This window comes from Micromonospora sp. bgisy143, assembly GCF_057708145.1.
In genome coordinates this window covers 55510-111757 of record NZ_JBYIRN010000004.1, presented here as the reverse complement: position 1 = coordinate 111757, position 56248 = coordinate 55510, and the positions used below count along the sequence as shown (strand labels likewise).

Here is a 56248-nt window from a genome sequence, read left to right as displayed (position 1 = left end):
CGCCCGGTCAGCCGTACACGACCTTGCAAGGCCAGGTCAGCACCGGCAGGGTGGCCACCAATGGCGGGGTCGCGTATTCGGCGTTCGCCGAGGTGACCCCGCTCGTCACCGCCAGCGGTAGCTACACGGTCGGCGGCCTGACCACCACGTTGGGCGCCAACGCGCGTGGCGGGTGGGCTCTGGTCGCGGCGATCCGCGACCCCGCCCAGCCGCTCCGCAACCTGGCGGTCTTCGACGGGTACGCCGAGATCAGCTCCGCCGCGGCCGACTCCCGGGTGACCACCACCATCTCCGGCTTTCGTACCCCCAGCTCGGGCACGGTGACGGCGCGCATCGGGGCGATCGCCTCGGAGGGGGACGCCGGGCTGACCGGCGACGGCATCTCGTTCAACGGGGTGGCGTTGAACGACGCACTGAACCCGGCGACGAACTTCTTCAACAGCTCGATCACCCGGCTCGGCTCCCGGGTGACGGCGAAGAACCCGAACTACGTCAACCAGCTCGGCTTCGACATCGACTACCTGGCCGCGCCGGCCGGTTCGATCGGCAACGCGCAGACCTCCGCCTCCGTGGCGTTCAGCACCGGTGGCGAGTCGTACGAGCCGATGGCGCTCTTCACCGCGATCGACATCCTGGAACCGGACGTCATCGCCACCAAGACGGTCGGCCGGGTGGGTGGCGGAAGCCGGGTCGAGCCCGGCGACCAACTCGAGTACACGGTCTCCGTCACCTCCAGCGGTAACGAGAACGCCACCACGGTCCAGCTCACCGACGCCATCCCGCCGGCCACCACGTACGTGCCGGGGTCGTTGAGCGTCAACGGCGTCAGTCGTACCGACGCCGCCGGCGACGACCAGGCCGGCTATGTCGTGGCCGGCAACCGGGTGGTGGCCAATCTGGGCACCGGCGCGACGGCGGCGGCCGGCGGCACGCTGGTCACGGGCGCGGTGAACACGGTGCGCTTCCGCGCGCGGGTCGTGGACTCGCCGACGCCCGGCGTCACAGTGGCCAACCAGGCGAGCATCAGCTACGGGTCACCGACGTCGAGCACCATCTACACGGATCTCACCGACGACCCGTCGGCGGCCGGGGTCGGAGATCCCACCCGGACCGACATCAACGACAGCCCGCAGGCGCAGGCGGTCCAGGTCGGCACGGCCGAGGACACCGTGCTCACCTTCAGCCTGCGCGACTACGTGGTGGAGCCGGACGGGGACGAGGTCACCTTCACCGTCACGTCGACGCCGCCGGCGCAGGGGACACTGACCTGTACGCCCTCCGGTGCCTGCACCTACGTCCCGGCACCGAACGTCAGTGGATCGGTGGGCTTCAGCTACACCGTCTCCGACCCGTCCGGGCGGTCCGCCTCGGCGGCCGGGACCATCACCGTCACCGCCGTCAACGACCCGCCGGTGGCGGTGGCCGACCGTGGGACCACCGCGGGCACGGCACCGGTCGCGGTGAACGTGCTGACCAACGACACGGACGTGGACGGCGACCCGCTCTCCGTCGTGCCGGCGACCGGCGGCACGGGCCACGGCAGCTTCGTGTGCGACACCGTGCGCTGCACGTACACGGCGGGGGCGGGCTTCGCCGGCGAGGACACCTTCGAGTACACGGTCCGCGACCCGGGCGACGGCCGGGCGACGGGACGGGTCACCGTCGTGGTCAGTCCGGCGGCGGGTTCCGGCCTCTCGATCAGCGCGCCGGAGACGGCGGCCCTGCCCACGGTTCGGGTGGGCACCCCGACGGCCAACGGGGAGCTTGGCGCGGTGGTGGTCACCGACGATCGCGGCGCGCAGTCCGGCAGTTGGACGGCGACGGTCTCGATCACCAGCTTCACGAGTGGCCGCGGTGGGGTGGTGCCGGGCGCCTCGGTGACGTACGCCTCCGGTCCCGCGGTGCAGACCATCGGCACCGGGACGTTCCTGCCGCAGTCGGGTGCGTCCCTGGGCGCTCCGCAGATCGCCGCACGGTGGACCGGGGGCAGCGGACCGAACGAGGTGACGTGGAATCCGAGCCTCACGGTGGCGCTGGATCCGTCGCTGGTCGCCGGCACGTACCAGGCGACGATCGTGCATTCGGTCGCGTAAGAGGTACAAAAGGTCGAAAAGCACGCGATGCGGACATCGGCCCATAAAATGGACATGTGGCTGATGCGGCCGCCGCCTACCGGCGTTACCGAACTGGAAGTGAGGAAGTCTATGCGCTCTCTTCGTATGGCGGCCTGCGCCGCCGTAGCCGTCGGGGCGGGCCTCGCGCTGGCCACGCCCGCGGTCGCTGCGCCCAGCGACAGCACCGTCGTGACGTTCAACGTGGTCGGTGCCGGCCTCGACATCACCGCCCCCGAGACGGCCAGCCTCGGCAGTGGCCTGCCCGGCGCGGTCCTCAGCGGCTCGATCGGCACGGTCCGGGTGACGGACCAGCGCGGCGCTCCCGACGCGTCGTGGACGGCCACCGTGACCTCGACGCACTTCGAGACCGGCGGCGGCAGCCCCAGCGAGCGGATCCTGGCCAGCCAGGTCGACTACTGGTCCGGCCCCGGCGCGGAGCAGCAGGGTAACGGCACCTTCACGCCCGGCCAGCCAACCTCGGCCAACGCCCAGCCGTTGGACACCGTCAACCCGCTCGTCGCCTTCACCCACACCGGCGGCACCGGCACCAACAGCGTCGCCTGGTCGCCGACGCTGAACGTCAACATCCCCGCGTCGGCCGTCGTCGGCCTCTACACCGGGACGGTGACACATTCGGTGGCCTGACCGGTTCGGGCTTCGTCTGGCGGTGGCGGCGCTGGCCGCGCTGCTCGCCGCCACCCCGGCTGCCCCGGCACCCGCCGGGGCGGCCGCGCCCGATCCGGAGCGCGACAGGATCGGCATCCAGTTGCTGGAAGCACCCGTCGACCGGCGGGCGGACCCGCGCGCCCACACCTACATCATCGACCACCTCGCCCCCGGCAGCACGATCAGCCGTCAGGTCAAGGTGGTCAACCGCTCCGACAGCCGGTACCGCCTCGAGCTGTATCCGGCCTCCGCCACCGTCGACGGCGGACAGTTCCGGTTCGGTGAGGGCCGCAGCGCCAACGAGCTGACCTCCTGGACGTCGCTGGACCGCTCCACCCTCACCCTCGGGCCGGGTGACGAGTCGGAGTTGACCGCGACGATCCGGGTGCCGAAAAAGGCGTCGGCCGGCGAGCGGTACGCGGTGATCTGGGCCGCGGTCACCTCCGCGCCCAAGGACGGCGGCAACGTCACCCAGGTGCACCGGGTGGGCATCCGGGTCTACCTCGATGTCGGCGCGGGCGGGGAGCCCCCGTCCAGCTTCGCGATCGGCGACTTCACCGCCGGTCGGAGCGCCGAAGGGCAGGCCACCCTGGCCGTGGCGGTGCGCAACACCGGCGGTCGGGCGTTGGACCTGACCGGCACACTCTCGTTGGCCGAGGGGCCGGCGGGTGTCCGGGCGGGGCCGTTCGACGTCGTCGACGGGACCACCCTGGGCCCGGCGCAGTCCGGCTCGATCACCGTCGCCCTACCCCCGAACCTGCCCAACGGCCCGTGGCGTGCGGACCTCACCCTGACCAGCGGGCTGATCAAGGAGACCGCGAGCGCCACGATCACCTTCCCGGACCCGGGCGAGCCCGCCAGCACCTTCGGCCTCGACGACCTGTCGATGCTCGTCGGCGGGTCGCTCGTCGTCGGCCTGCTGCTCCTCGTCGGCCTGCTGCTCGTGGTGCGCCGCCGCCGGCAGACGCCGCTGCCGGCCCCCGGCTGAGTTTGCCGCGGGAGCCCGACGAACCAACTGCCGTCCACCCGGTTCGCCCGTTGCGGGAGGCGAACCGGGCCGACGGTCAGGCGAGCGCCGCCTCCGCGGCCGCCAGGAACGCGTCGTTCTCGGCCGGGGTGCCGATGGTGACCCGGACGCCGTCCCCGGCGAACGGCCGCACGATCACCCCGCGCGACTCGCACGCCTTGCCGAACGCCACGGCCTGCTCGCCGAGCGGCAGCCAGACGAAGTTCGCCTGGCTGGTCGGCACGTCGGGCACGAACTTGCGCAGCGCCTCGGTGACCCGCTCCCGCTCGGCGACGACGAGCGCGCACCGGCGCTCCATCTCGTCGGCCTGGGCCAGCGCCGCGAGCGCGCCGGCCTGGGCGGCCGTGCTCGTCGAGAACGGCGTGACCACCTTGCGGACCGCCGCCGCCACCGCGGGCTGCGCGACCAGCCAGCCGATCCGCAGCCCCGCGAGGCCCCACGCCTTGGACAGCGTGCGCAGCACCGCCACGTTCGGCCGGTCGAGGTAGTCCAGGCCGTCCGGCACCTCGGGGTCGGTGACGAACTCCCGGTACGCCTCGTCGATGACCACCAGCACGTCGTCCGGCACCGAGTCGAGGAACCGGTCCAACTCGGCCCGGCGTACGGCCGTGCCGGTGGGGTTGTTCGGGTTGCAGACCAGGATCATCCGGGTCCGGTCGGTCACGGCCGCCGCCATGGCTGCCAGGTCGTGCCCGTGCCCGGCGTCGTTGGCGACCCGCACGCTTGTCGCGCCGCTGGTCGCCGCGATGATCGGGTACGCCTCGAACGACCGCCACGCGTACAGCACCTCGTCACCCGGCAGGCAGGTCGCCCGCACGAGGTGCTCGGCGAGCGCCACCGACCCGCAGCCGGTGGCGATCCGGTCCGCGTCCACCCCGTAACGCTGGGCCAACGCGTCGCGCAGCGCGACCACGCCCATGTCCGGGTACCGGTGCGAGCCGGTGACGGCCTCGGTGACCGCCTCGACCACGCCCGGCAGTGGCCCGTACGGCACCTCGTTGCTGGCGAGCTTGATGGCCTCCGGCAGACCCAGCTCGCGGGCCAGGTCGGCGGGGCTGCGCCCGGGCACGTAGCTGGGCAGCGCGTCCAGGTCGGCGCGGGTCAGTCGCACCGCCGGCTGGTGACGTCCGGAGTCGCTCATGGGGTGTCTCCCGAGGGCTGAGGGTGATCGTCGGTGGCAGGGGGACCGGTGGTGGCGGGGACCTCGACGACCACCGTCTGCGCGCGCTTGTCGTGCCACGCCTGGCGCAGCGGATGGTCGACGAGCGGGGACGCGGCGTCGATGAGCTGGATCAGCAGGCCGAGACCCAGGCAGGGCCAGAGCAGGGTGGACATGCCCGGGATCGTCCACCGGGCCAGCGCCCGGCCGAAGCCCAACGGCTGGTCGGCGATGATCGGGACTGCCCGGATCCGCATGACCCGTTTGCCGATGGTCTGCCCGTTGCCGGCCATGGCGGGCACCTCGTACGCCAGCCACAACGCGGCGGCGATCACCGGGATCACGATCTCGAGGAGCGCGGCCTGCTCACCGATGGGCGGCATCCCCTCCGTGGAGGTGTTGCCCTCCGCGGCGCGCCGTAACGTCTCGCGCCAGTACGGCATCAGTTCGTCCACCAGGCGCCAGACGAACCAGCCGTTGACGAGCACGTTGAGCGCCAGGACAACTGTGAAGTCGATCAACCGGGCGACAAGCCGGCGGCCGTAGCCGGCCAGCCGCAGCCCGTGGGGGCGCGGCTCGGGCGGGCGGCCGGGCCAGCCGGGGGCCCAGCCGGGAGGCACGCCCTGCGGACCCCAACCGGGCGGGGTGCCCTGCGGGCCGTAACCGCCGGGTGGGGTGCCCTGCGGGCCGTAACCGGGCGGGCCGCCGTGCGGGCCCCAGCCGGTGGGACCTCCCTGCGGGCCCCAGACCGGAGGCGGGACGGCCTGCGGGCCGTGTCCCGGATGCGCTGGCGGACCGGGGTGCGGCGGCCAGCCCGGCGCGGTCCCCGCCGAGGGGGAGCCGGCCGGGGCTACCGGTACGGGCGGCGGCTCGGGCGGGGGTGGGCCGTCGGGCGGGGTCGCGTCGGCGGGAATGGGCGCGCCGAGCCAACCCTCACCGTCCCAGTAACGCCGGGTCTCGGGGTCGGCGGGGTCGAGGTACCAGCCGGGCTCCACACTCACGCTGACGCTCCGCTGTCGTACCTGCTGGTTCGCTCGCTCACGAGGCAACCTTAACGACGACCGTCGCGGCGAACTTGTCGTGGAGGCACTGCTGCCAGGGCTTGTCCCAGAGCTGCCAGAACCCGTCGGCGTAGCTCAGGCCGGGGACCAGCGAGCAGGCCAGATACTGCACGAGCCAGCGGCGTCCGGCCATCCGCCGGTCGAGCGTACGGGTGGGATCGAGCGGCACCACGCGCAGCTTCATGATCTTCTTGCCGAGCGTCTGGCCGCCACGCTTGAGGTATTCGACGTGGTACAGCCAGTAGAGCCCGAGCAGCACGACGAAGATGCCGATCTCGAACAGCAGCAGCGGCAGGAAGAAGTCGGTGAGGAAGGTGGCCGGGTCGGGTTCCACCAGCGTGCCGTCCGGGTTGGTCCGGGTCACCTCGCGGAACATGCGCCACCACAGGACCAGGAAGACCGGCATGAACAGCACCATCACCACGACGGTCGCCAGCGCGGTGTCGATGAGCCAGGCCAGCAGCCGGTCACCGAAACTGGCCAGCGGCTGCCCGGCCGGGCTGAGCGCGGGCGGGCTGAGCGCGGGCGGGGCGGTCGGCCAGTGCGGCGGAGGGTGGCCGGCTGGGCCGTACTGCGGCGGCACCGGGTACCCCGGCGGGGCGTACTGCGGCGGCACGGCGTACCCCTGGGGGTGTGGGCCGGGCGATGGCGCGACGCCGCCGGCGGCGGGCGGAGGCCCACCGGCCGGCGGCGTCGGGTACGACGGAGGCTGCGTCACGCTCGACAGTGTTACAGGTTGCCGCGCGCTTCCTGCTCCCGCTCGATGGCCTGGAAGAGCGCCTTGAAGTTGCCCTTGCCGAAGCCCAGCGAGCCGTGCCGCTCGATCAGCTCGAAGAAGACGGTCGGGCGGTCCTGCACCGGCTTGGTGAAGATCTGAAGCAGGTAGCCGTCCTCGTCCCGGTCGACCAGGATCTTGCGCTCCTTGAGCTGCTCGATCGGCACGCGGACCTTGCCGATCCGCTCCCGCAGCTCCGGGTCGTCGTAGTACGAGTCGGGGGTGTCCAGGAACTCCACGCCGGCGGCGCGCATGGCGTCGACGCTGGCCACGATGTCGTTGGTGGCGACGGCGATGTGCTGGGCGCCCGGGCCCTGGTAGAACTCCAGGTACTCGTCGATCTGCGACTTCTTGCGAGCGATGGCCGGCTCGTTGAGCGGGAACTTCACCTTGCGGGTGCCGTTCGCGACGACCTTGCTCATCAGCGCCGAGTAGTCGGTGGCGATGTCGTCGCCGACGAACTCCGCCATGTTGGAGAAGCCCATCACCCGCTTGTAGAACTCCACCCACTCGTCCATGCGGCCCAGCTCGACATTGCCGACCACGTGGTCGACGGCCTGGAAGAACCGCTTCGGCTGGAGACCGGCGTCGATCATGGGCTGCCGGTCGACGATCGGACCGCGGGCCACGAAGCCCGGCAGGAACGGGCCGCGGTAGCGGGACCGGTCGACCAGGGTGTGCCGGGTGTCGCCGTACGCGGCGATGGCGGCCATCCGGACGGTGCCGTTCTCGTCGGTGACGTCGTGCGGCTCGACGACGCCGGTGGCACCCTGGCCGACGGCGTGCGCGTACGCGGCGTCGACGTTCGGCACCTCCAGCGCGATGTCGCTGATGCCGTCGCTGTGCTTGGCGACGTGCTCCGCGCCGTCGGCGTCCGGGCGCACCGCGCCGGTCAGCACGAACCGGGCCGAGCCGCTGGTCAGCACGTACTGGGCGTGGTCCCGGTAGCCCTGCTCCGGGCCCCGGTACGCCACGCAGGTCATGCCGAACGCGGTGGAGTAGTAGTGCGCCGCCTGCTTGGCGTTGCCGACCAGGAAGTGCACGTGGTCGAGCCCACGGACGGGGAACGGGTCGTGGCTGATGTCGTGGTCGACAGCGCCGACGAGCCGGTCGACGTCGACGTCCTCGGTCGACTGGGGTCGGTCGATCGCCTGGGTCATGGTGGCCTCCCTCGCGTACCGGCCGGCCTCGTGGGCCGGTTCTTGACCGAAGGATCGCGGCGTGGACGCCGAGTGGGCAACTGTCGACGTAAATGCTGGTCAGGTTGCGCATTCGGTATGGTCTGAACCCGTGAGAGGTGAGCAGGCTGTACAGCTCGACGCGCTCGATGTCCGCTTGGTCGAACTGCTCGCCGAGGAGCCGCGGATCGGGGTGCTGGAGTGCTCCCGGCGACTCGGCGTGGCCCGGGGCACCGTGCAGGCGCGGCTGGACAAGCTCATCGAGCGGGGGGTGATCCGCGGCTTCGGTCCGGAGATCTCGCCGGCCGCGATCGGGTTCGGGGTGACCAGCTTCGTCACGTTGGAGATCAGCCAACGGCAGGGCCACGACCCGGTCACCGCGCACCTGGCGGCGATCCCCGAGGTGTTGGAGGCGCACACCATCACCGGCTCCAGCGACCTGCTCTGCCGGATCGTGGCCCGCTCCAACACGGATCTGCAACGGGTCATCGACCAGATCGTCTCGTTCGCCGGCATCACCCGCGCGTCGACGATCATCGCGTTGGCGGAGCAGATTCCCTACCGCACGCTGCCACTGGTCCGCAGCGCCGTAACACCTTCCGGCGCAGAAAGCGCGGCGACACGGCGGCGCGGGCGTACGGAAGATCCGTGATCGTGGCTACGGTGTGCGGGTGGCGAAGGGGAGCGTGCGCGTCGGGCTGCTGGCCGGCCTCGCCGTGGTCGTCGCCCTCGCCGCCACCGGCGTGTGGAACCCGTTCCCCGGCATCTGGGACTGGGTGGACCGCAGCGAACCCATCTCCGAGCCGGACGTCGTCTGGCAGCAGCGGGTCGGTGGCACCCCGCGCAGCGTGACCATCGCCGGTGACACCGTCGTGGTCGAGCAGCGTACCCGGGTGGAGGCCCGCAGCCTGGCCACCGGCGCCCAACTCTGGGAACGCAAGGCGGACTGGTCGGCGGTCGCGGGCGGCGACCGCGACCCGGTCGTCGCCGTGGGCAAGCTCCTGGTCAAGGGGTACGAGCTGCTCGACCCGGCCACCGGGGCGACCCGGCGGCGCGACGACGACGCCGTGGCCGTGTGGACGTACCGGAACCTGCTGCTGGACGCCCGCTGCACGGACGCCACCGACTGCACCCTGAGCGCGTGGGACCCGCGCGGCACCAAGCCACTGTGGACGGCCTTCCTGCCCGGCGTGCACAGCGGCCTGCTCGCCGACAACCCCGGCCTGCGCGGCACCCGCCGGCTCACCGCCACCCGCATCGACGACGGGGTGGCCGGGCCCGAGGCGGCGCCGCCGCTGCTCGGCTTCCCGGTCGACGGCCGCGTGCACGTCGTCGACACCGCCACCGGCCGGGTGTTGCAGAACGTCGAACCCGGCCGGGACGAGCGGCTGTCCGTGGTGGGCGGCCGGATGCTGCGGATCGCCGCCCGCTCCCAGGACGGCACCTGCTACTTCGCCATCTCCGCACGGGACCCGGCGACCGGGCAGGAGGCGTGGCAGCGGGCCGGGGTCAACCTGCGTACCGCCGACACCGCCGGCTGCGTGCAGCGCGAGGACCCGCAGGGCGCGCGGAACGTGCTGATCGGCGTCGGCCCGGACGGCCGCGAGGCGGTCATCGACGGGTACGACGGACGGCTGCTCTGGGTCGGAGAGCCCGGCACCAAGCTCGTCGCCGTCGACGACCGCTACGCGGTGTTCCGCTCCGCCGACAAGCGCTCGGTGGTGTCCCGTGAACTCGGCGCCGACAAGGTGCGCTGGACCAGGCCGGCCAGCGCCAAGGCGGGCGCGGCGCTCACCCCGTACGCGGCGGTGCTCGCCGACGAGAAGCCGTCACGGCTGGTCGCCCTCGATCCGCGCACCGGTCGGGAGCTGGCCGTCCTGCGCACCTCGGCGAACGCCCTCGCCGTCGGCCCGCAAGGCATGATTATCGGTGAGGGGCGGGAGATCGGGTACGTCCGCTTCGGCGGCGCGCCCGGCGCCCCCGTTCCGCAGCCCGGCGACGGAGGCAACCCCGGGCCGGGCGGCACCCGCCCCGGGCCGGGTGGCGACGGCACCGGCGACTGCGGGCCCAAGGGTGAACTGTGCACCGAACCGGACGGCGGCAAGGACGGCTGAGCGGGTGGGATTCCGGCGCACTGAGCGCTGCCGACCTCGACGGATGAGAGCGGCGTCCCAGACCCAGCCCGGCGGGTGGGAATGATCGACCGGTCTGCCCTAGGCTTGCCGCTCATGAGCAGTGCCGCCGCATTCTCGTACGCCCCCCTGCTGCCGACCGGCCCCGACCAGACGGAATATCGCCTGGTCACCGACGAGGGCGTGGACGTCGTACACGGCCCGGGGGGTCGTCGTTTCCTCACCGTGGAGCCGGCCGCGCTGACCGCGCTGACCGCCGAGGCGATGCACGACATCGCGCACTTCCTGCGCCCCGCGCACCTCGCGCAGCTCCGGGCGATCATCGACGACCCGGCCGCGTCGCCGAACGACCGGTTCGTCGCGCTGGACCTGCTGCGCAACGCCAACATCGCCGCCGGCGGGGTGCTGCCGATGTGCCAGGACACCGGCACCGCGATCGTGATGGGCAAGCGTGGCCGGCACGTGCTGACCGACGGCGCGGACGCCGAGGCCATCTCCCGGGGCGTCTACCAGGCGTACACCCGGCTCAACCTGCGCTACTCCCAGCTCGCCCCGCTGACCATGTGGGACGAGCGGAACACCGGCAGCAACCTGCCGGCCCAGGTGGAGCTGTACGCCGAGGACCCGGACGGGCACCCGGACGCGTACAAGTTCCTGTTCATGGCCAAGGGCGGCGGCTCGGCCAACAAGTCGTACCTCTACCAGGAGACCAAGGCGCTGCTCAACCCGACGCGGATGATGCAGTTCCTGGAGGAGAAGCTGCGGCTCATCGGCACCTCCGCCTGCCCGCCGTACCACCTGGCCATCGTCATCGGCGGCACCTCGGCCGAGTACGCGTTGAAGACCGCGAAGTACGCCTCCGCGAAGTACCTGGACGCCCTCCCGACGCAGGGCTCGATGAGCGCGCACGGCTTCCGCGACCTGGAGCTGGAGGCCCAGGTGTTGGAGCTGACCCGCAACTTCGGCATCGGCGCGCAGTTCGGTGGGCGGTACTTCTGCCACGACGTGCGGGTGGTGCGGCTGCCCCGGCACGGCGCGTCCTGCCCGGTGGCGATCGCGGTCTCCTGCTCGGCGGACCGGCAGGCGGTTGCCAAGATCACCCCGTCGGGTGTGTGGCTGGAGCGCCTCGAAACCGACCCGGCGCGGTTCCTGCCCGAGGTCACCGACGACGCGCTCGACGCCGAGATGGTCGTCCGGGTCGACCTCAACCGACCGATGGACGAGATCCGCGCCGAGCTGTCCAAGTACCCGGTGAAGACCCGGCTGTCGTTGTCCGGCCCGCTCGTGGTGGCCCGGGACATCGCCCACGCCAAGATCGCCGAGCGGCTGGACGCCGGTGAGCCGATGCCGCAGTACCTGCGCGACCACGCCGTCTACTACGCCGGCCCCGCGAAGACCCCCGAGGGGTACGCGTCCGGCTCGTTCGGCCCGACCACGGCCGGCCGGATGGACGCCTACGTGGAGAAGTTCCAGGCCGCCGGCGGCTCTCAGGTGATGCTGGCCAAGGGCAACCGGTCGGGTCAGGTGACCCGCTCCTGCCAGCAGTACGGCGGCTTCTACCTCGGCTCGATCGGCGGCCCCGCGGCCCGCCTCGCCCAGGACTGCATCAAGCACGTCGAGGTGCTCGAATACCCGGAGCTGGGCATGGAGGCGGTCTGGAAGATCGAGGTGGAGGACTTCCCCGCCTTCATCGTGGTCGACGACAAGGGCAACGACTTCTTCGCCGAGGTCACCAAGCCGGTGCTGACCATCGGCCGCCGCTGACCGCTGCGCCACGTCAAGAGGCGCCAGGCATTCCGCCTGGCGCCTCTTGCGTCGGTACCTCCACCGACATCGGTACGCCCGCCCGCTGGGGGGTGGGACGGGCGCACCGCCCCCGTCGGATGTCGTGACCGCCAACCTGGATCGAGTCTGCGCCGCGCCACACTCGATCCGCTCTCAGATCACTATCACCGGACGACGTCGAGCTGTGACCGTCGGACTACGCTGCTGGTTGTTGTGTCATCGTCGCGGGGGAGCAGATGCGGTTCGGAATCCTGGGGCCTCTGCGCGTCGGCGGTGGCGAGTCCACCGTCACCGCCGGCCGGGACCGGATCGTGCTCGCGATGCTGCTGTTGCGTTCTGGTCGCCTGGTGCCCGTCGAGGATCTGGTCGACGCGGTCTGGGAGAACAATCCTCCGGCCACCGCCCGCGCCCAGTTGCAGACCTGCGTCTCACGGTTGCGCCGCCGGTTCGTCGAGCTGGGGCTGGAGCCGGGCCTCATCATCACCGACCCGGCGGGGTACGGCGTGCGTACCGCGCCGGACGACCTGGACGCCGAGGTCTTCGCCCGGGGTGTGGAGGTCGCCCGCACCGCCGTCGCGGCCGGTCGCCTGGTCGAGGCGCGGAGCGAGTTCCGCGTCGCGTTGGCGCTGTGGCGGGGGCCGGCCCTCAGCGGCATCCCGAGCAGCAGCGTCCGCCGCCGTGCACAGGCGCTGGACGAGCAGCGCCTCACCGCCCTGGAGGAGTGTGTCGACGTCGAGCTGCGCCTCGGGCAGGCCACCGACCTGATCGAGGAGCTGACTGAGAGCGTCGACAGGCATCCGTTGCGGGAGCGTCTGCGCGGTCAACTGATGCTGGCACTGTCCTCGGTCGGACGGCAGGCCGACGCGCTTGCCGTCTACCGGGATGGCCGGCGGCTCTACGCCGACGAGCTGGGCATCGAACCGGGCGCCGAGTTGCAGCACCTGCACCAACGCGTGCTCGCCGGTGATCTGGCACTGAGCGGCCGAGAGACTCGGTCGGTCCCGCCGGTCTGCTCGCTGCCCAGGGCGATCGGCGACTTCACCGGCCGGCAACAGACCCTGGCTCGCCTGATCAAAGACGTGGAGGCCGGCGCGCGGATCCAACTCATCGACGGTATGGCCGGCAGCGGGAAGACGACCCTGGCGGTACACATCGCCACGGCCCTCGCTGGCGACTATCCGGACGCCCAGCTCTACATCGACCTGCACGGGCACAGCGAGCGCACCCCGTTGACCCCGTCCGTTGCGGTGGCCACGCTGCTGCGGCAGGTCGGTGTGCCTGCGGAGAGGGTGCCGGCAACCCAGGACGACAGGTTGGCGCTCTGGCGCAGCGAGCTGGCGGGCCGCCGTGCGTTGCTGCTGCTGGACAACGCTGCGACCGCTGATCAGGTGATCCCGCTGCTACCCAACGGCTCGCAGTGCCTGATTCTGATCACCAGCCGTCGCCGACTCGTCGGTGTGGACGAGGGACGGCCGTCGTCGCTGCCCGTGCTCGACACCGACGAGGCCGTCGAGCTGCTGGGGCACGTGGTCGGTGCGGACCGGGTGGCGGCCGAGCCGGAGGCGGCCGCCGAGGTCGTCCGCCGCTGCGGGCACCTACCACTCGCCATTCGACTGGCGGGTGCCCGGCTGGCGCACCGACCTCACTGGCGTATCGCCGACCTCGCCGAGCGCCTGGTCTCCCGTCGCGATCCGTTGGCCGAGTTCGAAGCTGGCGATCGCTCCGTCGGTCGGGCCTTCGCCCTGTCGTACGCCCAGGTGTCGCCGGCGGCGCAGCGCGCGTTCCGGCTGCTGGGTCTGCACCCGGGGGTACGGTTCGACAGCTCGGTCGCGGCCGTCATCGCCGAGTTGCCCCTGGTCGACGCGCAGGACCTGGTGGACGAGTTGGTCGACGCGCACCTGGTGGAGGAGGCGGAGCTGGGCCGGTACCGGCTGCACGACCTGGTCCGCGAGTACGCGCGAACCCTGGTGGCCGAGCCGGAGCGGGCGGTTGAGCGGCGGGATGGCATCGAGCGTCTGCTCAACCACCACCTGCACGTGGCCGCGACCATCGCACGCAAGAGGGAGCCCTCCTCGGCGCATTCGCTGATCGTGGCGGCGCCACCGATCCGCGCCGACCTGATCACGATCGTCGCCGAGCAGGGGCACGCCTGGCTCGAGGAGAACCTCGCCGTGTGGCCCGCCCTGGTTCGGCTGGCGGAGTCTGAGGGATTTCAGCGCTACTGCTGGCAGTTGGCGAGGGCGTGCTGGCACGCGCAGTTCGAGGGCGGTCGCCTGGACGAGTTGATCGAGACCCACTCCGCTGGTCTGCGCTCCGCCGAGGAGTTGGGTGACGAAAGCGCGGTGGCGACGATGCTGAACTACCTCGCCTCGGCCCATTACCGACTCGGGGATTTCAAGGAGTCGATCCGGCTGATGGAGAGGTCCCTCGAAATCTTCCGTAGGCTCGGTCTGCGCCGCGAGTTCCGCAACACCCTGGGCAATCTGGGCACCGCGTACGCCATCAACTTCCAGTTTCGCCGGGCCCGGGAGTGCTACGAAGCCGCCCGGGAGTTGGCGGCGCGGATGCGCGACGTGGGCGCGCTGGCGAACGAGCTGAACAACTTGTCGATGACTCTGTTGCTGTGGGGCCGACCCGACGAGGCGCTGCGCACCGCTCGGCGACACCTGGGGCTCGCCCGCGAGGTCGGCGACCTGCGCCGGATCGGCAACGCCGTCGGGCACCTCGGAATGATCCGTCACCGGATGGGCGACGTGGGGCCGGCCAGTCGGCTGCTGAGGGTGGCTCTGCGCGTCAAACGGCAGGTGGGAGCCCGGTTCGGTGAGGGCGAGGTGTTGAACGAGATCGGGATGATGGAGCGGGAGGCCGGTCGCCCGGAACGCGCTGCCGAGCTGCACCGGGCGGCGCTCGTGGCCATGACCGAGGTGGGGGACCGTGCTGGCCAGTGCGGCTCGCGCAACCTGCTGGCCCGAGCGATCCTCGATCAGGGGGACGCGACCAGCGCGCTCGATCTCTACCGCCGCGTCCTGGCCGACACCACCAGACTGAGCACGCGCTACGAGACGGCCCGGGCGTTGGAGGGCATCGCGCGCTGCCTGGCTTCCACCGATCCGACCGTGGCACGTGAGCACGCGACCCGGGCCCTGGCCCTGTTCCGCCAGATCGAGTCGCCGGACCAGCGCGAGGCGGAGCGGCTGCTCGCCGAGTTGGGCTGACGGATCATCTGCGGTTCGGCGGCGGGCGCGGCAGGATGGTACGCGTGACGACTCCAGAGGCGACCGGTTACCGGATCGAACGTGACTCGATGGGCGAGGTGGAGGTGCCCGCCGAGGCGCTGTGGCGGGCGCAGACCCAGCGCGCGGTGCAGAACTTTCCGATCTCCGGACGGGGCATCGAGCCCGCCCAGATCAAGGCCCTGGCCCAGATCAAGGGCGCGGCGGCCGAGGTCAACGGCGAGTTGGGCGTGATCGACGCCAACGTGGCCGCCGCGATCGCCGCCGCGGCCGCGCACGTCGCCGACGGCGGGTACGACGACCAGTTCCCGGTCGACGTCTTCCAGACCGGGTCGGGGACGTCGTCCAACATGAACGCCAACGAGGTGATCGCGACCCTCGCCGGCCGGGAGCTGGGCTCGCCGGTGCACCCGAACGACCACGTCAACGCCTCCCAGTCCAGCAACGACGTGTTCCCGTCCTCGATCCACCTGGCCGCCACCCAGTTCATCGCGGAGGATCTGCTGCCGTCGCTGACGCACCTCGCCGAGGCGCTGGAGGCCAAGGCGGCCGAGTTCGAGACGGTGGTGAAGGCGGGGCGTACGCACCTGATGGACGCCACGCCGGTCACCCTCGGGCAGGAGTTCGGCGGGTACGCCGCCCAGGTCCGCTACGGCATCGAGCGGTTGCAGGGCTCGTTGCCCCGGCTGGCCGAACTGCCGCTGGGCGGCACCGCCGTGGGCACCGGGATCAACACCCCGCTCGGCTTCGCCGCCGCCGTGATCGGCAAGCTGCGCGAGTCGACCGGGCTGCCGCTGTCCGAGGCGCGCAACCACTTCGAGGCACAGGGCGCCCGCGACGCCCTGGTGGAGACCTCCGGGCAGCTCCGGACCATCGCGGTGGGTCTCTACAAGGTCGCCAACGACATCCGCTGGATGGGTTCCGGCCCCCGAGCCGGCCTGCGGGAGCTGCGCATCCCCGACCTTCAGCCCGGCTCGTCGATCATGCCGGGCAAGGTCAACCCGGTGGTCGCCGAGGCGATGCGGCAGGTCTGCGCCCAGGTCATCGGCAACGACGCGACAGTGGGTTTCGCCGGCTCGCAGGGCGACTTCGAACTGAACGTCATGCTCCCGGTGATGGGCCGCAACCTGCTGGAGTCGATCCGGCTGCTGGCCGCCGCGAGTCGGCTGTTCGCCGACCGCCTGGTGGCCGGCCTGGTCGCGGACGCCGAGGTCTGTCTGGCGTACGCCGAGGGCTCACCGTCGATCGTCACCCCGCTGAACCGCTACCTCGGGTACGACGAGGCCGCCTCCATCGCCAAGGAGGCGCTGGCGAAGCAGGCGTCCATCCGGGAGGTCGTCATCTCCCGGGGGCACGTCGACTCCGGCAAGCTCACCGAGACCCAGCTCGACGAGGTGCTCGACCTGCTCCGGATGACCCACCCCTGACCCGCGCCGCGCGTCGTTCACGCCCGGCGCAGGGCGGAGCGGCCCGCGAAGCGCGCCGAGTCGCCCAGCTCCTCCTCGATCCGGATCAGCTGGTTGTACTTCGCCGTCCGGTCCGAGCGGGAGAGCGCGCCGGTCTTGAGCTGACCGCAGCCGGTGGCCACGGCCAGATCCGCGATCGTGGTGTCCTCCGTCTCGCCGGAGCGGTGCGACATGACGACTGTCCAACCCGCCCGCTGGGCCGTGGCCACCGTGGCCAGCGCCTCGGTCAGGGTGCCGATCTGATTGACCTTGACCAGGACCGAGTTGCCGACGCCGGTGCGGATGCCCTCGCTCAGCAGCGTCTCGTTGGTGCAGAACACGTCGTCACCGGTGAGCTGGCAGTGGTCACCGACACGGGCGGTCAGCTCCCGCCAGCCGTCCAGGTCGTTCTCGGCCATCGGGTCCTCGATGGAGACGACCGGGTAGGCGTCGATGAGCCTGGCGAGGTAGTCGGCGTGCTCGGCGGACGTGCGGCGTACTCCCTCGCCCGTGTAGTCGTACACCCCGTCGCGGAAGAACTCGGATGACGCCGGGTCCATGACGAGGCCGATGTCCGTGCCGGGGCGGTAGCCCGCGCCCTCCACGGCGGTCAGCACGAAGTCGAGCGCCTCCTCCGCCGTACGCAGCTCGGGCGCGAAGCCACCCTCGTCGCCCACGCCCGTGGAGTGCCCGGCGGCCAGCAGATCGCGGCGCAGGGTGTGGAAGACCTCGCTGCCCATGCGGACGGCTTCGGCGAAGGTGTCCGCGCCCACGGGCACGATCATGAACTCCTGGAAATCGAGCGGGTTGTCGGCGTGGGCGCCGCCGTTGATGATGTTCATCATCGGCAGCGGCAGGAGGTTAGCGTCGGCGCCGCCCAGATAGCGGTAGAAGGGCTGGCGGTGGGCCGCCGCCGCGGCCTTGGCGACGGCGAGGGAGACGCCGAGGATCGCGTTGGCGCCGAGCCGGGACTTCGTGGCGGTGCCGTCGAGGGCGATCAGCGCGGCGTCCAGACCCGCCTGGTCTGCCGCGTCGCTGCCGCGCACGGCCGCCGCGATCTCCCCGTTGACGTTGGCCACCGCGCGGTCGACGCCCTTGCCGTGCCAGCGCGTCGGGTCTCCGTCGCGCAGCTCCACGGCCTCCCGGGCCCCGGTGGAGGCGCCGGAGGGGACGGCGGCCCGGCCGAACGAGCCGTCCGCCAGCGTGACGTCGACCTCGACCGTGGGGTTGCCCCGGCTGTCGATGATGCGGCGGGCGGTGACGGTCTCGATGGTGGTGGTGGTGGTGGTGACGGTTCCGGCTGCCGATGCGGACATGGGAGGTCCCCTTCGTTGTGGCCTGCCGTGGCCCCAGCTGCGACAACGCTGGCGCTGAGCCCGACAACGGCAAACCCTACAGCAATGCTGATCAGTTAGGCTGAACAGCCCCGCTGAACAGCATTGCTGTGCAGGTCAGCTGCCCAACAGCGCTGACGAGCGGGGTAAAGTGCCCTGTGCCCACCTCGGAAGCCGCCGCCATCGCCGCCGAACTACGTACCGCGATGGGCAAGCTCACCCGGCGCGTCAAGCACGAGGACCGCATTCCGCTGGGTCAGATTGCCGTGCTCGGCGCCCTCGACCGCGACGGCGCCATGACCACCAGCGACCTCGCCGCCGACCAGCGCGTACGCCCCCAGTCGATGGCGCGGGCGGTGGGACTGCTCATGGAGCAGAAGCTGATCACGCGACGGGCGCACCCCACGGACGGCCGCAAGTCGCTCGTCGAGCTGTCGGACGCGGGTCGGGCCGCCCTGGAGGCGGAGCGCAGCCGCAGGGCCGGTTGGCTCGCGCAGGCCATCGAGGCGGAACTCACCGATGAGGAGCGGGCACTGCTGGCCCGCAGCGCCGCCCTGCTGGAACGGCTCGCCATGCGCTAGACGCTCCCGTCGACGGCGGGACCGCCGGGACGAACGTCAGGGCTGCGGCAGTGTCGCCCAGCCGAGGAAGCGGACGTAGAGCGCCGCCGGGTCCGGGCCGTCGTGCGGGTTGAGCCGGTACAGGTCGGCCGCCGCGTCGTGCAGGACCGTGCACAGGTAGATGCTCAGGGCGATCCGGTCGTGCGCGTACTCCTGTCGGAGGGCGAGTCGGGCCACCGGGCACGGCCACGGCGCGGCGCAGACCCGGCAGAGCCACAGCGGACGCAGCGGCAGGTGCGGTCGACGGGGTGCGGGTTTGCGGCCATCCGGGACGGTCCGGCACATGCGGTGGGGGTCCTTTCGAGCTGAATCGTTCGGGACATCGCTCCCGCACCCCGCAAGATCGCGTTCGAACCTGGATGTAGTGGTCTCGGCGCGTCCGGAGGCCACTGTTTCCATGTTCGAGTGTGATCTTGAGGGGGTGGGACCGCCCGGCACGGGGGTTCGGGCGGTCCCGGGCGATGCCGCTGGCCCGGGGGACGGGGAGCGGCGTCGCACTTCACAGTCTGGTGATCGGACGACTACGGTCGGAAGGGTTCGGCCGACCTGTCGTGGCTGCCCTGTTCCCGGGCGGCGCCGGCTCTGGTGGCCGTCTGGAATTGATCGCCGGCGGGTTGGAGAGTGGTCGGGCATGGCCGATGGGCAGATGACAGCGGCGGCGTTCCTGGTCGCGGAGCTGCGCCGGGCGCGGGCCCGCCGGGGCTGGAGTCAGGAGGAGCTGGCCAAGGCGGTCAACTACTCGCCGTCGATGGTCAGCGCGGTCGAGCTGGGCCAGCAGCCGCCCACCGCCAAGTACCTGGAACTCCTCGACCGCGCCCTGGACACCGGCGGCCTGTTCAGCCGCATGTCCACCGAACTGGTCAGCCTGGACCGGGCTCAGGTGTGGCTGCGGGGTGGGCGCGCCATCGAGACGCAAGCTCAGTCGCTGCGTTGGTATGAGCCCTTGCATGTGCCCGGCTTGCTCCAGACCGAGGCATATGCCCGAGCGGTCTTCGAGGCGGGCAGTCTCCTTGAACCCGACGAGGTGGATCGTCGACTGGCCGACCGGATGGAGCGCCACGAGATCCTGTACAGCGACCGACCACCGAAGATTACAGCCGTGATCGACGAGGTGGTGCTTCGTCGGCAGGCGGGCGATCGAAAAACGATGTGTGATCAACTGTTGTACCTGGCTCGCGTAACGACCGAGCACCCTCGTGTCCGGGTCCTCGTGGTGCCGGCCAGTGCGGGTGAGCACCCGGGCTTTGGTGGCCCCTTCATCCTGGCCGTGCTCTCTGACGGCAGTCAGCTGGCCTATTTGGACAGCCAGATCAGAGGTCAGGAGTTCGACCGGCCGCAGGATCTCCATCGGTTGCAACGGGTCTGGGAGACTGTGTTGGGCGAGGCGTTGCCCCCGCAGGAGTCCACCAAGCTGATGAGGGAAGTGGCGGAGTCATGGAGTTGACCGGTGCCGAGTGGCGCAAGAGTAGCCGCAGCGGCCAGGACAACAACTGCGTCGAGGTGGCTACGGATCTGGGGGGCGTGGTCGGGGTGCGGGACAGTAAGGACCCGGACGGACCCGTGTTGGTGGTCGACGCGTACTCCTGGCGGCTCTTCGTGGTCGCGCCCCCGCGCTGACGCGACCGCCCTGCCCGCGACGGTGGTCGCGGGTAATCGGCTCGACGGTTTCCCGGAGCGGCGGGATGATCCGGTTCATGGGTGAAGAACCGCCGGCGACCGAGCGGCTGCGGATGCGCCGGTTGACCATGGCCGACGTGGACGCGTTCGTGGAGCTGGACGGCGATCCCGAGGTGATGCGGTTCCTCACCGGCGGGGTCGGCACGCCGCGCGCCACCGTGCGGGACGAGCAGTTGCCGAAGCTGCTCGCGCAGTACGAGCGGCACCCCGGCCTGGGGCGGTGGGCGGCGCTCGACCGGGCGTCCGGTGAGTTCCTGGGCTGGTTCGCGCTCGATCCGTCGGCGGACGGCACGGAGGCCGAGTTGGGGTACCGGCTGCGCCGCGCGGCGTGGGGGTGTGGCCTGGCGACGGAGGGGTCCCGGGCGCTGGTCCGGTACGCGCTCGACGTGGTCGGCGTGCGGCGGGTGTGGGCGCAGACGATGGCGGTCAACGAGCGGTCCCGGCGGGTGATGGAGAAGGCCGGGCTGCGGTACGTGCGCACGTTCCACCTGGACTTCGACGACCCGATTCCGGGGACCGAGCACGGCGAGGTGGAGTACGAGCTGCGGGCCGCCGACGTCGCTCAGGACCGGCCGGCGGCCTTGCGGGCCCGGTAGGCGGTCACCGCGGCGCGGTTGCCGCAGCCGGCCTCGCAGAACCGCCGCGACCGGTTGCGGGACAGGTCGACGACCACGTTGTCGCAGTCCGGGTGCTCGCAGGTGCGCAGTCGGCTCAGCTCACCCATCCGGACGAGGTCGGCGACGGCCATCGCCGCCTCCACCGCCATCCGGGTTGCCAGCGGCGCGTCGCGGGGTACGGCGTGCAGGTGGTACGGCTCGTCGTCGTGCTCGATGAGCTGCGGCAACGCCCGGTGTTCCCGGAGCAGACCGTTGATGATGGCGACGACCTCGGGCGTTTCGGCGTGCCAGATCCGGCGCAGCTGAGGGCGCAACTGTCGTACCGCGCGGAGTTCGGTTTCGGTGTGTTCGTGCCGCCCGCTGTAGGCGTGCCGGGTGAAGAAGTCGTCCAGCGCGGCGACGTCGGGCAGCAGCTCGCCGTCGCTGCCGCCGGTGTTGACCAGCGCGGCGGCGGCGGTCAGCGAACACTCGGTGTCATGAGCGAATAGCAACTTGACTCCTGTCACGGTGGCCACCTAGCGTCATGGGCACAAGGATAGTTTGCCCATGACACCCATGTCGTCCCCGAGGAGCGCGAGATGCCGCAACGACCCGCCGTCGGCGCCGCGCTGGCGCTGCTCTCCGCCGTCACGTTCGCCACCTCGGGCACCTTCGCGCGCTCGCTCATCGAGGCCGGGTGGTCGGCCGAGGCCGCCGTCGTCACCCGGGTCGGGGTGGCCGCCCTGGTGCTCGCGGTCCCCGCCCTGCTGTCGCTGCGCGGCAGGTGGCACGTGCTGCGCGACAACAGCGCGGCGGTGGTGATGTTCGGGCTGCTCGGGGTGGCCCTGGCGCAGGTGTGTTTCTTCAACGCCGTGCGCTACCTGCCGGTCGGCATCGCGCTCCTGCTGGAATACCTGGGCATCATCCTCGTGGTGGGCTGGATGTGGCTGCGGCACGGCCAGCGCCCCCGACGGCTCACCGCGGCCGGCTCCGCCGCCGCGCTCTGCGGGCTGGCGTTCGTCCTGGACCTCACCGGTGACGCCGGCTTCGACCCGGTCGGCGTGCTGTGGGGGTTGGGCGCCGCGTTCGGCCTGGCCGGCTACTTCGTGCTCGCCGGCCGGGTCGACCCCCGCCTGCCCTCGGTCGCCATGGCCAGCGGCGGGATGGCCGTCGGCGCCGCCGTGCTGCTGCTCGTCGGGCTGACCGGGCTGCTGCCGCTGCGCGCCACGTTCGGCGAGGTCACCTTCGCCGGGCACCGCACCACCTGGCTGCTGCCCATCGTCGGGCTCACCCTGGTCGCCGCCGTGATCGCCTACCTGGCCGGCATCGCCGGCAGCCGGATCCTCGGCCCCCGGCTGTCGTCGTTCGTCGGGCTGACCGAGGTGCTGTTCGCGGTGTTCATCGCCTGGCTGTTCCTCGACGAACTGCCGACCGCCTGGCAACTCCTCGGCGGTCTGCTGATCGTCACCGGAGTCGCCCTGGTACGCCTCGACGAACTGCGCGGCGTGCCCACGCCCGCCGCGCCCGAGCCCGCCCTGGCTGCCAGCGCCCGGTGAGGCCGCGGCTCGGTGTGGCTGAACCGGCACGGGCTGCCCCGACCGGCCGGTCTCGTCCCCGACGCGGAGGTGTCCACCCTGGCCAAACTGCCAAAGGTCATGTCGGATCTGCCGGCGACATCGTCCGACCGGGTGGATCTGGGCATCGGCCTGGGCGGATGAAGAAGAGATTCACCGGCATAACGGACGTTCACCTGGCGGGAAGTCGCCGGGTGTTGTGTGATGACGCCACGTCCCTCAACGAGAGGATTCGATGTGGTGAGCAAGCGCTTCACCGCTGGTGCCGTCGCGACCGCGGCGGTACTGGCACTTACGGCAGCGAGCCTGGGTGTACCGGCCAGCGCCGCGCCGAGCACGTCCCGCACCTTCACGGTCGTGGCCGAGGACGGGGTCGCCGCCGCGACGGCCGTCGCCGCCATCCGGGCCGCCGGCGGCACGGTGGTGTCCTCGTCCGACGAGGTCGGCATGTTCCAGGTCACCAGTGACCGGGCCGACTTCGCGGCCCGGGCGGCCGCCGCGCCGACCCTGGTGGGTGCCGCCGAGCAGAAGGCCATCGGCCGCAAGCCGAAGCTGGACCGGGTCGAGCAGGAGCACCTGACGGCCGCCACCAAGGCCGCCGCCGGCGCTGCCGCCCGGCGCGGGGCCAAGATGGACCCGCTCGACGACAAGCTCTGGGGCCTGGACATGATCCGGGCCGACAAGGCCCGCAAGGTCGAGCCCGGTGACCGTCGGGTGACCGTCGGCGTGCTGGACACCGGCGTCGACGCCAGCAACCCGGACATTGCGCCCAACTTCAACTGGGCGTTGTCGCGCAACTTCGCACCCGACCTGACCGACGTGGACGGCCCCTGCGAGGTGCCGAGCTGCCTCGACCCGGTCGGCACCGACGACGGCGGGCACGGCACCCACGTGGCCGGCACCATCGGCGCCGCCGCCAACGGCTTCGGCCTCTCCGGTGTCGCCCCGAACGTGTCGCTGGTCGAGCTCAAGGGCGGCCAGGACTCCGGCTACTTCTTCCTCGACCCGGTCGTCAACGCCCTGGTCTACGCCGGCCGGAACGGGATCGACGTGGTCAACATGTCGTTCTACGTCGACCCGTGGCTCTACAACTGCACCGCCAACCCGGCCGACTCGCCGGAGGCGCAGGCCGAGCAGCGGGCCATCATCAAGGCCATGAAGCGGGCGCTGGTCTTCGCCCACAACAAGGGCGTCACCCTGGTCGGCGCGCTCGGCAACAACAACGAGGACCTGGGCGCGCCGCGTACCGACACGTCCAGCCCGGACTACGGCGCCGACCCGTACCCGCGCCCGATCGACAACAACAGCTGCTGGGACCTGCCCACCGAGGGCCCGCACGTCATCGGTGTGTCGTCGGTCGGCCCGTCCGGCAAGAAGGCCGACTACTCCAACTACGGCACCGAGCAGATCTCGGTTGCCGCGCCGGGCGGCTGGTTCCGCGACGGCTTCGGCACGGACACCTTCCGCACCGACGCCAACATGATCCTGTCGTCCTACCCGAAGCACGTGCTCCAGGAGGAGGGCTCGGTCGACGCCGACGGCAACATCGTCGCCGGGTTCGAGGAGTCCGTCTTCAAGCAGTGCAAGAGCAACGGTGAGTGCGGCTACTACACCTACCTCCAGGGCACCTCGATGGCGTCGCCGCACGCCGCCGGTGTGGCCGCGCTGATCGTCAGCCGGTACGGCAAGCCGCAGGGCCGGGGCGGCTTCGGCATGTCGCCGGACCAGGTCGAGCAGCACCTCTACCGCACGGCCGCCGAGCACGCCTGCCCGGAGCCGCGCCTCCAGCAGTACCGCAACGAGGGCCGTGACGAGACCTACGACGCGTACTGCGCCGGCGGGCTCAACTTCAACGGCTTCTACGGGTACGGGATCGTCGACGCGTACGCGGCGGTGACCACCCCGCTCAAGCCCAACGCCCGCCCGTAACGCACCGCCCCAGGGGCCCGGTCGACACCCGTCGGCCGGGCCTCGCCGCGTCCGCCGCGTCCGGCCCGCGTGATCGACTCGGGTTCTTGGAAGGTGGGGCGTCACGGTGCCCGGGACCGCCCGGCTTCCAAGTAGCCGAGTGGATCACGGGCGTTCAGCGCCGTGGCGTGGGCGTTGACCGCTGCGGCGCACATTCACCGCCGCCAGCCACGGGCGGTCAGGGCGGCGCGTACTTCCCGCAGCACCGCCGGGAATTCGGCGTGCATCCGTCGGCTGGTCACGTGGAGCACCAACCAACCCGCGCCCACGAGCAGGTTGAGCCGTCGGCGATCACGGTGCAACTGGTCGATGTCGGAGTGCCAGTGCCCGTCGTACTCCACCGCCACCCGATATGTCGGCCATGCCAGATCGGGGTGCAGGACCACGCCGTTGGGCAGCAGTACCGGGAGTTGGACCTCGGGGCGTGGCAGGCCGCCGAGCACCAACCGCACCCGTAGCTGGGACTCCGGCGGGGACTGGGCCCGACCGTCGGCCAGGTCGAAGAGCCAACCTGCCCGGCGACCTCCGGGTCGGTCCGTGTTGAGGGCAGCCTCCTTGGCCAGCGCGGCATCATCGGTCAGCCCCTGCCCGAGTAATGCGTCGATGATGGCGAGCGCGCGGACCGGGTCGAGCCAGACCGCCGTCTCCCAGGCGGACCGCGCGGGGCCCGAGCAGGGGAGCGAGCCGGTCGAGAGGCGCGGCGACTCCGCGAAGGCGCTCCTGGTGTGGACATGCACCTGAAGGCCGCGTTGGGCGCCGACCCGCATCGGTCGGGGCGCGACGATGTGCACGTCGTCAGTGAAGGAAGCGGCGTGCTCGACGCCGTGCAGGAAGGCGGCCGACGGACCACCGAGGACCACCCCGGACGGCAGCCGCAGGAGAGCCGCGCGGCAGGCCAGGGCGTGGTCCCGTTCCAACCGGGCGTCGGCGTAGATGTCGTGGCGAAGTCGCACCCAGGCGCTGCTGCGTAGCTGATGCTCGGTGAGCAGGCTATCCCGAACGACATCGGAGCCGCGGAAAACCTGCCAGGTCAGGGCGTCTGGTCGGTACGGACGTGGTGGCATGCCGAGCAGCGTGCGGCCCGTCGCCACCCGCCCGAAACCCCTGTGGACAACCCCGCCGAGGGCCTCGCCGGTGCCTGTGGACAACCACGAACGCGCTCGCCGATTTTGCTATGGCGTGCCTCGATCGACTCCGTTTCCTGGAAGTCGGGGCGTCGCGGCGACCCGGACAGCCCGACTTCCGCGAACCCGAGTGGATCAAGGGGTCAGCGGAGGGTGGCTGCCACGGCTGTCGCGGCGGCCAGCACCTGGGGGCCGACCAGGGCGACGTCCAGCGGGGCGAGCGCGACCACGCCGACGCTGGCCTCCAGACCCGGTACGCCCAGCACCGGCGCGGCCACCCCGTACGCCCCGGACTCCAACTCCCCGCTGCTGCTCACCGGCTCGGCCGCGCCGCTCCGGCCGGCCAGGATGGCCCGACCGGCCGCGCCCCGGTCCAGCGGGTGCCGCGCCCCCGTCCGGTACGCGACGTGGAACGACGTCCAACTCGGCTCGACCACGGCCAGGGCGACCCCCTCACCGCCGTCCACCACCGTCAGGTGCGCGGTCGCGCCGGCCTGCTCGGCGAGCCGGCGCAGTGCCGGCAACGCCCCCTCGGCGAGCAGCGGCTGGGCGCGTCGGGCCAGGTGCAGGACCCCGGCGCCGATCCGGAGCCGCCCGTCGGCGTCGCGACGCAGCATCCCGTGGGTGGTCAACGGGCCGACCAGCCGGTATACGGCCGCCCGGCCAATGCCGAGCCGGGTCGCGGCCTCGGTGACGGTCAGGCCACCCGACGCGTCGGCGACGAGGTGCAGCAGACGTAGTCCGCGGTCGAGGGTCTGCGACGTTTCGCCGCCCCGCCCCACTTCGCCGCCGGCCGCACCGACGATCGCGCTCGTGCGGGCGGCTGGTTCACCGGAGCGTGCGGTCGCATCCACGTCTGGCAGCGTACGACCCGGCACCGGCGGACCCGGACAGGCGTGGACGGCTACCCTTGTACGGTGACGCTACGCCTGTATGACACCGCCACCCGATCGGTGCGGGACTTCGTCCCGCGGGAAGCCGGCAAGGTGGGGGTCTACCTGTGTGGTCTCACCCTCCAGGCACCGCCGCACATCGGTCACCTTCGCTCCGGCGTCAACTACGACGTGCTGCGCCGCTGGTTGCTGGCTGCCGGCTACGAGGTCACCTTCATCCGCAACCTGACCGACATCGACGACAAGATCCTCGTCAAGGCGGGTGAGCAGGGTCGGCCGTTCTGGTCGATCGCGTACGCCAACGAGTTGATCCTTGCCGAGTCGTACCGGGCGTTGAACGTGCTGCCCCCCACCTACGAGCCGCGCGCCACCGGGCACATCCCGGAGATGCACGAGCTGATCACGAAGCTGATCACGGACGGGCACGCGTACCCGGCCACCGACGGCTCCGGCGACGTCTACTTCGACGTGGCCTCCTGGCCGGCGTACGGGTCGCTGTCGGGTCAGTCGCCGGACGCCATGCAGTCGGCCGGCGACGCGCCGGACCGGGGCAAGCGGGATCCGCGTGACTTCGCGCTCTGGAAGGGTGCCAAGCCGGACGAGCCGGCAGACGCGTACTGGCCGTCCCCGTGGGGGCTGGGCCGTCCGGGCTGGCACATCGAGTGCTCGGCGATGTGCTGGCGCTACCTGGGCCCGGAGTTCGACATCCACGGCGGTGGTCTGGACCTGACCTTCCCGCACCACGAGAACGAGATCGCCCAGTCCCAGGCGGCCGGGCTGCCGTTCGCCCGGTACTGGGTGCACCACGGCCTGCTCAGCATCGGCGGGGCCAAGATGGGCAAGTCGGCGGGGAACGCCCTGGGCCTGGCGTACGTCGACTCGCTCGGGGTACGACCGGTGGAGCTGCGGTACTACTACGCCGCCGCGCACTACCGCTCGGTGATCGACTACTCGGAGGACTCGCTGCGTGAGGCGGCCACCGCGTACCGCCGGATCGAGGGTTTCGTGCAGCGGGCCGTCGAGCGGGTGGGCGCGGGTCAGCTCGGCGAGCTGCCGGCCGGTTTCGTCGCGGCGATGGACGACGACCTCAACACGTCCGCCGCGCTGGCCGTGCTGCAACAGCACCTGCGGGACGGCAACACCGCGCTGAGCGCGGGCGACGATGTGACCGTCCGCACCACCCTGGCCGTCGTACGCGCGATGCTGGATATCCTCGGCATCGACCCCCTCGACGAGGCGTGGACCGGCGGCGATCGCTCGGACGATCTGCGTGCCGTGGTTGACTCCCTGATCGCGCTGGCCCTGGAGCAGCGCGCGCAGGCCCGGGGCCGCAAGGACTGGGCTGCCGCCGACGCGGTACGTGACCAGCTCAAGCTGGCCGGCGTGGTGGTCGAGGACACCCCCCAGGGCCCTCGTTGGACTATTGGAGAGCAGGACTGATGCCCGGCAACTCGCAGCGCCGTGGCCGGCGACTGACGTCGAAGGCGACCGCCCCCAAGGGCTCCGGCGGTAAGAACAAGGACTCGCTGGCCGGTCGGGGGCGCACCCTGCCCGCCGACGAGCGACCCTGGCACAAGGGTTACTCGGGCACCGAGAAGCTGCCGCAGCGCACCGCCTGGAAGCAGGACAAGGAGCGCCGCGCGGCGGCCGAGGAGGGGCGTGCCCCGAAGATCGGCCAGCCCGGCACCAAGGACACCACCTGGGGCAAGGGTGGCGGTCGGGGCGTACCGGGCGGGCGGGGTCCCACCACCGGCCGGGGCGGCAAGCCCACCGGCCGGACCGGTCCCCGGGTCGCGCCGGGCCGCAAGTCCAACCCGTCGAAGGACTCCCCGGAGCTGCTGGTCGGGCGCAACCCGGTGCTGGAGGCGCTGCGCGCCCAAGTGCCGGCGACGGCGCTCTACACCGCCCAGGGCATCGACATGGACGAGCGGACCAAGGAGATCATCCGGACGGCCGCCGACCGGGGCATCGCCAACCTGGAGATCAGCCGGGCCGAGCTGGACCGGATGACCGGCGGGGTGCTGCACCAGGGCGTCGGGTTGCAGGTGCCGCCGTTCGCGTACCAGCCCTTCGAGGACATGGTCGCCGCGTCGCTGGAGCAGCAGGCCCCGCTGCTGGTCGCGCTGGACGGGGTCACCGACCCGCGCAACCTGGGCGCGGTGATCCGTTCGGCCGCCGCGTTCGGCGCGCAGGGTGTCTTCGTACCCGAGCGGCGTGCTGCCGGGATCACCGCGACCGCCTGGCGGACCAGCGCCGGCGCGGCCGCGCGGGTGCCGGTGGCCCAGGTCACCAACCTGACCCGGTCGCTGAAGGCGTGCCGGGACGCCGGCTTCATGGTGGTCGGCCTGGACGCCGACGGCGAGACCGACCTGTACGACCTGGAGGCCGCCGTCGGCCCGCTGGTGGTGGTGGTCGGCTCCGAGGGGCGCGGGCTGTCCCGGCTGGTCGGGGAGACCTGCGACCTGACCGTCAGCATCCCGATGATCTCCGAGGTCGAATCGCTCAACGCGAGCGTGGCCGCCGCGGTCACCCTGGCCGAGGTCGCCCGCCGCCGCTCGGTCGAGCTGTAACGACGTCCACGAAGCCCCCTACCGCCCGGTGCGGTAGGGGGCTTCGCCGTCAGATCGGGAGAGGCCAGGCGTCAGATCTGGTGCAGCCAGGCGACGAAGAACACCGCCCCGGCCACCGCCATCAGCAGCGTGGTCGGCAGCAGCCAGGCCGGGCCCCGCTCCCCGTCGAGGCGTCGGGTCAGTCGCTGGTGCACGGCGGCGATGCCGATCAACGCGGCCAGCCCGGCGGCCGCCATCGGCAGGCCGACCAGGAAGTGTGCCAGCCACGCGCCGGCCCGGCTCGGACCGCCCCAGGAATGGTCGTACGGGCCGGGATCGACCACCCCGTACAGGACGCCGCGCAGCACCATCAACACCTCGACGCCGATGGGCAGCAGCGCCACGAGGCCGAGCAGCAGGCTGAGCAGCGCGTGACCGAGCACCGCGAACGTGCCGGGTCGCCGGCCGGGCGCGGTCGTCGGGGGCGCGGCGAGCAGGCCGGTGCGTAGGCCCCGCCAGCGCGCGGTGGCGGCGTCGGCCCCGCCCACCGGGGCGGTCGCCAGCGTGAACAGGGCGACCGGCACCAGCGTCGCGCAGTAGGCGAGGCTACGGCCGGCCCGGCGGATGATCTGGTTCCGGTGAGCGGTGGCGGTGGCGATGGCGGACACGGCGTCTCCTCGGGCTCGGTGTGCCGCGAACGCTAGGCGCACGGCACACCCCGCCGCGTCACCCCGGGGAGCCACGCTCGCGCTGGCTCCCGGGGATGACAACCCCTCAGGAGTACGACGAAAGGGGCGGCCCGCCGCAGCGGACCGCCCCTTTCCGGTACGACGTTACGTCAGATCCGGCTGCCCGTGGCGGCGTGGAAGACGTGGCTGCGGCCGGCGCGCGGCTTGACGAACACGGTGTCACCCATGTTCGGCATGCTGCGCCGGTCGGTACGGACCACGAAGCGCTCCGAGTTGCCACCCAGCGCGGCGTGGCCGTAGACGTTGGCGTCCGAGCCGAGGTCCTCGACCAGCTCGACGACGACCGGCATGCCGCCCTCGGTCGGGCTGACCAGGTCGCAGTCCTCCGGACGGAAGCCGACGGTGACCTTGCCGTCGCCACCCTCGGCGCGGGCCGCCTCGACCTGCTCGCGGGTCAGCGGGATACGCATCTCGGCGAACTCGGCGCCCTGCTCGTGCAGCGGGACGGTCTTGATGTTCATGGCGGGAGAGCCCATGAAGCCGGCGACGAACACGTTCGCCGGGGTGTCGTAGAGCGCCCGCGGGGTGTCCACCTGCTGGAGCACACCGTCGAGCAGCACGGCGACCCGGTGACCCATGGTCATGGCCTCGACCTGGTCGTGCGTCACGTACACGGTGGTGACGCCCAGCTTGGCCTGGAGCGACGCGATCTGCGTACGGGTCTGCACACGGAGCTTGGCGTCGAGGTTCGACAGCGGCTCGTCCATGAGGAAGACCTGCGGCTCGCGGACGATCGCCCGGCCCATGGCCACACGCTGACGCTGACCACCGGAGAGCGCCTTCGGCTTACGGCTGAGGAACTCCTCGAGCTGGAGCAGCCCGGCCGCCTCCTTGACCCGCCGGTCGATCTCCGACTTGGAGGTCTTGCGCAGCTTCAGGGCGAACGCCATGTTCTCGTACACCGTCATGTGCGGGTAGAGGGCGTAGTTCTGGAAGACCATCGCGATGTCGCGGGCCTTCGGGGGAAGGTGGGTCACGTCGCGCTGGTCGATGTAGATCGAGCCGGCGTCGACGTCCTCGAGGCCGGCGAGCATCCGCAGGCTGGTGGACTTGCCGCAACCCGACGGGCCGACGAGGACCAGGAACTCACCGTCGCCGATCTCAAGGTTCAGCTCGTTGACGGCGGGACGCTCGGTGCCCGGGTAGATCCGGGACGCCTTGGAATAGGTGACCGTAGCCATGGTGGTGCGCTTCCTTTCACCGGCAGGAACGTGCCGGACGATCCGAGTGAAGGAGCGACCGGCACGAGCCCGCGCCGGTCAGCGGACGGCGGTCGGTCGCGGGGGCGGCCGGCTCGTCGTCCGTGTCACTGCACCGTAATTGGCTTTGCTCGCGCTGCCAAGGCGAGGGACCCTCGGAAGTGACCCAATGCCTACGCATTACGGGCAGTCGGGCACGGGCAGGCATCAATCGACATCACGATGCGGCGTCGGCCGTCGGGTTGTTGACGTTTCCCGTGCTCGGGAGCCCTCGCGAGCGGGATATCCGGACGTCAGTCGCTATGCTGGCCTCGACACACGCGCCCCTGTAGCTCAGCTGGCCAGAGCACTCGCCTTGTAAGCGAGATGTCGCCGGTTCGATCCCGGCCGGGGGCTCCATATCCACAAGGCTTTTCCCGATGGGCCCTGCCACGGGGCGACCGATTGACAGCAACGGCACTCATGAGAGCTTCCCATCGAGCTTGCCGAGCGCCTGACGCATCGCGTCGAGGTTGGCGTGAGCGTAGACCTTGAGCGTGATCTTCACATCGGCATGCCGAGCGATGGCCTGCACGACGTGCGGCGGTACACCCAACTCCATCAACAACGAGACCACGGTGTGCCGTAGGTCGTGCAGGCGGACACCAGGCAGACCGGCGGTCTCCGGGAGCCGAGCGAACGAGCGGCTGAGGTTCGTAGGCTCCCGCGACGCTTTGAGACACGCGCCACGCCACTTGAGCCGCCGTACCCGTCGCACGGTCTGTCGGTTGGATCTTCGGGTCGGCCGAGCTGCCGGCGAAGTGGTTCAAACTTTCTGTACGTCTTCAAGGCGGCCCTGAACGGGCCGCACGCGCCGCCTCCTGGGCGCGCGTCCGTCGCTCCGCTGGCGCTCCGACTCCGGCCACGCAACACGCCCGGCGGCTGGCGCGGAAGCGACAAGCCCAAGGGGCCGCCGCAGAACGACAGGGGCGTTTACCGGTGAGGGTGGGCCGGCAGCCGGCCGGGCCGCGCGGCCACAAGCCGGCGCGGCGTAGGGAAGCACGCCGGCCGTCGGCGAGCTGGCGGCAGTCGCGGGGTTGCGGTTAGGGCGCCCCTCCGGCGGGGGTGCTCCGGCTCCAGCATGGCCAGGGCTGCGCCGGCGTGTCGCGGTCCGTGGGTGGTTGCGGTCGGCCATCACGGCAGCCGGCGACCCGGGCGAGCCGAGCGCACCACCACCCGACCCGCCAGCGTCCGAACTTGCGTCAAGGTCCGCTTGACATGGCGGGCCGGGCGGAGGCCCGCTCCCCAGGGGGCGGGTCGACGGCAGACGGGATGGCAGGCTAAGTAGGCGAGTGTGTGACTTATGCCACAGAAATGTCCGGCGTGTCGCTCAAAACGGACAACTGGCCGCACTAGGCTCCGGCTAGCTATGCCGGTCACGAGTGCCGGAGCCTAGTGCGGCCAGTTGTCGTCGACTTGACAGGCCCACTACGCTGAGGCCGTCGCTACGCGATGCTTGCCACCCAACGGGCGGCCTCAGCGTAGTGGGCGCTGCCTTTCGCCGTGCCTAGCCTTCTATGACGTTCCCAGGACTGAGTGACCGACGCGGCAACGTCGACTCCGCAGCGCTGCCGTTGCATGTCCATGCGCTGACGTGGGACGCGTTTGCTGACGCGGCAAGTTCGGGCAAAAGAAAACCCGGCCCCTCTAGGGGAACCGGGTGGTATATGCGATGAACTGTAGCGCAGCTTATGCAGGCTTGCAACCGAACCATGCAATCAAGCTCTACCAGCCAGAAGGGCGCGCGTAGGTCCCCGCAGGGCTCGCCACAGGGTCACTCAGCTGACAGGCTTGGAAGTCGGCGGCGGTAAGTTGCTTCCACCAGTGGCTGCCCACCCCATCGCCGCGCTGTCCCTTAAGCGCCCCTGCCAGGTAGTTTGGCGACGGGTTGACGGTCCCGACGGGCACCTTTGACCTAGCGTATGACACAGGGAACTTCAGATCGCTGTCGTTAGAGATCACCAGGGCTGCATCTACCTGAGATGTGAGTACATCAACCAAAAGGTGCGAAGCCACGTTGACGTCCGAGCCCTTCTCCTCCCTGTGGGCGTACGACACCATGAACGTGGCGTTAGGCACCTGGTTGCCCTGCGCGTCCTGAACCATGATCGGCCACTGCGACGTCACGAGCTGAGGGCCTGCGCTTCGGCTTGGGGCCTTCACTGCGAGCGGAGCGTACTTCACCCGAGAGACGTAGCTGCCGTACTCGATAAGGTCGACGCTCGATGAGGCCACCAACGCTTTGAGGTAGATATCTTGATCGACAAAGCCCGACGGGTTGCTGGCGGCGTCGATGACAGCAGTGCAATAGACGATCCGGTGGACCGTAGCGCCCGTCCAACTTGGTACGCCGGCCAATAAGCGCCCTGCCAGAGCCCGGATGTCAAGCCATCGCCAACCCGGCGTCCCTTGGCCGCATAGCCTTCGAGCGCCGTAGTAGAGGTTGTATCCATCGACATACACACCAACGCGCACCGGCGAACGCTACCAGCAACAAGCAGCGACGGCTGGCCCGCCTGCGCCCGTGCCCGTGTGAGGGGTCGACGCGGCTAAGGCGAAGCGCCAAGCAGACGGTCACCGCGCGGAGGTATCCGACTCAAGCGGGCGGAACGCCCATTTGGCACTTCAGTTCAACGCGTGGCCCGGTGGCTCAGCCAGGCGAGTTCGTTCTACTTGCTTGCCCGTGCGGCCAACGGCGACTATGCGACGACTCAGAGCTTCCGCCGGGCGACAGTGTGTGATGACATCGATGCAGGACCATCGAGCACACATGGGCCTGGGGGTAGCACGTGACTCAACTGTCCTTCTTTGGCCCGTCCGGCGAGGGCGTAGATCCAAAGCCGGCCAGCGATGCAGTTGTAAGGCTCCCGGTCCTCATAACCGTCAAGGCGGCGCCCAACCCTTCTGAAAAGTACGGGGAGACGGTGTGTGTGGCAGGGATACGGGCGGACCTTGAGCGGCCAGGATGGGTCCGGCTCTATCCGGTCAACTTCCGATACCTAGACTCAAGGGAGAAGTTCGACAAGTACGACATAGTTCACGTCGATGCTATCCCGGCACGAGGCGGCGACCAGCGCCGCGAGAGTTGGCGGCCGCTGATGGGCAGCCTTGTGAAGGAGAGGCATCTCCCCCCGTGGCGACAGCGCCGCGCGTGGTTGGACCCGTACGTCGAACATTCGATGTGCCGCCTCAATCAGGTTGCTCGCAGCGCGGCGGACAGCCAGTCCTTGGCCTTAGTGCAGCCACGTGAAGTCGATGACCTGAAGATCACTCGACATGACGGTTGGTCCAGAGAGGAACAGCGGAAGATTGACGCCTACGTCAACCAGCTCGACCTTCTCGCCGACCAGGACCGGACACCACTCGAAGCTCCCAGGTTCCGTGGCGCCTACCGGTACCGATGCTGGGACAAGCAATGCCGGGGGCATGAGCAGGGCTTGTTGGACTGGGAGTTCGTGGCTCTCCAGAGACACTTGCGTCACTGCACAGACGAGGAAGCCCGTAACGAGCTGAGGAAAAAGTTCCTCGACATGATGTGCGCGCCGAAGCGCGAGGTCGCCTTCTATGTCGGGAACCAGGCCAAGCGACGGAACGTCTTCAGCGTTCTGGGCGTCTACTACCCCGAGCGGTGACTGACCGTCGTGCGGCCTCAGCAAGCACCAAGTCTCGGTGGCAGCGATGCTGGTCAGCCTCGAAGCACAACACCGCCACGCGCTCCGCGGCTCCAGCGGCGGCCAAGACGTCGACCGCACTTGCGGCCGCCGGCTGACTTAGTAGCGAGGCGAAGACATGGCGTGCCTCGGTGAGCTCAGCCAGCGAGCCGGCGAAGCCGGCTCGATTGCTCTTGGGGTTACCCAACTCGGGCCTGTGTTCATACGTGATGCCTGCGGCGGCAAGCGCGCGAGTCAAGGCGGTCTTGCTGAATCCAGCCTTACGCGATATGGGCGTCAGTCGTACATCCACGAGTCGACTGACCTGCTCAGCCCTCAAATCGTCCACAAAACTGGCGATATCGTGCCCCTGGTAGCCAACCCCGATCAAACCGGTTGGCTGCGCAAGTGTCTGGCTACTCATCCCCGAACCCTGCCATGCTTCCCGCAGTAGCGACGACTTTTGGCATTCTCTGCGGTCTTGCCGCCCAGCGCCAGCCTGCCACGGCTCAGAGCCAAAACCTCGCCGTATAGCAAGAGAGGCGCCAGGCCGATTGCCGGACGCCGGCCTCAGCCATCGCCCGTTCCGGCATCCATCCGAGGGCTTACCGGAGCAGCGGGTGTCAGGCCGTCGCCAGGCCGTCGGCCGCCAGACAGTAGTAACGAACGACGATCAGTGGCGTCGAGATCTACCCAGGTCATAAGGCGTGACCGATCCGCTGGCCGGCGGAGATGGCCGAGGCTTACCTGTAGTTCGTGAACTGGATACCTTGCGCAACCCTCATAGCGTAGCTGCATGACGGAAGCGCCATGGTGGGGGACTGCCCTGCTAGCCGGGCTCTTTGGGCTTGGGGGTGTAGCGGTTGCCCAACTCGTTGCGATCAGGCTGGAACGAGCGCGCAACAGACGTGAAGACCAGCGGCATTGGCACGCGGAGAGACGACATGTCTACGCCAGCTTCTTAGCCGCCGTCTATGCCCTCTACCGTCATATCCGGTCGAGCCCTCAAGATGGGGCCTACGACTTACGGTGGCGCGAGCTGGTGGATGACCTGACCGTCCGGCACCAGGAGGTGCACCTCCTGGCGTCAGTTCCCGTCGCTGGGGCGGCACAGGCGCTCCTTGCTGAACTCAGAGACTTCGCTGACGCCAGCAAGATGCAACCTGACGGGAAACATGAAGCGTTGCGCGACTCGCTCGCACAAGGACGTAGGCACTTCATCAGCCTTGTCCGAGCCGAGCTGGATGTGGCAGAGCCGGGAGTGTCCGTCACGCTCACGAACTTCTAGGGGAGCTGTCTTCTCCGCTAGCACCACTGCTGCCGACAGCAACGATGACAGCAACACGACCAGACGTGGGCGGAGCAATCCGAACAAGCGCGGATTGTCGGTCGAGGCCAGAGACACGGACGGACCGGCCTGGACGGAGCGCCCAGAACTTGTAAGCGAGATGTCGCCGGTTCGATCCCGGCCGGGGGCTCCATATCCACAAGGCTTTTCTCAAGGGCGCTGGCACGAGTCGGCCGGTTGACAGGCAGTGCGGAACGGCACGGCTTCCTACGTCCGGTTGGACATCTGGGGATGACGGCAGGTCAGCTCACGGTGAAGCCGCCACGGCTGACGGTTTGTCTCAGCCAGTCAAGCCAGGCCGCCCACAGGTCATCCCCCTCCAGCTCTGCACGCAGCTGCGGAGGCGAAGCCTCATAGCGGTCGAGCGCTTCCTCGATCTCCCTCGCTCCTACCCGCCATGGACCGTTGCTCGTGAACTTGAACTCTGGGATGCCCACCATTTGAGGGACCACCTGGGCGGAGGCCGCCCGTTCGACCTCGTTGTAGGCGTCGCGCCGGCTCTGATCGGCAGACTGCCAGTCGTCGATGTCCTCGAACGGGCAGGCGGGGAAGGGCCGGGGGGTTGCTTGGTAGGTCATGCCCGTACGGCGCATACCGTCGCGGCAAAGGGCCATGCCGGCGATGTTCAGATGGAACTGATAGGCAGCCGCATGCGTCTCGTACTCGCTCAGGCATGCAGGAGAGTGCACGCACAGATCCCCCAGATCGGAGCACGTTTCCAAGCGCGACCGAGCGGTCGACGCAGGTTCGGGCAGATCAGCCCACTCAAGGTCGTAACTCATGAGGCCCCTTCGCTGCCGGCGCAACAGCCAGCGCTCGGCGTCATGACGTCGCGCCGGTCCGCGCCTGATGTGGTCGATCACCGCAACCAATCGAAGCCATCACACACCTTGGGGCCGCTCGTCTCCAGGCCCACCGCCAGCCGCACGACGCCGGTCGTTTCGTCGGGGTAGGCCAGGGTGACCGGGAAGGTCAGGTAGGTGCCGTCGATGCCGGTGGACTCCCTCGGCTCGCCGAGGGAGAACGATACGAACGGTCGCTGCTCGCGAAGGAACGCGGCGTGGTCCGACTCGGTGTACTCCGGTAGCACGTCCACGCAGAGCTGCTGGTAGGCCGCGTGGTAATCGGCGGCCTGAACCCGCTCCAGGTACGTGGTCAGGGCGGCCGTGGCCTTGCTCCGGTCCTGTCGTTGGTGCAACTCGCCCTGCCAGGTGAAGATTCCGCAGCACATCAGCACGCAGGCCACTGACGTGAGCGCCAGGAGCAGGCGGCGTCGAGTGCGCCTAGCCAGCAGGACCATGGGGCGGAGAGTATCGGCCAGGAGATCAAGGCATGCCGGGCGATGGCCTGGACGACATGTGACGGCACGCCCAGCTCCGTCAAGCGGCGGGTTGGCGGCCAGCCGACAGCCAGCTGAACGATCTTGTGGTTACTTCTGGTCTACGCCGATGGAGGGTCAGGTAGCCGGCTTGTCGTATTCGGCTTCGAATTCCGCGGTGCGTCGCACCAGGTATGCCGGCCAGTCGGCGCGTGCGGCGTTGACGTCGTCGATGGAGAGCTTGATGACGCCGCAGTGTTTGAGATCGCACGTTCGTGGTGCGGTGGCGTCGATCAGGGAGATGCCCATGAGCACTTCGCCGTCGTTGTGGGTGCATAGGACGGGGTGAAAGGAGCAGTCCTCGTAGATATCCCCTGGGTTGATGTCTCCGGGTTGGTCGATCGTCACGGCTGTCATTGTGCCGGCCATGGCTGAGGTGGGTGATCCGGCGGCCGGCGGTCTCGCGGGGGGTTTGGCCCGGAGGGATGTAATCCCGGTACTCAGACGATGCCTCGTCTGACCGGCGGAAACCTACCTTCCGCCGCTGCCTTGCAGGCGTCCATGACTCGCACTCCGGGCCGCGCCGCAACAACGATATAGCCGGTCCGGAAGCAGGCGGGCAGGCGTTTCGGGTCTGGGTGCCGTCGTCTCAGCTGACCGTCGCGGCGGTGAGGAAGAACGTGACCGCGTAGGTGAACCGTTGTGCCAGAACGGCCTCGTCGAACTGCTCCTCGAAGGCACGAGCTTCGGCCAGGGTGAGTACGCCCCGTTGAGCGGCGGTGGCAGCCCAACTGCGGAGACCGAGGACGTTGTCGACGGCGGTGGGGTCCCGCACCAGCAGCGTTCGGGGTTTGATGGTCACGTCGACCAGGCCGTGCGCGGCGAGGAGGCCGCCGTGTTGGTGCGCCAGGCTGCCGTTGCGCAGGAGGACATCAGCCCGGAACGTCAGCACGCGCCGAGCCAGGCTCTGGTCGGCGATGTCGAGGACCTGAGTGTCGTAGTCGGGGTCGGCGAGGACGACGCGGCCACCCGGCCGGACAACCCTGATGAGTTCGCCGATCGCTGCCTGGGGATGGGCGAGGTGTTGCAGGGTGCGATCGGCCCAGGCCCCGTCGAACGAGTTGGTGGGGAACGGCAGGTGATGAGCGTCGGCGACGGTGCTCTGGGTCAGGCCGCGGGCCCGCATGGCGGCAGCCATCGTCAGCGCGTGGTCCACCGTCACCACGCTGACCCGGTGCTGATCTCCCAGCCGGGCTGCGCTCGCCCCGGTGCCAGCGCCGACGTCGACGAAGCGACCGCCGGGCGTTGGGCGGAGCAGCTCACGGACTCGCTGCTGGTATCCCTGGTAGAAGGGCTCCGCACCGAGGCGGTCCAGCACGCCGACCCACGACTCCGGGTTCGCCTGGCTGTCGACGTCGGTGAACCCGTGCACGAGCGACAGCCTAGTCGCCGGTTCGATCGCGGCCGGGGGCTCAGGATCTCCGGCGCACCCTGGCTGCGTGGCCGGTACGGGCAACCGATGGGCAGCCACTCCTATAGTTCGGGTATCACCGACCGTCGAGGGAGTCGCATGAGCCCGCTCGTCGCGATCGCCGGCAGCGCCCAGGTCAACCGCTCCTACTCGCCCGTCGTACGCGATCCGGAGGCCGCTCCCGCGGCGGCGGCCGAGCTGGGTGCGGAGCTTGCGAGGCAGGGCTGCCGCATCGTCGTGTACTCCAACGATCCCGACTTCGTGGAACGGGACGTGGTGCGGGGTTACGTGGGCTCCGGTCGGGCGGTGCCCGGGTCGATCCTGGTCCGTGGCCGGTACCAGCAGGACGTGGACTTCGAGGAGGCTCAGCGGCACCCGGAGTTGTTCACCGTCGTGCCCGAGTCGACCGACGACTGGGAGGTCAGCTTCTACCGCTCGCTGCTGATGGCCGACGCGCTGCTGCTGGTGGGCGGCGGACGATCCACGTTCGTCGCCGGGCTGATCGGCCTGTCCCGTCGTGTCCCGGTCGCGGCCGTGGCGGCGTTCGGCGGTGGCGCGGAGAAGACGTGGCAACGACTCACCAACGAGCGTGGCGTCGCCACCGAGGAGGAGGTGGCGTTGCTGGCCCGACCCTGGCAGCCGGGAGCGGCCGGGCCGATCGTCACCGCGCTCTGCGCCCAGGTGCGGCGTCGCGCGGATGAGGAACGCGCCGCGCGGGAGGCTGAGGGTGCCGCCGGTCGGCGTACGGTGGCGGGCCTGGTCACCGCGCTGGTCCTGCTGCTGCTCGCGCTGGCCACGATCCCGCTGGCGTACGCCGCGCCGGCCGGTGGGTGGCAGCACGTCGCGGTCCTGGTGGCCGCGCCGATGTTCGCGTCGGTATGGGGCGCGATCGTGCGCAACGCGTACGACGGCAGCGGCAACTGGCTGCGGGCGGCGGCGTTGGGTTCGGCCGCCGGTGTCATCGCCTTCCTGCTGTTCGTGGCGGCGCAGCTCAGCACCAACCCGGATCTGCTCGACGGTGGCTCGGCGCGGCAGTTGGTCTTCTTCGTGCTGGCCATCGGGTTCATCGGCGGGTTCACGTCCGAGGTCGTCTACGCCAAACTGCGCGACCAGGACGTGACGCAGACGCCGGTCCTGCCGCCCGGGGGTCCGCGGTGAGTCGGGCGGTGGAGGAGTCCAACCGGGCGATGCTGCGCGCCCGGGACGCGATGGACCGGGCGTACGCCGAGCCGCTGGACATCCCGGCGCTGGCCCGGATCGCGCACGTCTCCGAGGCGCACTTCATCCGGACGTTCCGGGCGACCTTCGGGGAGACGCCGCACCGCTACCTGCAACGCCGCCGGGTGGAGCGGGCCATGACGCTGCTGGTGGAGACCGACCGGGACGTCACGGACATCTGCTACGCGGTCGGCTTCGGCAGTCTGGGCACGTTCAGTCGGACATTCCGGCAGATCGTCGGTGATTCGCCCTCGGAGTTCCGGCGTCGCCGCGTCGCCGCCGGCAACGTGCCGTCCTGCTTCACCAAGGCGTGGACGCGTCCCAGCAGTTTTGGATAAGCAGCAGGTCAGGGCCACCCTTTACGGTCGTGGCATGACGATGAACGCGATCAGCCGCTCCCAGATTTTCGTCCTCGACCAGGACGAGGCGCTCGACTTCTACGTGAACAAGCTCGGCATGGAGGTCAACACCGATCAGGACCTTGGCTTCATGCGCTGGCTGACGGTCAACCTGCCCGGCGACCCGGAGCGCGAGATCCTGTTGGAGAAGCCCGGCCCGCCGGCGTTGGACCCGGCGACGGCCGAGCAGGTGCGGGAGCTGCTCACCAAAGGTGCCCTGGGCGGGTACCTCTTCATGACCACCGACGACGCCCACAAGACCCACGAGGAGCTGGTGGCGAAGGGCGTCGAGATCACCGACGAGCCGACCGAGCGGCCGTACGGGATCGACTTCGGCATCCGGGACCCGTTCGGCAACAAGATCCGGATCGGCCAGATGTTCCCCCGGGCGTAATAACAAGATCAAAACACCCGGAGGGCGCGGGCCGGCACCGCGCCCTCCGGCGTGTTGGGGTGTACGGCATGCGAACGCGGCTGCTGTACCTGACCCGACACGCCGAGCAGGACCTCACCGGGCACACCGGTCCGGGCTCGACCGAGCCGGACACCGGCCTGTCCGAGCGCGGCCGGCGACAGGCGGCGCTGCTCGGCGAACGACTGCGGGGCCGGTCGTTCGCGGCCGTCCACCACGGGCCGCTGCGCCGGGCCGCGCAGACCGCCGAGCTGGTCGCCGCGGCACTGCCCGACGTTCCGGTGTACGCCACCGAGCTGGCCGGTGACCACCTCCCGCACGACACCGACCCGACCGGCCTGCCGTCGGCGTACGCCGAATTCCTGGCCGGCTTCTCGGCGGCCGAGCGGGCCGACGGGCCGCGCGTGACGGCGGAGGCCGTGCGGCGCTTCACCGGGCCGGTCGCCCCGGACGACGCGGCGGCCGTGGGCGAGCCGGTCCGCGAGCTGGTGGTGACGCACACCTTCCTGATCGCCTGGCTGGTCCGGCACGCCCTCGACGCGCCCGAGCGGCGCTGGCTCGGCTTGAACCACCACAACGCCGGGCTGACCGTCATCCGGTACGGCCCGGCCGGGCCGCCGAACCTGATCGCCGTCAACGACGTGGCGCACCTGCCGCCCGAGCTGCGCGGCACCGGTCTTCCTCCGGACTACCTGGTCTGATCCGACCTCAGGCGGTGACCTTCAGCAGCAGCTCGACAAGTGCCCGGGTGGCGGGCGGCGGTGCGGGATCGGCGGGACAGTCGACGTACCCGGTCTCGACGGTTCCGACGGTGAGGCGGTAGCTGAACGCGTCGGCGCAGCTCGACGTGGTGGCCGTGCGACGGGCCTCGGCGCCCAGCCGGGGGTCGGCGGCCAGGCCGTGCAGCCGGCCCAGGTCGGCGGTGCCGAGTTTGCCGGTACGACGGCCGCCGGCCCGGTCCACCACCGTCCACCGCCCGTCCGGCTCGACGGTGATGTTGTCGCCGCGCCCGGCGAACCCGCCGGAGCGGAACAGCGCGACGCGGGCCCGGTCGTCGGCCTGCGGACCGCTCGGGACGGGACCGCTCGGGACGGGACCGCTGGGGAGCGGGCCACTCGGGACGAGTCCGCTCGGCGCGGGGATGTTCGAGAGGTCCGGGCCCGCGGTCACGCCGGCGCCCGGGGGCAGGTCGGTGGGGGTGGCGGTCCGGTCGGTGCCGGTGCAGCCGGCCAGCAGGGCGGCCAGGAGCGCGATGGTGACGCCGGTCGTCGAGGCGGGTCTCATGTCCGTCGGACGTGCCAGGGCGGGCGTTGGTTCCCTTGTCAAGGCACTCATCCGTTCGGCCAGTCTCAATGTCTGGGAGCGGTCCAAGGCTTCTCTTTTCGTCAACGCATCGCTATATCTACATGCGTGACTACCCCCGTCACACCCTTTCTCCTTCCAGGAGGGCACGTGAAACGACCCCTCGCGGCCGTCAGCGCAGCGCTGCTCACCAGTGGCCTGTTGACCTGCGTCGCCACCGCGGCGCACGCCGCCGCACCTCCCGCTCCCGCGCCGGACGCCTCCGCCGCGGCCCGAGCGGCGACCGTCCTGCGAACGAACCCCGGCGCGGTCCAGGGTTCCAGCGCCGAGTCCTACCAGGTGCAGAGCACCCGGTTGGACGCCTCCGGCGCGGCGCACACCCGCTACACCCGCACCTACCAGGGGCTGCGGGTGTACGGCGGTGACTTCGTCATCCACACCGCGCCGAACGGCACCTACGCCGGCAGTTCGGTCGGACTCGCCGCACCGCTGACCCTCCTCACCACGCCCCGGGTCAGCGCGGACGCGGCGAAGAAGACGGCCCGCGCCGGGTTCACCGGCAAGGCCGAGACCGTGGGCGCTCCCGAACTGTTCGTCGACGCCAGCTCGGGCAAGGGCCGACTGGCCTGGGAGACGGTGGTCAGCGGCTGGCAGCCGGACGGGCAGACGCCGTCGCGGCTGCACGTCATCACCGACGCCACCTCCGGCGCGACCGTCGGCTCGTACGACGAGATCGAGTCGGTCACCGGCAGCGGCCAGGGCCTCTACACCGGCACGGTGAGCATCGACACGACGCTCTCCGGCAGCACGTACCAGATGGTCGACCCGGTGCGCGGCAACGGCCGTACCTGCGACATGAACAACGGCACGTCGTCCTGCACCACGTTCACCGACGCGGACAACGCGTGGGGCACCGGCACCACCTCCAGCCGGCAGTCCGCAGCGGTGGACGCGCACTTCGGCGCGGCCAAGACGTTCGACTACTTCAAGAACGTCCACGGCCGCAACGGGATTTTCGGCAACGGCCAGGGTGTGCCGAGCCGGGTCCACTACGGCAACAACTACGTCAACGCCTTCTGGGACGGCGCCCAGATGACCTACGGCGACGGGTCGAGCAACGCCCGCCCGCTGGTCGCCCTGGACGTGGCCGGGCACGAGATGAGCCACGGTGTCACCGAGGCGCTGGCCGGCCTGGTCTACTCCGGTGAGTCCGGCGGCCTCAACGAGTCGACCAGCGACATCTTCGGCAACATGGTGGAGTTCTACGCCGCCGCCCCGAGCGACCCGGGTGACTACCAGGTCGGCGAGAAGATCAACATCAATGGCAATGGTACGCCGCTGCGCTACATGTACAACCCGTCGCTGGACGGCGCGTCCGACTCCTGCTGGTCCACCAGCACGAAGAACAAGGACGTGCACTACTCCTCCGGTGTCGGCAACCACTTCTTCTTCAACCTCGCCGAGGGCACCGGCGCGACGTCGTACGGCACCTCGCCGGTCTGCGGCTCCGCCCCGGCGGTGACCGGCATCGGCCGCGCCAAGGCGGAGAAGATCTGGTACCGGGCGCTGGACGTGTACTTCACCTCCAACACGTCGTACGTCAACACCAGCAACCCGGCGAACACCGCCCGCGCGTACAGCCTGCGGGCGGCCACGGACCTGTACGGCAGCTGCTCGGCCGAGTACAAGGCCGTGCAGGCCGCCTGGACGGCGGTCAACGTCGCCGGCAACGACGCGCCCTGCTCCACCGGCAACGACTTCTCCGTGTCGCTGTCGCCGACCGCCGGCTCGGTGAACCCGGGCAGCGCGGTCTCCACCACCGTGTCGACCGCCACCACGAGCGGCTCGGCGCAGACCGTGACGTTCTCCGCGTCCGGCCTGCCCAGCGGTGCGAGCGCCGCGTTCAGCCCCGCTTCGGTGACCTCGGGTGGGTCGTCCACCCTCACCATCAGCACCTCCGCGAGCACCCCACCGGGCACCTACTCGGTCACCGTGAACGGCGCGGGTTCGGTCACCCGTACCGCCACCTACACGCTGACCGTGAACGGCACCGGCGGCGGCTGCACCTCCCCGGGCCAGAAGCTGGCCAACCCCGGCTTCGAGTCTGGCTCGACCGGCTGGACCGCCAGCTCCGGAGTGATCACCAACTCCAGCGGTCAGGCGGCACACGGTGGGTCGTACAAGGCCTGGCTGGACGGGTACGGCAGCACCCACACCGACACGCTCGCCCAGTCGGTGGCCCTGCCGGCGGGCTGCTCGTCGTACACGCTGAGCTTCTGGCTGCACATCGACTCGGCCGAGACCACCACCAGCACCGCGTACGACAAGCTCAACGTGCAGGTGCTCAACTCGGGCGGGACGGTGCTGGCCACGCTGGCGACCTACTCCAACCTGAACAAGGCCTCCGGCTACAGCCAGAAGTCCTTCTCGCTGGCCGGGTACGCCGGCCAGACCGTCACCCTGAAGTTCACCGGCACCGAGGACTCCTCGCTCCAGACGTCCTTCGTGGTCGACGACACGGCGGTCAACGTCTCCTGACCTGACCGACACCCGGGACCCGGCGGCCACCGAAACGGTGGTCGCCGGGTTCGCGTCCGGGCCGCTCTGGCAGTCTTGGATCGGCTCGGATGGCGTGGAGAGAGGGGCCTGCGTGTCGGACGCGGAGTTGACCGTCGCGGTTGCCGGACCGGTGGCGACCGTCGTCATCCACAACCCGGCCCGCCGGAACGCGATGACGGCGGCCATGTGGCGGCAGCTCCCCGAACTGCTCGACCGACTGGAACCCGACCCCGACGTACGGGCCCTGGTGCTCACCGGCGCGGGCGACGCCTTCTGCGCGGGTGCCGACCTGGGTGATCTGGCCGAGCTGCTGGACGCCGGCGACACCAGTATCGCGGTCGCCGCCGAGGAGCGGTTGGCGCACTTCGCCAAGCCGACGATCGCCGCGATCCGGGGCGCCTGCGTCGGGGGCGGCACGCAGCTCGCGGTCGCCTGTGACCTGCGGATAGCGTCGGAGGACGCCCGCTTCGGCGTACCCCCGGCCCGGCTCGGGCTGGTCTACCCGGCGCCGACGACCCGCCGGCTGGCCCGGCTGGTCGGCCCGTCGGCGGCGAAGCACCTGCTGTTCACCGCCGAGCTGATCGACGCCGAACGCGCGCTGCGGATCGGCCTGGTCGACGAGGTGCTGCCGGGCGACCGTCTCGCCGAGCGGGTGGACGAGCTCACCGCGACGATCGCCAAGCGGTCACCGCTGAGCGTCGCCGCCGCCAAGGAGATCGTCGACGACCGCGCCGGACCGGCCCGGATCGCCTGGTGGCACCGGAAGGTCGCGGACACCGGCGAGGCCCGCGAGGGCGTGGCCGCCATGACCGAGCGCCGTACGCCCCGCTTCGCCTGGCGGGCGCCGACCGAGCGCTGAAGCCCGTCGCTCTCGGCTTCCTTGATCCACTCGGCTTCCAGGAAAGCGCGGTGTCCCGTGCGCTGGGACACCCCAATTTCATGCAACCCGAGTCGATCGAGGTCGCCCCAACCCGGCTGCCCTACGCCTATGCCTCTTCGTCGCCGTCGGCGAGGCGAGGGCGCCGATGCTCGGCGATGTACCTCTCCACATCAGCCTTGAGCCAGATCGAACCGACAGTCAGCACTGCATACGGACGCGGGAACGCGGGATGCCGCTGGATCTCCCGGAACCTCGACCTGCTCACGCCGAGCATCGTCAAGATCTCGCCGGCTGCGACGAGTTCGCCTGGGCCTGTCTGCTCGGTCACGCCTTCGACGGTACGATCGTGCAGACCCGTAAACTCGTACGCGTACCTGTTGTCCCGCCTACGTGAACGGGTCTATGTTGACGGGAAGGTCGAGGTGAGGCAGGTGGGAGGTTGGCGTGGATCAGGATCAGGAGTTGGAGCGGCTGCGTGAGCGGGTGTGCCGGCTGGAGGGGTCGTTGTGGGCGGCCCGACGGGAACTGTTCGACGCCCGCGGTCGTCTGGCCGCCATCGCACGCATCGCCGGGGACCTGGACCGGGCCCAGCGGGCCCCCGGGGTGATCTTCGGGATGGTCAACTCGGTCATCTACGGTCAGCCGTCCCTGCGTCGGGTGAGCTGGCGGTCGCCGTCCCGGTACCGAGGGGTGCGGCGGTGAGCGGCCAACGGCACGCCCCGATCCGGCCGCTGTGGGGATGCGCGGCGTGCGCCCGGAACTGGCCGTGCGAGGAGGCTCAGGCCGAGTTGACCGCCGACTATGCCGACGAGCCGAGACTCCTCACGCTCGACATGGCCTCGTGCCTGTGCGAGGCGAGCGTCGATCTGGCTCGCCTTCTGCCAGCCCCACCCGACCCCGTCGAGCTGTACGGCCGTTTTATGGGCTTCGCTCGCCAACTCGCCCTGAACCGGTCCCGCAATCCGGGTCGCTCCCGCGACGACCAACCCCGATCCCCTGGCTTCGATCGGCGGCCTCCCGCCAAGGGCTAGGCGCGTTTCAGCCAGACCCGTCGATGGGTAACTCGCGGCGTGTCGGCGACGAGGGGGCCACCGTGGACGAATCGGTGACGCCTTCGAACCGGGCGGGACGGAAGCCACACCACCGCATCCGGTGGCTCCTGCTGCTGGCAGGCTTGTGCGGGGCGCTGACGGTGGGCGTGGCACTGGGCAGCGAAAACACGGGTGTCTTCGACGGTGACCCGCCGTCGTGGGCGACCAACCTCGGTGGATCCCTGTTGCTCGCCGGGCTCGTGATCGAGATCGTCACCCTCGTCTGGCTGGTGCGCCGTCGCGGCTCCCGCGCCGACCGTACGTCGACGTTGCGGCGATTGAGTTGGTCCCGACGCTGGGACCTGAGCCGACAGGTGCGACGAGACGATCCGGTGCCGGATGAGGACGTCGTTCTGCTCGGGGATACCGCGCGAGCGATGATCGAGCAGCGCCGGTCTTCGACAATCCTGGTCGGCGTCATGATCATGAGTGTGGGGCAGGCGTTCCTGAGTTTCGCGTCGTTCTTCACCGTGGCCTTCGCGCTCCTGGCCTCGCTGGCCATCTGGCTGTACGTGTTCACGATCCACGGTTCGCGTCGGGTCGAGGTGTTTCTACGAACTCATCCGGACCTGTAGTCGCGCCGGTTCCACCCATTGCGAAACCTCGATCCCGGGTGGTGCTGATCCTGAGTCGTACGGCAGTCTGTCGGTCGTGCAGCGTGATCAGTTGCTTGCGGGCCGCTACCGGCTCCTGGAGCGTCTCGGCAGCGGCGGCATGTCGGCGGTGTACCGGGCGTACGACGAGGTGCTCGAACGCGACGTGGCGGTGAAGGTGCTCGTCGCCTCGGATCCGAACGCCCGCCAGCGGATCCGGGCCGAGGCCAAGGCGGCGGCCCGGTTGTCGCACCCGCACGTCACAAACGTCTACGACTTCGGCGAGTCGCGGCTCGACGGTGTCCAGGTGCCGTTCGTGGTGCTGGAACTGCTCAACGGCGACACCCTCGAAAGACGGCTGGCCGCCGGGCCGTTGCCGCCACGCGCCGCGCTGCGGGTCTGCGCCGAGGTGGCGTCGGCCATCTCGGCGGCGCACGCCCAGGGGCTGGTGCACCGGGACGTCAAGCCGGGCAATGTGATGCTCACGCCCACCGGCGCGAAGGTGCTCGACTTCGGGATCGCGGCTGCCGCCGGTGACTCCGAGATCGACTTCGACGGCCGGCTGCTCGGTACGCCCGCGTACCTCGCCCCGGAGCGACTGGCGGCCGGCGAGGTCCTGCCGGCCTCCGACGTGTACGCGCTCGGTCTGCTCCTGCACCGGACGCTCACCGGTCGGCTGCCGTGGGCCGCCGAGACGCAGACCGGGATGCTCCGCGCCCACGTGCACGTCGATCCGGACCCGCTACCCGAGATCGCCCGGGTGCCCGCCGAGGTCCACCGGCTCTACCACTGGTGTCTGGCCCGCAACCCCGACGACCGCCCTCCGGCGGCCGAGGTGGCCCGCATCCTGCTCACGGTCGTCTCCGGGCTGGCCGGCGAAACCGTCGCGTCCGGGTCGGCTGCGGCTTCCGGGCCGGCCGCCGCGTCCGGCCTGGGCGCTGCTGCCGGGGCGGGCGCGGGGGACAGGGGGGTCGCCGCAGACAGGGCGGTCGCCGCCGGCCCGCCCCCTGCCCGCTCGGGCCGGGCTGGTGAGGGCATCGCCGGTGACGTCGGAGCGGCGAAGGCCGCGGGTGTGGCCCCGGAGCGTGAGGCCGCCGCGGGTGAGGACCCGCAGGTGGGGGACGGCGCGTCGGCCCGGGACACCGACGGCGTGAACCGGGCTGGTTCCGGCGCGTCCCGGCGACGGTCCTGGCGTCGGCAACGGGTGGCGCTGGTGGTCGGCGGCGCGGTGATCGCCGCGGTGGCGGTGGCCGGCTCGCTCGGCGACTACGGCACGCGGCTGCACGACGGAACGACCCCGCGAACCGGGATCGGAACGGGTGACACCACGACCGTGGGCCTGCCGGAGACCGTCGCGCAGCCGGAACCGTCGATTGTGCCTCCGCCCGCGGACCCGACGGCCCCGGCCACGTCGGCCGCTTCCCGCCCCGGTCCCGGTGCCGGCCCGGGTCGCCCGTCGGCCCCGGGTCAGCCCTCGCCGACCCTCGCGCCGACGGCCGCGCCCACGACCGCCTCCCCGCCCGCCGAGTCCCCGGGGGTGACCGTGCGCGCCGAGGGCGGCACCGTCACCGTCCGCTGTGTCGGGGCGTCGGCCGAACTGCTCACGGTCACTCCGGCGGCCGGTTACCAGGTGGAGCCGTACGACGCGGGGCCGGCTAAGCAGGTCACGGTCGAGTTGACCGCACCCGAGCACCGCAGCGAGATCCGGGTCCACTGCGCCGCCGGTCGGCCGAAGCCGAAGGTCACCGAGCGCGACGTCTGACCGGGGCCGACGGGTGCCGCGCCGGGGCGTACCCCGGACGCGGCCCCCCGTTCCCGCCGGCCGGTCGGTCACCGCCCGGCGAGCGCCGACCAGCCGGGGTTCACCGGCTCGCGGCGCAGCGGCATGCCCGCCTCCGCCGGAGTCCGGTCACCCTTGCGCTGGTTGCAGCCGTAGCAGGCGGCGGTGGTGTTTCGCCACGTGTTCCGGCCACCCCGGGAACGCGGCAGGATGTGGTCGATGGTCGAGGCCGGGCCGCCGCAGTACGCGCAGCAGCGGTCGTCGCGGCGCAGCACCCCGGCCCGGGACCAGGCCGGCCCGGAGTTGAACCGCCACCGGGTGACCACGTAGCGGACCAGCCGCACCACCCGGGGCAGCGGGAAGACGCCGATCACCCGATCCGGCTCCGCCTCGTGGATCTCGGCCACCCGTCGGCAGAGCATCCGGACGGCGTGTTGGACGGTGACCCGGTGCAACGGGCCGAGGTCGGCGTTGACGACGAGGACGGCGTCCACCGGGACTCCTTTCGACAGTGGCGACGGACAGCGAAGAGCCGCCCGGTCCGACGTGCGGACGGGCGGCTCGACGCGTACGGGTACGCGTCAGTCGGGCCGGCCCGCCCGGGGGTGTTCCGCCGGCCAACCGCGGCCGGCGAGCAGCAGACAACCGCCCCGGGACAGCAGCGACGAGGGCACGGTGGTGACGTGCGACATCGTCATGAGCTGCTCCCGCGGTGGTGGTTGACCTTGCGCGATCACGGTAGGTCCGCACGGGAGAGGGGGGCAACGTATTTCGATCGGTCGTCCGGCTCCTCAGGAGCACGCTGACGCCGGGTGCGCGGAGTGCCAGCCGTCGTGCGGCGGGCGTTGGCCAGCGGGCGGTCCAGCCGCAGCGCCATCCGCGCGGTGAGTTCGCTGTCCAACAGTGGCCGGTTGACCTCGCCGGCGACCGCCAGCGCGGGACCGGAGACGGAGCGCCAGATGGCCGCCAGCCCGGCGCCCAGGCCGAGCAGGGCCACGGCGGCCCGCGTGGTCGGCGAACCCGCCGCTGCGGCGGCGCTCACCCCGACCAGCGCGAAGAGCACCACCAGCAGCGGCACCAGCACCGGCCAGAAGATGCCCCGGGCGGCCTGGGCGACCAGCCGTCGGTCCCGGATGATCAGGTTCCGGGCGACCACCGCGTAGTCCTCCTCGTCGAGCAGGTCACGCGGGTGCAGGCCGCCGGTGAGCACGCCGCGCCACAGGTCACCCTGGTTCCGCAGTTCGCGGCTCAGTTCGGCGGGCTCCGGTTCGGCCGGATCACCCCGGCCGGCGCGTTCCACGGCCACCGCCCAGGCGGCCAGCGAGCGGCGGACCACCGCGGCCGAGTACGGCGGCAGCACACTCGCCAACTCGTCCAACCAGCGGCTGATCTGGATTTGTCGGCCGTCGAAGCGGCGCAGCAGTTGGTCGGCGTCGCCGGGTCGGACCGTGTCGGCCAGGGACCGGCCCAGCCGGTAGGCCAGCCCGACCCGCAGGTTGGTGGCCATCGCCCAGCGCAACACGTCCACATTGAGGTCGTCGAGGGCGAGCAGCAGCGGTTCGGTGTCGACCAGGCCCGGCCGTTCCAGATCGGGAAGGCGGTCCAGGTCGGGTAGCCGCGTGCGGGCCGCGGACGTGTCGGGCAGCGATCCGGTGTGCCGGGTCAGCGCGGAGATCTGGGCCAGCGCGACGTCGACGCCGTCGAGGTACATCCGCATCCGGCGGGGCAGTGACATCTCGGTCAGGTTGGACAGCTTGGCCGGTGGGTGGACGGGCGTGGCCGGCCCCGGCTCGGCGTGCTGCCCGTGGTGGTAGGCGTCCGCCATCCACCAGCCCAGCCGCAGGGCGGTGACGACGCAGGCGCGCTCGTCACGGATCAGCGGGTACGCGTCGTCCCGGGCGGCCTCCTCGGCCGGTCGTACGTCCGCTGCGCCGGCGCGGTGCAGTGGTGACATCGCCGCTGCCCTCCCGCCCGGTCGATCGACGGTTGATCAATCGAGCGTACGGCAGCGTACCGTCGGTTATGTTGCTTTTTGTCGGTTTGGGGTGGCCCGCCCGGCCAGCAGGCCGCGCGGGCGGACCGAGCGCACCGGCTCGGTCGCGGCGCCCTGGGCCCGCAGGATGTGGTTCGCCGCGAGGATCCCGGTGGCCGCGGAGCGTTCCATCAGGGCGCTCGGGAAGTCCGTGGCGATCCCGTCGCCGGCCAGATAGACCCCGGGCGCCTCGGTGCGCACCCCCGGACGCCACGCGTGGCTGCCCGGCGTGAACGCGGGCGCCTGCGCCTCCACTCGGGCGCGCAGCTCCCGGACCCGCAGGGCGGCGGCCTCCGGCCAGAGCGCCACCAGCTCGCGGCGCATCCGTTCGGCCAACTCCTCGGCCGGCACGCCAGGCTCGCAGGCGTACGCGTGCAACTCGACGACCGAACCGCCGGTCCGACGCGCCCAGCGCCGCGGCTCGTTCTCCAACCGGTGGTACAGCGTCACCGAGTCCAGAGTGGGCTGTCGGGACACCCCGCTGAACACCGCCCGGTCGGCGGCGACGTCGCCGTCACACCAGTACCGCGCCACCGCGTACGGCGGGCCGGGCCGGCCGAAGCGCGGCATCCGCCCGGCCAGCTCCGGTGCCCGCGCGACCAGGTCGGGGGAGGCCGCCACCAGCGCGGCGAGCGCTGGCGGGTCGACGGCCAGCACCACGTGGGCCGCCCGGTGGTCGCCGCCGTCGGTGGTCGTCACCCGCCAGCCGTCGCCGTCGCGGTGCACCCCCGTCGCGCCGGAGCGGGTCAACACCCGACCGCCGTGCTTCTCGACGTGCCGGGTCAGCGGCTGCCAGATCGCCGTCGCGTAGTCCTCGTCCGGGCAGTCGAAGGCCAGCCCTTCCGGATTGCCCAGCAGGTAGAAGTGGAACTGGGCGACCATCTCGGCCGCCGACATCTCCGCCTCGTGGTTGAAGAACGAGTGGGAGAAGACCTCGAACAGCATCGCCCGGGCCCGGTCCGGCAGCCGCAGCGAGGCCAGCAACTCGTCGGCGGTGGTGTCGTCCAGTTCGGCGTAGGTGCGGACCGGATCGTAGGTGAGCAGCGGCAACGCCGCGTCCCGGTCCATCGACCGCAGGTCACCCAGGCGCAGGCTGGGACTGCGCAGCAGCAGCGCGAGCAGGTTCGCCGGTGGCGCGGGAGGCAGCCTGCCGAACTCCTCCGTCGGCCACGTCGCGCTCAGGATCGGATAGCCCGGGATCGGTTTGAGAAAGCCCAGGTCCGGCTCGACACGACGGAGGATGGACCGCCAGTTGTAGTACTGCCGGAAGAACGCGTGGAAGCCGTGCTCGTTCTGCTGCTCCCCGTCGGGCAGGGCCTCCGGCCAGGCACCCAGTCGTCCACCGATGGTCGGCGCGGCCTCCAGCACGGTCACGTTCACGCCCCGCTCGGCGAGGACCACCGCCGCCGACATGCCGGCGATGCCCGCACCGACGACGACCGCCGCGACCGGTCGCGGCACGCGGTCGGCGCCGCCACCGCCGGGGTCCACCTCATGCTGGTGTACGCCGATGAGCCGACCCACCACACGCGACAGCGCCACGGGCACCTCCCTCGTCTGCCGCCAGTCTGCTACGGCAGGCAGCGCCGCGCCCGGTCGGACGCGGGCCACACGTACTCCAGGTCGTCCGGCGTGTCGGTGCCGAAGATCGGGCCGTAGTGCGTCGGGTCCTTGCGCAGCAGCGAGGAGCGGTGGCTCAGGTGCAGGTCGGCACGGCCCAGCCAGGGCGGCAGGTCACCGGCGCGGGCCAGTTCGTCCTGGGTGCGGACGACACCACCGCCGCAGGCGGCGGCGAGGTCGACGGTCAGCGTCGTGGCGCAGGTGTCCGCCCGGCCCGGCTCGGTCCACACCGCGCACATGTCCAGCCCGTACCGGGTCAGCGCCTCCTCGTACCCGGCCCACATCTTCACGGCCGGGTGGTTGCGCCACCCGTACCCCGGCCAGGTGAGCCCGCGCAGCACCTGGATGGCCTCCACCCGCTGCTTGCCCAGCCGCTTCTGGTCCAGCGCGCGGGCGCTGGCCAGAAAGTCCGGGTACGGGAGGAAGGTCTGCATGGCAGTGCTCTACCCACGGCCCCGGTCGGCATGCCTGCCCGGGGACGATCCGGGCGGGGTCGCCCAGGGTGATCGTGCTGGTTACGATCCGGGCATGGCGGAGCCGTGGCGGGACCGGGCGCGACGGGCGGTCGAGTGGAACTGGCGGCTCCGCTCCGCCGGCGACCCGCGTCCGCACTACGTGATCTGCGGCCGGGACGCCCTCGCCTACTACGTGGCCCGCGCGCTGCTCGAATCCGACCTGCCCGTGGGCGGCGCACGGGTGACCGTCGTGGTGCCGGAGCGCTACCGCAGCACCGGCCCGGACGTGGCGAGCCTGCGTGGCGTTCGCGTGATCCGCTCGGAACGCCTCGACGTGGCGACCTTCGAGACCGCCGGGTTGGCCGGCGCGACCGGGCTGGCCCTGCTGCACCAGGACGACGTGGGCAACCTGCACGCCGCGCTCTGCGCACAGGCCGTCGACCAGCGCGTACGGCAGGTGCTGCGGATGTTCAACGGCACCCTCGCCGACGGGGTCCGCAAGCTGATCAAGGCACCCGTCGAGGTGCTCTCCGACGCCGAGATGGCCGCCCCGGCGTTCGTGGCCGCCGCGCTCGGCGAGGTCGACCCCAGCTCGTTCCAGCACCGGGACAAGACGCTGCGGGTGGCACGGCGGGCCGACGTCCGGACGCAGGACGTGGTGTGCGCGCTGGCCCGCCCCGACGGGCGACAGGGGATGGAGTTGCTGCCCGCCGAGCAGGCCGGCGCGGACCTGGTGCTCGCCGAGGCGACCGGCCAGCCGCCGGGCACCGAGGTCGCCGCGCGGCGGCTGGTCCGGGCCAGACGTCGCCGCCGTCCCGTCGCGGTGCTGGTGCGGGCCGTACGCGGCTTCGCCACCCGCAAGATCGGCATCGCGGTGATGCTGGTGCTCGCGGTGATCGCGGTGCTCGGCGCGCTGATCTCCCGCGCCGAGCACGTCTCGCCGTTGGAGGCGCTGTACCTGACGCTTGTCACCACGCTCAGCGGCGCCGACCCGGACACCGGCAAGGCCGCCGACGCCCAGATCATGCAGGTGGTGCTCAACCTGGCCGGGCTGGCGCTGATCCCGCTGATCACCGCGGTGGTGGTGGACGGCATCGTCAACGCCCGGCTCGCCCTGCACACCGGTCTGCTGCAACCGGAGCGCGCCGGGCACGTCGTGGTGATCGGCCTCGGCAACGTCGGCACCCGGGTGATGGCCCAACTCCGCGAGTACGACGTCGAGGTCGTGGCGATCGACAAGGACCCGGCGCCACGGGGCGCGGCCCTGGCCCGCCAGTTGGAGGTGCCGCTGGTCGTCGGCGACGCCGCGCTGCCCGAGACCCTGGCCGCCGCGTCGGTGGCGAACTGTCAGGCGCTGGTGGTGGCGTCCACCGACGACGTCGCCAACCTGGAGGCGGCCCTGGCCGCCCGCGATCTCCGCGACGACCTGCGGGTGGTGCTGCGGCTCTTCGACGGCGACTTCGCCGAACGGGTGGAGGAGACCTTCGCGCTCGGGGTGTCCCGATCGGTCTCCTACCTGGCGGCGCCGGCCTTCATCGGCGCGCTCACCGAACGCGCGGTCATCACCACCATCCCGGTCGACCGGCACGCGCTGCCGGTCGCCGAGGTGCCGGTCGCCGCCGGCTCCGAGTTGGACGGCCGGCCGCTGGACACGGTCAACCGGGACGGCCAGGTCCGGCTGATCGCCCGGACCCCGGCCGGCGGCGGCAAGACGATCTGGTGGAAGGACCTCGACCCCCGCCAGGTGATCTTCGCGGGCGACCGACTGACGGTTGTCGCCCGCCGGCGCGGCCTGGACTGGCTGACCCGCCAGTGCGCCCCGCCCGCGATCAGTTCGGTGCCGCGCCCGGGGGATCTGTCATCGACCCCGCTGCCGCAGGCCGTGCCACACCGCGCCGGCGGCGAGTACGGCGAGGCCGGCGAGGACGCTGCCCAGCGGCAGGTTGAGCGCGAGCAGCAGGCAGCCGACCAGCCCGAGCCCGGCGAGCACCTGCACCGGTAGCCGTCGCCCCGGCTCCCGCCCGAGGGTGAGCGCCGCCGCGTTGGTGATCGCGTAGTACACCAGCACCGTGCAGCTCGAGAAGCCGATCGCGTGCCGTACGTCGCCGAGCAGCACCACCACGATCACCACGGCGGCGACCGCCAGTTCGGCGCGGTGCGGTACCCGGCGTACCGGGTGCACGGCGGCCAGCGTGCCGGGCAGGTCGCGTCGGCGGGCCATGGCGAGCGTGGTCCGGCCGACCCCGGCGACCAGGGAGAGCAGCACCCCGACGACGGCGATGGTCGCCCCGGCCCGGACCACCCAGGCCAGGCCGGGCAGCCCGGCGGTGGTCACCACGTCGACCAGGGGCGCTGCCGATCCGGCCAGCCGGTCGGCGCCCAGCACGCCGAGCGTGATCACGGCCAGCACCAGGTAGATCGCCAGCACCGCCCCGAGCGCCAGCGGCACCGCCCGGGGGATGGTCCGCTCCGGGGCGCGGACCTCCTCGCCGAGCGTGGCGATCCGCGCGTACCCGGCGAAGGCGAAGAACAGCAACCCGGCGGCGGTGAGCACACCCCGCGCGGAGCCGCCGGTCTCGGTCAGCCGGTCGAGGTGCACCGGCCCGCCCACCAGTCCGACGACCGCGACGAGGGTCAGCACGGCGAGCACCAGCGCGACGAGGGCCTTCGTGGCGGTGGCCGTCTTACCGATGCCGCGCAGGTTCACGGCGGTCACCGCGAGCACCGCGCCGACGGCGACCAGCCGGGTCTGCCCCGGCCACAGGTACGCCCCGATGGTCAGCGCCATCGCCGCGCAGCTCGCCGTCTTGCCGACCACGAACCCCCAGCCCGCCACGAATCCCGCCAGCGGGCCGAGGCGTTCCCGCCCGTACACGTAGGTCCCGCCGGACTCCGGGTAGCGGGCCGCCAGCCGCGCGGAGCTGGTCGCGTTGCAGAAGGCAACGAAGCCGGCGAGCACCAGCGCGGGCAGCAGGCCGGCGCCGCCGGCCGCCGCCGCGGCCGGGGCGAAGACCACGAAGACGCCCGCGCCGAGCATCGAGCCCAACCCGATGACAACCGCATCGGGTACGCCCAGCCGCCGCGCCAGTTGATCCACGAGCCGAAACCCTAGGTGTACGACGTGAACGGGCGGTCCCATTCACGTAACCGACCGGGGAGCGGCAGATCGTCCCACGGCACCCGGTGCAGCAGCCGATCCAGGAAGAGCCCGAGCAGCAGGGCCG

53 protein-coding genes, 1 tRNA gene and 1 pseudogene (2 of these 55 running past the window's edge) are annotated in these 56248 nt (G+C 71.1%); 29 read left to right on the top strand and 26 right to left on the bottom strand.

What is annotated here, in order from left to right; genetic code table 11:
- The 3 genes from AC3EN4_RS08500 to AC3EN4_RS08490 form a co-directional block, all read left to right on the top strand.
- Nucleotides 1-2093, top strand: the 3' portion of a protein-coding gene (locus tag AC3EN4_RS08500; RefSeq protein WP_435205374.1) for an Ig-like domain-containing protein. It extends 400 nt beyond the left edge of the window; only the last 2093 of its 2493 coding nucleotides appear in the window; the start codon falls outside the window, past its left edge; the stop codon is at nucleotides 2091-2093.
- A gap of 111 nt (nucleotides 2094-2204) precedes the next feature.
- Entirely contained in the window at nucleotides 2205-2759 is a 555-nt protein-coding gene (locus tag AC3EN4_RS08495) for a hypothetical protein (protein WP_435205373.1), read from the top strand.
- Between the two features lie 22 nt (nucleotides 2760-2781).
- Nucleotides 2782-3768, top strand: a complete 987-nt coding sequence (locus AC3EN4_RS08490) for a COG1361 family protein (protein WP_435205372.1) — start codon at nucleotides 2782-2784, stop codon at nucleotides 3766-3768.
- Nucleotides 3769-3844: 76 nt separating this feature from the next.
- On the opposite strand, the gene hisC is transcribed toward AC3EN4_RS08490, so the two are convergent.
- From hisC to hppD, 4 genes are read right to left on the bottom strand one after another with little or no spacing between them, the layout of a single operon-like run.
- The gene (hisC, locus tag AC3EN4_RS08485; protein WP_435205371.1) at nucleotides 3845-4948 is read right to left on the bottom strand and encodes a histidinol-phosphate transaminase; all 1104 of its coding nucleotides are present in this window, start codon (nucleotides 4946-4948) and stop codon (nucleotides 3845-3847) included.
- The gene (locus AC3EN4_RS08480; RefSeq protein ID WP_435205370.1) at nucleotides 4945-5967 is read right to left on the bottom strand and encodes an RDD family protein; all 1023 of its coding nucleotides are present in this window, start codon (nucleotides 5965-5967) and stop codon (nucleotides 4945-4947) included. Before AC3EN4_RS08480 ends, hisC begins: the two co-directional genes overlap by 4 nt.
- Nucleotides 5968-6004: 37 nt before the next feature.
- Nucleotides 6005-6745 (bottom strand): RDD family protein, encoded by a 741-nt coding sequence (locus AC3EN4_RS08475; RefSeq protein ID WP_435205369.1) that lies wholly within the window; start codon nucleotides 6743-6745, stop codon nucleotides 6005-6007.
- 11 nt (nucleotides 6746-6756) lie between these two features.
- A complete protein-coding gene (hppD, locus tag AC3EN4_RS08470; protein WP_435205368.1) occupies nucleotides 6757-7962 on the bottom strand; it encodes a 4-hydroxyphenylpyruvate dioxygenase in 1206 nt (401 codons plus the stop codon).
- 130 nt (nucleotides 7963-8092) lie between these two features.
- On the opposite strand from hppD, the gene AC3EN4_RS08465 reads away from it, so the two are divergent.
- The 5 genes from AC3EN4_RS08465 to AC3EN4_RS08445 all read left to right on the top strand — a co-directional run bounded on the left by AC3EN4_RS08465 (nucleotide 8093) and on the right by AC3EN4_RS08445 (nucleotide 16557).
- Complete coding sequence (locus tag AC3EN4_RS08465; protein WP_435205367.1) at nucleotides 8093-8632, top strand: Lrp/AsnC family transcriptional regulator; 540 nt, start codon at nucleotides 8093-8095, stop codon at nucleotides 8630-8632.
- Nucleotides 8633-8645: 13 nt separating this feature from the next.
- Nucleotides 8646-10094 carry an outer membrane protein assembly factor BamB family protein gene (locus AC3EN4_RS08460; RefSeq protein ID WP_435205366.1) on the top strand — a complete coding sequence of 483 codons (1449 nt, stop codon included), beginning with the start codon at nucleotides 8646-8648 and terminating at the stop codon, nucleotides 10092-10094.
- Nucleotides 10095-10208: 114 nt separating this feature from the next.
- Nucleotides 10209-11876 (top strand): fumarate hydratase, encoded by a 1668-nt coding sequence (locus AC3EN4_RS08455; RefSeq protein WP_421473503.1) that lies wholly within the window; start codon nucleotides 10209-10211, stop codon nucleotides 11874-11876.
- A gap of 257 nt (nucleotides 11877-12133) precedes the next feature.
- Nucleotides 12134-15112, top strand: coding sequence for an AfsR/SARP family transcriptional regulator (locus tag AC3EN4_RS08450; protein ID WP_435205365.1), 2979 nt, complete (start codon nucleotides 12134-12136; stop codon nucleotides 15110-15112).
- A gap of 35 nt (nucleotides 15113-15147) precedes the next feature.
- On the top strand, nucleotides 15148-16557 hold the full coding sequence (locus tag AC3EN4_RS08445) for a class II fumarate hydratase (RefSeq protein WP_435205364.1): 1410 nt from the start codon (nucleotides 15148-15150) through the stop codon (nucleotides 16555-16557).
- Nucleotides 16558-16574: 17 nt separating this feature from the next.
- Here AC3EN4_RS08445 and eno read toward each other — a convergent pair whose 3' ends face one another.
- Entirely contained in the window at nucleotides 16575-17891 is a 1317-nt protein-coding gene (gene eno, locus AC3EN4_RS08440; RefSeq protein ID WP_435205363.1) for a phosphopyruvate hydratase, read from the bottom strand.
- Between the two features lie 176 nt (nucleotides 17892-18067).
- Here eno and AC3EN4_RS08435 point away from each other — a divergent pair, with 176 nt between their 5' ends.
- A complete protein-coding gene (locus AC3EN4_RS08435; RefSeq protein WP_234583379.1) occupies nucleotides 18068-18490 on the top strand; it encodes a MarR family winged helix-turn-helix transcriptional regulator in 423 nt (140 codons plus the stop codon).
- 36 nt (nucleotides 18491-18526) lie between these two features.
- Here the strand turns inward: AC3EN4_RS08435 and AC3EN4_RS08430 are convergent, their stop codons facing one another.
- A complete protein-coding gene (locus AC3EN4_RS08430; RefSeq protein WP_435205362.1) occupies nucleotides 18527-18814 on the bottom strand; it encodes a hypothetical protein in 288 nt (95 codons plus the stop codon).
- Between the two features lie 346 nt (nucleotides 18815-19160).
- On the opposite strand from AC3EN4_RS08430, the gene AC3EN4_RS08425 reads away from it, so the two are divergent.
- The 3 genes from AC3EN4_RS08425 to AC3EN4_RS08415 all read left to right on the top strand — a co-directional run bounded on the left by AC3EN4_RS08425 (nucleotide 19161) and on the right by AC3EN4_RS08415 (nucleotide 20802).
- Nucleotides 19161-19973: a helix-turn-helix domain-containing protein gene (locus tag AC3EN4_RS08425; RefSeq protein WP_435205361.1), complete on the top strand. Its 813-nt coding sequence runs from the start codon at nucleotides 19161-19163 to the stop codon at nucleotides 19971-19973.
- Entirely contained in the window at nucleotides 19964-20146 is a 183-nt protein-coding gene (locus AC3EN4_RS08420; RefSeq protein WP_435205360.1) for a DUF397 domain-containing protein, read from the top strand. Before AC3EN4_RS08425 ends, AC3EN4_RS08420 begins: the two co-directional genes overlap by 10 nt.
- A 77-nt stretch (nucleotides 20147-20223) precedes the next feature.
- A complete protein-coding gene (locus AC3EN4_RS08415; RefSeq protein WP_435205359.1) occupies nucleotides 20224-20802 on the top strand; it encodes a GNAT family N-acetyltransferase in 579 nt (192 codons plus the stop codon).
- Here AC3EN4_RS08415 and AC3EN4_RS08410 read toward each other — a convergent pair.
- A complete protein-coding gene (locus AC3EN4_RS08410) occupies nucleotides 20769-21314 on the bottom strand; it encodes a CGNR zinc finger domain-containing protein (RefSeq protein ID WP_435205358.1) in 546 nt (181 codons plus the stop codon). The genes AC3EN4_RS08415 and AC3EN4_RS08410 overlap by 34 nt on opposite strands.
- Before the next feature lie 87 nt (nucleotides 21315-21401).
- On the opposite strand from AC3EN4_RS08410, the gene AC3EN4_RS08405 reads away from it, so the two are divergent.
- From AC3EN4_RS08405 to AC3EN4_RS08395, 3 genes are all read left to right on the top strand, one after another.
- A complete protein-coding gene (locus AC3EN4_RS08405) occupies nucleotides 21402-22358 on the top strand; it encodes an EamA family transporter (RefSeq protein WP_435205357.1) in 957 nt (318 codons plus the stop codon).
- A gap of 12 nt (nucleotides 22359-22370) precedes the next feature.
- On the top strand, nucleotides 22371-22520 hold the full coding sequence (locus tag AC3EN4_RS08400) for a hypothetical protein (RefSeq protein ID WP_488179815.1): 150 nt from the start codon (nucleotides 22371-22373) through the stop codon (nucleotides 22518-22520).
- 96 nt (nucleotides 22521-22616) lie between these two features.
- Complete coding sequence (locus tag AC3EN4_RS08395) at nucleotides 22617-24305, top strand: S8 family serine peptidase (RefSeq protein ID WP_435205356.1); 1689 nt, start codon at nucleotides 22617-22619, stop codon at nucleotides 24303-24305.
- Between the two features lie 194 nt (nucleotides 24306-24499).
- Here the strand turns inward: AC3EN4_RS08395 and AC3EN4_RS08390 are convergent, their stop codons facing one another.
- Complete coding sequence (locus AC3EN4_RS08390) at nucleotides 24500-25408, bottom strand: type IV toxin-antitoxin system AbiEi family antitoxin (RefSeq protein WP_435205355.1); 909 nt, start codon at nucleotides 25406-25408, stop codon at nucleotides 24500-24502.
- A 203-nt stretch (nucleotides 25409-25611) separates the two neighbouring features.
- On the bottom strand, nucleotides 25612-26274 hold the full coding sequence (locus tag AC3EN4_RS08385) for an IclR family transcriptional regulator (protein WP_435205510.1): 663 nt from the start codon (nucleotides 26272-26274) through the stop codon (nucleotides 25612-25614).
- 111 nt (nucleotides 26275-26385) lie between these two features.
- Here AC3EN4_RS08385 and cysS point away from each other — a divergent pair, with 111 nt between their 5' ends.
- On the top strand, nucleotides 26386-27801 hold the full coding sequence (gene cysS, locus AC3EN4_RS08380; RefSeq protein ID WP_435205354.1) for a cysteine--tRNA ligase: 1416 nt from the start codon (nucleotides 26386-26388) through the stop codon (nucleotides 27799-27801).
- Nucleotides 27801-28931, top strand: a complete 1131-nt coding sequence (gene rlmB, locus AC3EN4_RS08375) for a 23S rRNA (guanosine(2251)-2'-O)-methyltransferase RlmB (RefSeq protein ID WP_435205353.1) — start codon at nucleotides 27801-27803, stop codon at nucleotides 28929-28931. Before cysS ends, rlmB begins: the two co-directional genes overlap by 1 nt.
- Nucleotides 28932-29002: 71 nt before the next feature.
- Here rlmB and AC3EN4_RS08370 read toward each other — a convergent pair whose 3' ends face one another.
- Nucleotides 29003-29578 (bottom strand): hypothetical protein, encoded by a 576-nt coding sequence (locus tag AC3EN4_RS08370; RefSeq protein ID WP_435205352.1) that lies wholly within the window; start codon nucleotides 29576-29578, stop codon nucleotides 29003-29005.
- A 170-nt stretch (nucleotides 29579-29748) separates the two neighbouring features.
- Nucleotides 29749-30840, bottom strand: coding sequence for an ABC transporter ATP-binding protein (locus AC3EN4_RS08365; protein ID WP_435205351.1), 1092 nt, complete (start codon nucleotides 30838-30840; stop codon nucleotides 29749-29751).
- A gap of 340 nt (nucleotides 30841-31180) precedes the next feature.
- On the opposite strand from AC3EN4_RS08365, the gene AC3EN4_RS08360 reads away from it, so the two are divergent.
- Nucleotides 31181-31257, top strand: a tRNA-Thr gene (locus tag AC3EN4_RS08360).
- A gap of 61 nt (nucleotides 31258-31318) precedes the next feature.
- Here the strand turns inward: AC3EN4_RS08360 and AC3EN4_RS08355 are convergent.
- Both AC3EN4_RS08355 and AC3EN4_RS08350 read right to left on the bottom strand, forming a co-directional pair.
- Entirely contained in the window at nucleotides 31319-31615 is a 297-nt protein-coding gene (locus tag AC3EN4_RS08355) for a tyrosine-type recombinase/integrase (RefSeq protein WP_435205350.1), read from the bottom strand.
- Between the two features lie 1007 nt (nucleotides 31616-32622).
- Entirely contained in the window at nucleotides 32623-33372 is a 750-nt protein-coding gene (locus AC3EN4_RS08350; RefSeq protein ID WP_435205349.1) for an NYN domain-containing protein, read from the bottom strand.
- Nucleotides 33373-33686: 314 nt separating this feature from the next.
- On the opposite strand from AC3EN4_RS08350, the gene AC3EN4_RS08345 reads away from it, so the two are divergent.
- Nucleotides 33687-34529 (top strand): hypothetical protein, encoded by an 843-nt coding sequence (locus tag AC3EN4_RS08345; RefSeq protein WP_435205348.1) that lies wholly within the window; start codon nucleotides 33687-33689, stop codon nucleotides 34527-34529.
- Here AC3EN4_RS08345 and AC3EN4_RS08340 read toward each other — a convergent pair.
- The 5 genes from AC3EN4_RS08340 to AC3EN4_RS08320 all read right to left on the bottom strand — a co-directional run bounded on the left by AC3EN4_RS08340 (nucleotide 34495) and on the right by AC3EN4_RS08320 (nucleotide 38645).
- On the bottom strand, nucleotides 34495-34971 hold the full coding sequence (locus AC3EN4_RS08340) for a DUF488 domain-containing protein (RefSeq protein ID WP_435205347.1): 477 nt from the start codon (nucleotides 34969-34971) through the stop codon (nucleotides 34495-34497). The two genes, AC3EN4_RS08345 and AC3EN4_RS08340, sit on opposite strands and share 35 nt — an antisense overlap.
- Before the next feature lie 1166 nt (nucleotides 34972-36137).
- Entirely contained in the window at nucleotides 36138-36758 is a 621-nt protein-coding gene (locus AC3EN4_RS08335) for a hypothetical protein (protein WP_435205345.1), read from the bottom strand.
- Entirely contained in the window at nucleotides 36755-37195 is a 441-nt protein-coding gene (locus AC3EN4_RS08330; protein WP_435205344.1) for a hypothetical protein, read from the bottom strand. Before AC3EN4_RS08330 ends, AC3EN4_RS08335 begins: the two co-directional genes overlap by 4 nt.
- Nucleotides 37196-37351: 156 nt before the next feature.
- Nucleotides 37352-37621, bottom strand: a complete 270-nt coding sequence (locus AC3EN4_RS08325) for a hypothetical protein (protein WP_435205343.1) — start codon at nucleotides 37619-37621, stop codon at nucleotides 37352-37354.
- Between the two features lie 241 nt (nucleotides 37622-37862).
- The gene (locus AC3EN4_RS08320) at nucleotides 37863-38645 is read right to left on the bottom strand and encodes a methyltransferase domain-containing protein (protein ID WP_435205341.1); all 783 of its coding nucleotides are present in this window, start codon (nucleotides 38643-38645) and stop codon (nucleotides 37863-37865) included.
- 138 nt (nucleotides 38646-38783) lie between these two features.
- Here AC3EN4_RS08320 and AC3EN4_RS08315 point away from each other — a divergent pair, with 138 nt between their 5' ends.
- The 4 genes from AC3EN4_RS08315 to AC3EN4_RS08300 all read left to right on the top strand — a co-directional run bounded on the left by AC3EN4_RS08315 (nucleotide 38784) and on the right by AC3EN4_RS08300 (nucleotide 41413).
- Nucleotides 38784-39842: a hypothetical protein gene (locus tag AC3EN4_RS08315; protein WP_435205339.1), complete on the top strand. Its 1059-nt coding sequence runs from the start codon at nucleotides 38784-38786 to the stop codon at nucleotides 39840-39842.
- Nucleotides 39839-40240: a helix-turn-helix domain-containing protein gene (locus AC3EN4_RS08310; RefSeq protein WP_422737213.1), complete on the top strand. Its 402-nt coding sequence runs from the start codon at nucleotides 39839-39841 to the stop codon at nucleotides 40238-40240. Before AC3EN4_RS08315 ends, AC3EN4_RS08310 begins: the two co-directional genes overlap by 4 nt.
- 34 nt (nucleotides 40241-40274) lie before the next feature.
- A complete protein-coding gene (locus AC3EN4_RS08305) occupies nucleotides 40275-40694 on the top strand; it encodes a VOC family protein (protein WP_422737212.1) in 420 nt (139 codons plus the stop codon).
- 68 nt (nucleotides 40695-40762) lie between these two features.
- Entirely contained in the window at nucleotides 40763-41413 is a 651-nt protein-coding gene (locus tag AC3EN4_RS08300; RefSeq protein ID WP_435205338.1) for a histidine phosphatase family protein, read from the top strand.
- A 7-nt stretch (nucleotides 41414-41420) separates the two neighbouring features.
- Here AC3EN4_RS08300 and AC3EN4_RS08295 read toward each other — a convergent pair whose 3' ends face one another.
- Nucleotides 41421-41996, bottom strand: coding sequence for a hypothetical protein (locus AC3EN4_RS08295; protein ID WP_435205336.1), 576 nt, complete (start codon nucleotides 41994-41996; stop codon nucleotides 41421-41423).
- Between the two features lie 168 nt (nucleotides 41997-42164).
- Here AC3EN4_RS08295 and AC3EN4_RS08290 point away from each other — a divergent pair, with 168 nt between their 5' ends.
- Nucleotides 42165-44552, top strand: a complete 2388-nt coding sequence (locus tag AC3EN4_RS08290; RefSeq protein ID WP_435205334.1) for a M4 family metallopeptidase — start codon at nucleotides 42165-42167, stop codon at nucleotides 44550-44552.
- Between the two features lie 112 nt (nucleotides 44553-44664).
- Nucleotides 44665-45432, top strand: a complete 768-nt coding sequence (locus AC3EN4_RS08285; protein WP_435205333.1) for an enoyl-CoA hydratase/isomerase family protein — start codon at nucleotides 44665-44667, stop codon at nucleotides 45430-45432.
- Between the two features lie 127 nt (nucleotides 45433-45559).
- Here AC3EN4_RS08285 and AC3EN4_RS08280 read toward each other — a convergent pair whose 3' ends face one another.
- Nucleotides 45560-45781: a helix-turn-helix transcriptional regulator gene (locus tag AC3EN4_RS08280; RefSeq protein ID WP_435205332.1), complete on the bottom strand. Its 222-nt coding sequence runs from the start codon at nucleotides 45779-45781 to the stop codon at nucleotides 45560-45562.
- Nucleotides 45782-45897: 116 nt separating this feature from the next.
- On the opposite strand from AC3EN4_RS08280, the gene AC3EN4_RS08275 reads away from it, so the two are divergent.
- From AC3EN4_RS08275 to AC3EN4_RS08265, 3 genes are all read left to right on the top strand, one after another.
- Nucleotides 45898-46155, top strand: coding sequence for a hypothetical protein (locus AC3EN4_RS08275; RefSeq protein WP_435205331.1), 258 nt, complete (start codon nucleotides 45898-45900; stop codon nucleotides 46153-46155).
- Nucleotides 46156-46546: 391 nt separating this feature from the next.
- The gene (locus tag AC3EN4_RS08270; protein WP_435205330.1) at nucleotides 46547-47119 is read left to right on the top strand and encodes a hypothetical protein; all 573 of its coding nucleotides are present in this window, start codon (nucleotides 46547-46549) and stop codon (nucleotides 47117-47119) included.
- 76 nt (nucleotides 47120-47195) lie between these two features.
- Nucleotides 47196-48899 carry a serine/threonine-protein kinase gene (locus tag AC3EN4_RS08265; protein WP_435205329.1) on the top strand — a complete coding sequence of 568 codons (1704 nt, stop codon included), beginning with the start codon at nucleotides 47196-47198 and terminating at the stop codon, nucleotides 48897-48899.
- Nucleotides 48900-48967: 68 nt separating this feature from the next.
- On the opposite strand, the gene AC3EN4_RS08260 is transcribed toward AC3EN4_RS08265, so the two are convergent.
- The 4 genes from AC3EN4_RS08260 to AC3EN4_RS08245 all read right to left on the bottom strand — a co-directional run bounded on the left by AC3EN4_RS08260 (nucleotide 48968) and on the right by AC3EN4_RS08245 (nucleotide 53003).
- Entirely contained in the window at nucleotides 48968-49411 is a 444-nt protein-coding gene (locus AC3EN4_RS08260) for an HNH endonuclease (RefSeq protein WP_422737203.1), read from the bottom strand.
- Nucleotides 49412-49650: 239 nt separating this feature from the next.
- Nucleotides 49651-50871: a hypothetical protein gene (locus AC3EN4_RS08255; RefSeq protein ID WP_435205328.1), complete on the bottom strand. Its 1221-nt coding sequence runs from the start codon at nucleotides 50869-50871 to the stop codon at nucleotides 49651-49653.
- Between the two features lie 66 nt (nucleotides 50872-50937).
- Nucleotides 50938-52491, bottom strand: coding sequence for an FAD-dependent oxidoreductase (locus AC3EN4_RS08250; RefSeq protein ID WP_435205327.1), 1554 nt, complete (start codon nucleotides 52489-52491; stop codon nucleotides 50938-50940).
- A gap of 29 nt (nucleotides 52492-52520) precedes the next feature.
- A complete protein-coding gene (locus tag AC3EN4_RS08245) occupies nucleotides 52521-53003 on the bottom strand; it encodes an MSMEG_6728 family protein (protein ID WP_422737200.1) in 483 nt (160 codons plus the stop codon).
- Here AC3EN4_RS08245 and AC3EN4_RS08240 point away from each other — a divergent pair.
- Nucleotides 52915-54456: pseudogene (locus AC3EN4_RS08240) on the top strand (potassium channel family protein); the annotation flags it as partial. The gene AC3EN4_RS08245 and the pseudogene AC3EN4_RS08240 sit on opposite strands and share 89 nt — an antisense overlap.
- A 426-nt stretch (nucleotides 54457-54882) precedes the next feature.
- Here the strand turns inward: AC3EN4_RS08240 and AC3EN4_RS08235 are convergent.
- Nucleotides 54883-56121 (bottom strand): APC family permease, encoded by a 1239-nt coding sequence (locus AC3EN4_RS08235; protein WP_435205326.1) that lies wholly within the window; start codon nucleotides 56119-56121, stop codon nucleotides 54883-54885.
- 11 nt (nucleotides 56122-56132) lie between these two features.
- Nucleotides 56133-56248: the final stretch of a phosphatase PAP2 family protein gene (locus tag AC3EN4_RS08230; RefSeq protein WP_435205324.1), read on the bottom strand. It continues 631 nt past the right edge of the window; 116 of the gene's 747 nt are visible here — the last part of the coding sequence; its start codon lies beyond the right edge, outside the window; it ends in the stop codon at nucleotides 56133-56135.

What these genes read in the sequence shown, in the direction of transcription:
- hppD (WP_435205368.1), bottom strand. Translation starts at nt 7,962, where the DNA reads ATGACCCAGGCGATCGACCGACCCCAGTCGACCGAGGACGTCGACGTC.
- AC3EN4_RS08255 (WP_435205328.1), bottom strand. Translation starts at nt 50,871, where the DNA reads ATGTCACCACTGCACCGCGCCGGCGCAGCGGACGTACGACCGGCCGAG.
- rlmB (WP_435205353.1), top strand. Translation starts at nt 27,801, where the DNA reads ATGCCCGGCAACTCGCAGCGCCGTGGCCGGCGACTGACGTCGAAGGCG.
- AC3EN4_RS08415 (WP_435205359.1), top strand. Translation starts at nt 20,224, where the DNA reads ATGGGTGAAGAACCGCCGGCGACCGAGCGGCTGCGGATGCGCCGGTTG.
- AC3EN4_RS08450 (WP_435205365.1), top strand. Translation starts at nt 12,134, where the DNA reads ATGCGGTTCGGAATCCTGGGGCCTCTGCGCGTCGGCGGTGGCGAGTCC.
- AC3EN4_RS08405 (WP_435205357.1), top strand. Translation starts at nt 21,402, where the DNA reads ATGCCGCAACGACCCGCCGTCGGCGCCGCGCTGGCGCTGCTCTCCGCC.
- AC3EN4_RS08425 (WP_435205361.1), top strand. Translation starts at nt 19,161, where the DNA reads ATGGCCGATGGGCAGATGACAGCGGCGGCGTTCCTGGTCGCGGAGCTG.
- AC3EN4_RS08340 (WP_435205347.1), bottom strand. Translation starts at nt 34,971, where the DNA reads ATGAGTAGCCAGACACTTGCGCAGCCAACCGGTTTGATCGGGGTTGGC.
- AC3EN4_RS08330 (WP_435205344.1), bottom strand. Translation starts at nt 37,195, where the DNA reads ATGGTCCTGCTGGCTAGGCGCACTCGACGCCGCCTGCTCCTGGCGCTC.
- AC3EN4_RS08305 (WP_422737212.1), top strand. Translation starts at nt 40,275, where the DNA reads ATGACGATGAACGCGATCAGCCGCTCCCAGATTTTCGTCCTCGACCAG.
- AC3EN4_RS08390 (WP_435205355.1), bottom strand. Translation starts at nt 25,408, where the DNA reads ATGCCACCACGTCCGTACCGACCAGACGCCCTGACCTGGCAGGTTTTC.
- AC3EN4_RS08495 (WP_435205373.1), top strand. Translation starts at nt 2,205, where the DNA reads ATGCGCTCTCTTCGTATGGCGGCCTGCGCCGCCGTAGCCGTCGGGGCG.
- AC3EN4_RS08420 (WP_435205360.1), top strand. Translation starts at nt 19,964, where the DNA reads ATGGAGTTGACCGGTGCCGAGTGGCGCAAGAGTAGCCGCAGCGGCCAG.
- AC3EN4_RS08295 (WP_435205336.1), bottom strand. Translation starts at nt 41,996, where the DNA reads ATGAGACCCGCCTCGACGACCGGCGTCACCATCGCGCTCCTGGCCGCC.
- hisC (WP_435205371.1), bottom strand. Translation starts at nt 4,948, where the DNA reads ATGAGCGACTCCGGACGTCACCAGCCGGCGGTGCGACTGACCCGCGCC.
- AC3EN4_RS08430 (WP_435205362.1), bottom strand. Translation starts at nt 18,814, where the DNA reads ATGTGCCGGACCGTCCCGGATGGCCGCAAACCCGCACCCCGTCGACCG.
- AC3EN4_RS08300 (WP_435205338.1), top strand. Translation starts at nt 40,763, where the DNA reads ATGCGAACGCGGCTGCTGTACCTGACCCGACACGCCGAGCAGGACCTC.
- AC3EN4_RS08445 (WP_435205364.1), top strand. Translation starts at nt 15,148, where the DNA reads ATGGTACGCGTGACGACTCCAGAGGCGACCGGTTACCGGATCGAACGT.
- AC3EN4_RS08315 (WP_435205339.1), top strand. Translation starts at nt 38,784, where the DNA reads ATGAGCCCGCTCGTCGCGATCGCCGGCAGCGCCCAGGTCAACCGCTCC.
- AC3EN4_RS08365 (WP_435205351.1), bottom strand. Translation starts at nt 30,840, where the DNA reads ATGGCTACGGTCACCTATTCCAAGGCGTCCCGGATCTACCCGGGCACC.
- AC3EN4_RS08245 (WP_422737200.1), bottom strand. Translation starts at nt 53,003, where the DNA reads ATGCAGACCTTCCTCCCGTACCCGGACTTTCTGGCCAGCGCCCGCGCG.
- eno (WP_435205363.1), bottom strand. Translation starts at nt 17,891, where the DNA reads ATGTCCGCATCGGCAGCCGGAACCGTCACCACCACCACCACCACCATC.
- AC3EN4_RS08455 (WP_421473503.1), top strand. Translation starts at nt 10,209, where the DNA reads ATGAGCAGTGCCGCCGCATTCTCGTACGCCCCCCTGCTGCCGACCGGC.